Genomic DNA, 44,170 nt, shown 5'->3' on the forward strand with positions numbered 1-44,170 from the left:
CCGCAAGATGGCCGCCAACGGGGAGTCCTTCCCCGCCTGACGGCCCTCCGCGACCCACCACCGGGCCGGTGCCCCTCCCCAGGGGGCACCGGCCCGGTGCTGTCGTCGGCGGGCTCCCGGCGCGTCCTTGGAGACGTGGCTACCGTGGGGGAGGACCGGACGACGAAGCACGGAAGGGGAACGACATGGGTATCGCGGACAAGGCGAAGAACACCGTCGAGGACCTGGGCGGCAAGTCCAAGGAGCACGTGGGCGACGCCACCGGCGACGACGAGCTCAAGGCCGAGGGCAAGAAGGACCAGACGAAGTCCTCGCTCAAGCAGGCCGGCGAGAACGTCAAGGACGCCTTCAAGTCCTGAGGTCTCGACGCACCACGACGGGCTCCCCGATGATCGGGGGGCCCGTCGTCGCGTCCGGGCCCATCCGGCGGGCCCGCGGCACCGAACCCCTGATGACCCCGACCGACCCCCTCCGAGGAGCACCATGAGCACCCTGTCCGACTTCACCGCGACCCGGCTCGACGGCACCGAGGAGTCCCTGGAGGCGTACGCCGGACGGGTCGTGCTCGTCGTGAACACCGCCAGCAACTGCGGCTTCACGCCGCAGTACGAGGGTCTCGAGCAGCTCTACCGCACGTACGGCGAGCAGGGCCTCGTCGTGCTCGGGTTCCCGTGCAACCAGTTCGCGGGCCAGGAGCCCGGCGGGGCCGACGACATCGGCGAGTTCTGCCAGCGCAACTACGGCGTCTCGTTCCCCATGTTCGACAAGGTCGACGTGAACGGCTCCGACGCCCACCCCGTCTTCGACTGGCTGAAGAAGGAGAAGGGCGGCCTGCTCGGCGGTCGCATCAAGTGGAACTTCACCAAGTTCCTCGTGGGGCGCGACGGCACGGTCGTGAAGCGCTACGGCCCCACCACGAAGCCCGCCGACATCGCCGCCGACATCGAGAAGGCGCTCGCGGCCTGACGCTCCTCCCGCTCGCGCGGTGGTTGAGGTGGGTGCGCTAGCACCCCTCGAAACCACGCTGACCTACTCCGGTGGTTTCGAGGGCCGCTGGGGCGGCCACCTCAACCACCGGATGTCGGTGGTTGAGGTGGGTTGCTCTGGCAACCCCTCGAAACCACGACCGGGTTCCCTGGGTGGTTTCGAGGGCGGCTGGGGCGGCCACCTCGACCACCGGACGGGGTCGGCGGCCTCAGCGGCCGAGCAGGCGCCGCGCTCCCGTCGCCCACCACTGGCCGGCGGCGGGGCCGCCGTTGCAGGCGCCGTCCGACTCGCCGGGGCGCTTGACCCACGCGTAGAAGTCGACGCCGTTCGCGTTCACGACCTTCGGCTTGCTGCCCAGGCGGGCGGCGGCGGTGTTGCACCACGAGCCGTCGCGCGCGGGGCCGGCGCCGTTGCGGGAGGTGTCGACGAGCTGGCGCTTGCCGGCGTACCCCCGGGTGGCGAGCGCCGCGACCAGCGACCGGCCGTAGGCGAGCTCGTCGTTGGTGGTGCGGTAGTTGCTGACGTTCGTCGCGACGCCGCGCGCCCACTGCACGCCCGACTGGGACAGGCGGTCGGCCATGACGTTCGCGGAGTGCCACGACGAGTGGCCCGAATCGACGTACACCCACGTGCCGTTGCGCGCGAACGTGTAGGTCGCGTAACGGATGAGCGACGTCCACAGCTCCTGCCCGGCGCACGAGCCGAGCAGGCCGAGCGCGTCCGGCTCGAGCACGACGACGGCCCCCTTGCCCTTGAGGCCCAGCGCGATCTGCTCCACCCAGAGGCGGTACGAACGGGGGTCGAACCCGCCTGAGGAGTGGCTGCCGCAGTCGCGGTTGGGCAGCCCGTAGACCGCGATCATGGGCGTGCGGTTCTTCTGCCGGCCGTAGTCCGCCCACGCCGCGGCCGCCGCGCGCGCCCGGCCGACCGGCACCGCCTCGGTGAACCAGCGGGTGTGCGTGTTCGCCGCGATGGGGGTGTACGTCGCGTCCTTGCGCGCGGCGACCATGGCCGGGCTCGACGGGTCGACGAGCACCCCGCGCCGCAGTCGGATGTCGACGGCCGCGGCCGCCTGGACCGCGGGCGCCTGGACCTCAGGTGCCGGGGCTGCGGGTCCCCCGTCCACCAGGGCCGCCGGGGCGGGCGTCGCCGCGCGGGCCGACCCCGTCAGACCCGTCAGGCCGGTCAGCAGCGTCGCGAGGAGCACGACGGCGAGCGCGGCGGGGACGAGGACGAGGTGCGCGGCGCGGGCAGGCGTCAGCGCGGACGAGGTGGGGGGCACTGCCGCAGCCTAGGGCGGCGCGACCCGGCCCGGGCGGGCGTCGGTGGGACCTGCAGAGAAACAGCGCTTGGCTTGAGCCGACCTCCGGCGTACTGTCGCGATATATCGCGAGCGGTCGACGACCGTACGGCCGCGACGGACGGAGGGAGCAGCACATGTGGGACGCCGACAAGGTCGACGGCTTCGACGACGACGACCAGGAGAACGGCTGGGAGCGGGGGCGCCACCAGCACCCGCGCGAGGGGGGCCGCCGCGGTGACTTCCCGGCGTGGCCCGGCCTGGGCGGGCCGTTCGGCCCGGCCGGCCTCGGCGCCGCGTTCGGTCCGCGGCGCGGCGGTGGGCGTCACGGCCAGCCCGTGCCGCCGTGGGTCGCCGGTCTGCTCGGCTTCGACGCTCCGCCGCAGCGCGGCCACGGCGGCGGGCCGAAGGTGCGGCGTGGCGACGTCCGCGCGGCGATCCTCGACGTGCTCGCGTCGGGACCGCGCAACGGCTACCAGGTGATCAACGAGATCGCGGAGCGCTCGCACGGCGCCTGGAAGCCGTCGCCGGGCTCCGTCTACCCGACCATCCAGCAGCTCGAGGACGAGGGCCTCGTCGTCGCCGACGACGCGCAGGGCCGCCGTACCCTCACCCTCAGCGACGAGGGGCAGGCGTACGTCGCGCGCCACGCCGACGAGCTGGCCGCCGTGTGGCGTCCGTTCGCGCCGCGGGCCGAGGCGCCGCAGGGCGCGCTCCCCGAGATCGGCCAGGTCATGAACGCGTTGTGGCAGATCGTGTCGACCGGCACCGACGCCCAGCGGGCGGAGGCCCTGACGGTGCTCGCCGAGGCGCGGCGCCGGCTGTACGGGATCCTCGCGGAGGGCGACCGGTGAGCGAGGCCGGCCGGGTGCGGCTCTCCGACGCGGAGCGGCAGGACGCCGCGGCCGCGCTCGGCACCCACTTCGCCGAGGGCCGGCTCGACCCCGTCGAGCACGACGAGCGCTCCACCGCCGTGTGGGCGGCGCGCTTCGCCGAGGACCTGCAGCCCGTGTTCGCGGACCTGCCGGCGCCTCACCCCGGGGCGCTCGCCCCGGCGCGGGCGCACGACTGGAACGCGCAGCGCCCGGCCGCGCGGAAGCGGGGCGCCCGGGGCGCCCGGGGTGACGGACCGCCGGCCTTCGTGCCGACCGCGGTGCTCGTCGCGCTGCTCGTCGGCGGTGTCCTGCTGGGTGTCGCGGTGCTGAAGGTGCTGGTCGCCGTCGTGCCGCTCCTCCTGCTCGGCGGGCTGGCGTTCCTGGCGGTCCGCCGCATCGCCGGCCGGGGCGCGGCCGGCCCGCGCGGGACGCTCCCGGGGCGGGGAGGGCCGCCGTACCGCTGCTGAGGGCGGGTACGACGACGCCCCCGCTCCCCGGTGATGACCGGGAGGCGGGGGCGTCGGGTGCGTCGGGGGTCGCCCGGCGCGCTGGGGGAGTGCGTGCTCAGGCGCTCTGGATCGCCGAGACGTCGAACTCGAGCTTGACCTTGTCGGAGATGAGGACGCCGCCGGTCTCGAGCGCGGCGTTGTAGGTGAGGCCCCAGTCCTTGCGGTTGATGGCGACGCCACCCTCGAAGCCGATGCGCAGGTTGCCGAACGGGTCGCGCGCCGAGCCGGTCTGCTCGAGCTCGACGGTGACGGACTTCGTGACGTCCTTGATCGTGAGGTCGCCGGTGACCAGCCACGTGTCGGCGTCCTCGCGCTCGACCTTGGTCGAGACGAAGGTGATGTTCGGGTACTTCTCCGCCTCGAAGAAGTCACCGGTCTGCAGGTGGCCGTCGCGGTCGGCGTTGCCGGTGTCGATGCTGGCGGCCTTGATGGTCAGGGCGACCGTCGAGGCGGACGGCGTGGCCGTGTTGATGGTGGCGGTGCCGTCGAACTCCTTGAAGGAGCCGCGGACCGTCGTCACCATCGCGTGGCGCACGGAGAAGCCGAGACGGGTGTGCGTGACGTCGAGGGCGTAGGAGCCCGCGATGTCCTCCACGGCGGTGGTGGGAGCGTCGAACGTCTGCTCGGCCGGGGCCGAGTCCTTGGTGCGGCTGAAGATGCCCATGATGCTGTCCTCCGAAGTCAGTTGAACTTTCAACGACGACTGTACGGGTATCTACTTGCGCCGTCAACCATCTCGGGGTCGGCGGGGTGGTGACGACACACACCCCGGACGCAGCAGAGCCGCCATCCCGGGGGATGGCGGCTCTGCGGGGCTGCCTCGAGGGCGGCGGGGCGCCGGGTGGCGCGTGAGTGCTCGGCTGTCAGGCGGCGGCCGGTCGGGCGACGGCCGTCGAGGCCGAGGTCCAACGAGCCTCCATGCGAGCACGGCCGGACGCGTCGACGACCTTGGTCCAGGTGAGGACGAGGCCGTTGCGGTGGGTCGACGTCGAGTAGAGCATGAGACACCTCCTGTTCACTTTCCGTTCATCCAAGGTAGCGCACCGTCGGCGGGATCGGTAGTCGGCGCCGCACTTTTCTGCCCCAGATGCGGCGGTCCTGCTCCACCTGGGCCTGTGGACGGGCCCGGACGAGCCCGTTCCGCTCCACTTGGGGGGCTGCTCGCAAGGTGAACGACGGGTGAATGCGGAACCCTCCGGCCTCCCCTCACGGGGGTGGTCACCGTCGAGCGCGTCGACCTACGGTGCCGCTCGGGCGCCACCGATCGCCGGCACCCTCGGGAGGAACCATGGCGACCCCACCTGTCCGCACGCCCGCACGACGTCGTACCCGGGGGTGGGTGGCGCTCCCCGCCGTCCTGGCCGCCGGGCTCGCCCTGGCCGGCCCCGCCGCCCCGGCGCTCGCCGACCCCGTCTCGGGCTCCACCTCCGTGGGGCCCGCCGCCGGCGGCTCCTACGTCGCGCTGGGCGACTCCTACTCGTCGGGCACGGGAACGCGGGAGTACCTGGCGGACGGCACCCAGTGCCTCCGCTCCGTGCACGCGTTCCCCTCGCTGCTGGCCTCCGCCGGGGGCTGGGACCTCGACTTCCGCGCGTGCTCCGGCGCCGTCGTCGCCGACGTGCGCGCCAACCAGCTCACGGCGCTCTCCGCCGCCACCGACCTCGTCACCCTGTCCGTCGGCGGCAACGACGCCGGGTTCACCGACGTCATCACGGAGTGCGCCCAGCCGGGGTGGATGAGCGACTGCGACGGCGCGATCGACGGCGCCCAGGCCTTCATCGGCGCCACGCTGCCCGCGCGGCTCTCGGGCCTCTACGCCGACGTCCGCGCCGCCGCGCCGAACGCCGACGTCGTGGTCGCCGGCTACCCGCGTCTGTTCCAGGGCGAGGACTGCGACGTCCTCACCTTCATCTCGCCGGCGGAGATGACGCGCCTGAACGCCACCGCCGACCAGCTCGACGCCCGCACCGCCGCGGCCGCCCGGGCCGCCGGGTTCCGCTTCGTCGACCCCACCGCCGCGTTCACCGGCCACGCCGTCTGCGACGAGCCGGCGTGGCTGAACGGGCTGTCGAACCCCGTGGTCGAGAGCTACCACCCGAACACGCTGGGCCACGCCCAGGGCTACGTCCCCCTCGTGTCCTCCGCGGCCACCGGCAGCGCGCTGGCCGTCACCCCCGCGGTCGTCGCCGACGCCGAGGCGCACGCGGGCACGTACGTCGCGCAGCAGGCGCCGTACGCGGCGTACGACCGCACGATCGCGCCGCGGGTGGTGGAGACGGCGCCCCTCCACGCGGCCCAGCGGGCCATCGCCGACGGGACGGCCGACCCCGCGCAGGAGTGAGACGGGGGGAGATCCACGTCGCACCGGGAACTTGTGCGACCCCTGTGCACGTTCTTCTCCCTGACGTCGCCGCGCGGCGGGGTGGCCGACCGGTCGCCCCGCCCTCGTGCACCACCGCAACGCAGAAGGAGTCCGTCCATGGAGGTCACCCCGCTGGTATGGGGCCTCACCATCGCCGTCATCGCCGGCTTGCTGCTCTTCGACTTCTTCTTCCACGTGCGCAAGGCGCACATCCCCACGTTGAGGGAAGCAGCGATCTGGTCGGCCATCTACGTCGGCCTGGCGATCGTGTTCGGCTTGTTCGTGCTGTGGAACTGGGGCGGGACGTACGGCGGTGAGTACTTCGCCGGCTACATCACGGAGAAGGCGCTGAGCGTCGACAACCTGTTCGTGTTCCTGGTGATCATGGCGAGCTTCAAGGTGCCGCGCGAGGACCAGCAGAAGGTGCTGCTCTTCGGCATCGTGTTCGCGCTGTTCGCGCGCACCGCGTTCATCCTCGTCGGCGCCGCCGCGATCAACCAGTTCAGCTGGGTCTTCTACCTCTTCGGCGCGATCCTGCTCTACACGGCGATCTCCCTGCTGAAGGAGGACGACGACGAGGGCGGCGAGGAGGCCGACAACTTCGTCATCCGCCTCGCGAAGCGTTTCTTCCACACCTCGGAGCACTACGACGGCGACAAGCTGTTCACCGTCGTGGACGGCAAGAAGATGCTGACCCCGATGCTGCTCGTCATGGTCGCGATCGGCGGCACGGACCTGCTGTTCGCGCTCGACTCGATCCCCGCGATCTTCGGCCTGACGCAGGAGACGTACATCGTCTTCGGTGCCACGGCGTTCTCGCTCATGGGTCTGCGCCAGCTGTACTTCCTCATCGACGGCCTGCTCGACCGCCTCGTGTTCCTCTCGTACGGCCTGGCGATCATCCTGGCGTTCATCGGCGTCAAGCTGTTCATCCACGCCCTGCACGAGAACGAGCTGCCCTTCATCAACGGCGGCGAGCACGTGACCGCCATCCCGGAGGTCAGCATCGCCATGTCGCTGAGCGTCATCCTCGGCGTCCTCGTCGTCACGGTCATCGCGTCGCTGCTCAGCCCCAAGGGCAAGGCGGAGTCGACGATCAAGGCGGCCAGGGCGGCGGCCGACCACTACCTCGACGGGACCTACACCCACGACGTCGACGAGCACGAGCGCCAGTTCGGCATCGTCGTCGCCAAGCAGCAGCAGATCGACGACCTCCCGGAGAAGCACCGCCCCACCCCGGCGGAGCGCGCGGAGCTCGACGAGCTGTTCGCCCGGGTGCACGCCGCCCGCGGCGGCACGGCCACCGAGGGCGGTCGCACCCGCGACTGACCCACGGGCACGCCGGTCACGCACCGGTCGCACCACCCGCTCGATCCGACGGCCCCCGGCACCACGCCGGGGGCCGTCGGCGTCCCCGGCCGCACTCCACCCCGGCCGCGCCTGGTCGCGCCCGGCCACGCACCCGCCGTACGCCGCCGTTGTGCGCAGCGCCCGTTGGCGGCGCTCGGGCCGGGTGGCACGCTGAGGGCCATGAGCGCACTGCCCGACGACCTGTTCGTCCCCCAGCTCCACATCGGCGGCACCTGGCGTGACGCCGAGGACGGGGCCACCTTCGACGTGCTGGACCCCGCCGACGAGTCGGTTCTCGTGAGCGTCGCGGACGGCACCGCCGCCGACGCCGTGGCCGCCCTCGACGCGGCGGCCGAGGTCCAGGAGGAGTGGGCCCGCTCGGCGCCCCGCGACCGCGCCGAGATCCTGCGGGCCGCCTTCGAGGCCATCACCGCCCGTCGCGACGACTTCGCCCGGCTCATCAGCCTCGAGATGGGCAAGCCGCTGGCCGAGGCCGCGGGCGAGGTGACGTACGGCGCGGAGTTCCTGCGCTGGTTCTCCGAGGAGGCCGTGCGCATCCACGGGCGCTGGATGAGCGCGCCCGCCGGTGGGTCCCGGCTGCTGACGGTGAAGAAGCCGGTCGGTCCGTGCCTGCTCATCACGCCGTGGAACTTCCCGATCGCCATGGCCACCCGCAAGATCGCCCCGGCCATCGCCGCCGGCTGCACGATGGTCGTCAAGCCCGCCGCGCTGACGCCGCTGACGACGCTGGCCGTGGCGAAGGTCTTCGAGGACGTCGGTCTGCCCGCCGGCGTGCTCAACGTGGTGACGTCGACGCACTCCGGGGACGTCTCCGAGACGCTGATGGCCGACGAGCGGCTGCGGAAGGTCTCCTTCACGGGGTCCACCCCGGTCGGCAAGGTGCTGGTGCGGCAGTCGACCGAGCACCTGCAGCGCCTGTCGATGGAGCTGGGTGGCAACGCGCCGTTCCTCGTCTTCGAGGACGCCGACCTCGACGCGGCCGTCGAGGGCGCCGTGCTGGCCAAGATGCGCAACATGGGCGAGGCCTGCACGGCCGCCAACCGCTTCCTCGTGCACGAGAGCGTCGCCGAGGAGTTCAGCCGGCGCCTCGCGGAGCGCCTCGGCGCCCTGCGCGTCGGCCGCGGCCAGGACGACGGGGTCGACGTCGGCCCGCTGGTGCAGGCCTCCGCGGTCGAGGACGTGCACCAGCTCGTCACCGACGCCGTGCACGACGGCGCCCGGGTGCTGGTGGGCGGCGAGGCGCCCGACGGCGCGGGTTACTTCTACCCGCCGACGGTGCTGGCCGACGTACCCCACGAGTCGGCGATCGTGAACACGGAGATCTTCGGCCCGGTGGCGCCCATCTCGACCTTCACCGACGAGGACGAGGCGGTGCGCCGGGCCAACGCCACGGAGTACGGCCTCGCCTCGTACGCCTTCACCCGCGACCTCGAGCGCACCATCCGGCTCGCCGAGCGCCTCGAGGCCGGCATGCTCGGCATCAACACGGGCCTGCTGTCGAACCCCGCCGCCCCCTTCGGCGGCGTCAAGCAGTCGGGCTTCGGCCGCGAGGGCGGCTTCGAGGGCATCGAGGAGTACCTCGAGACCACGTACGTGGGGATCTCGACCGGGTCGTGAGGCGGGGGTGGGGGGTTCCCCGGTGCACCGGGGAACCCGCCACTTCCGGGTGGGAACTTCCCGCCGGAAGTGGCGGGTTGCGGCTACAACCTTCGCGCCGGGCCGGGCCGCGAGACCGGGTACGGCGCCGCTCGCCGCCGCGCCGCCGCTGCGGGTCAGTGACCGGCGGCGCCGAGCGCGGCCATCTCCTCGCCGAGCAGGTCGGCGCTGCAGGCCGTCGCCGCCATCTGACCGGCCGCCAGCGCATTGACCACGGACGCCATCGGCATCGGGAAGACCGAGCGGTGGGCGAGGTCGCCCCCGGCGTACACGCCCGTCACGCTGGTGCGGCCCATGTCGTCGATCTCGACGCAGCCGGACGGCAGCAGCTCGACGCCCAGCTGGGCCGCGAAGGGCGCGGACTGGCGGTAGGTCGGCGCGAGCAGCACGCCCACGGCGTCGATCTCCGAGCCGTCCGACAGCACGACGCGCGCGCCGTCACCCCGGCGCTCGAACCGCTCGACCTTCGCCTCGACGACGGCGGCGCCGAGGGCCGCGAAGATCGTGCGGGCCTCGGGGGCCACCTCGGCGCCGTTCGCGAGCACGGTGATCTCGCCCGCGATGCCGCGCATGAGGCCCACGGCGTGGCTCATCTGCTGGGCCGCGCCGAGCACCACCACGTGGCCGTCGGCGAACTCGTGGCCGTGGCAGAAGGGGCACTGCGCGGCCACGGTGCCCCACAGGTCGGCGAGCCCGGGCACGTCGGGGAGCTCGTCGGTGAGGCCGGTGGCCAGCACGACGCGCTTGGCGCGCACGGTGCTCCCGTCGTCGAGCGTCGCGGTGAACCCGCCGACGACGTCGCCCTCGATGGTCCGGACGGTCGCCTCGCGGACGACGACGTCGTACGCGTCGAGCTGGGCGCGGGCCTGCGCGCGGAACTCGGCCGGCGGCCGGCCGTCGTGGGTCGCGACGTTGTGCATGTGGTCGACCTGGGCGTTCCGGTAGGTGCCGGAGTCGACCAGGGTGGTGCTGCGGTGGATGCGGCCCAGGGTGAGGGCCGCCTGGAGGCCGGCGGGGCCGCCGCCGACGACGAGCGCGTTACGGATCTCGGACATGGTGCTCCTTCTCGGGTCAGGACTTGTGCAGGTCACCAGCGTGTGACTTCATGTGAACATGAAGTCAAGCCCGTGGAGCATCGGAGATGTGGCACGCCGTTTCGACATCGGTACCCACGTGCTGCGGTTCTGGGAGGACGAGGGCCTGCTGGTTCCCGAGCGGGACGGTGCGGGCCGTCGCCGGTACGGCGAGGCCGAGGTCGTGCGGGTGGCCGCCATCGTGCGGAACAAGGCGGCGGGGATGACGCTGGAGCAGATCCGGATCCTGCTCGACAGCGAGGCCGAGGGCCGCCAGGCCGTGCTGCAGGCGCACCTCGACGACATCGCCGAGCGCATGCGGTCGATGGAGCTGTGGCGCGCCATGACGGAGCACGCGCTGCGCTGCCGGGCGCACGACGTGACGAACTGCCCCCGCTACAAGGCGTTCCTCGCCGACCTGCTCGACGACAGCCGGCCGCGCCCCGCGCTGCCGCCCGAGCCCACGGCGGAGGAGATGGCCGCGCTGGGCCACCCGCCCGCGAGCTGACACCGGAGCCGCGGGACCGCCGTACCCCCCCGAGACGACCGCGGACGTCATGCGGACCGGAGGCCGGGGGCCACCGGACGCATGACGTCCGCGGGGTGCTGCAGTGCAGCGGGGGTGGGCAGGTCGTGCCGGTGGTGCGGGCGGTACGGCGCCTACTGGCCGGTGGTCTCGCCCGTCACCGTGTCGCCGCGCAGGCCGAGGCCGTCGGCGGCGGAGCCCACGGACCGCTTGATGAGCGCGTCGAGGTCGAGGCCGGTGGTCGTCCGCAGCATGTTGAGCGTCTCGACCATGTTGGAGGTGACCTGCTTGGGCAGGGCGCCGGCACCGTCGGTCGACACGACGGTGAGCTGGTCGATCGCGCCGATCGGGGCGGCGACCTCCTTGGCGATCTGCGGCAGCACCTCGATGAGCATCTGCAGCACCGCGGCGTCGTTGTAGTGCGCGAACGCCTCGGCGCGCTTGTCCATCGCCTCGGCCTCGGCCTGCCCGACGGCCAGCACCGCGGCCGCCTGGGCCTCGCCCTCGGCGCGGACGGCCTCGGCCTCCGCCGTACGACGGGAGCGCTCGGCCGCACCGCGCCGCTCGCCCTCGATGGCACCGGCCTCCGCGAGCGCGGCACGCCGGGCCTTCTCGGCCTCACCGGAGAGCCGGACCTCCTGCGCCTTGGCCTCGGCGGCCGCGATGGTCGACGCCTTGCGGGCGTCGGCGGCGGCGATCTCGGCGGAGCGGCGGGCCTCGGCGTCCTGCTCGACGCGGTAGCGCTCGGCGTCGGCCGGCTTGCGCACCTTGGTCTCGAGCTCGCGCTCGGTGAGGGCGGCCTGCCGGACGGCGACCTTCTCCTGCTCGAGCAGGATGGCCTGGTCCTGGTCGGCCTGCGCGAGCGGGCCGGCGGCCGCGGCGCGGGCCTGCGCGGCGTCCGTCTCGATCTTGATCTCGGCCTGGCGCAGCGCGAGGGCACGCTGCGAGACCGCGATCTCCTCCTCGGCGGCGATACGCGCCTGCTCGGCGGCTCGGCGGGCGTTCGCCTCGGCGATCGAGGCCTCCTGGCCGATGCGCGCGGCCTCGGGGCGACCGAGGTCCGCCAGGTAGGAGCCGTCGTCGGTCACGTCCTGGATCTGGAACGTGTCGAGGATGAGCCCCTGGCCGGTCAGGGAGTTCTCCGACTCGTCGGCCACGCGCTGCGCGAAGGCCGCGCGGTCGCGGATGATCTGCTCGACGGTCAGGCCGCCGACGATGGAGCGCAGCGCGCCGGCGAGCACCTCCTGGGTGAAGGGCTCGATGTCGCCCTGCTGCGACAGGAACCGCTGGGCCGCCAGCCGGATCTGGTCGGCGTTGCCGCCCACCTTGACGATGGCCACGCCCTCGACGTTGAGCTTGATGCCCTGCCCGGAGACCGCGCCACGGATCTGCACCGAGATGCGCCGCGACGACAGGTCGAGGTTGCCGAGCTTCTGCACGAACGGGATGACGAAGACGCCGCCGCCCATGACCACCTTCTGGCCGGACAGGTCGGTCGTGAGCTCCCCGGTCTCCGGGTTGATCACCGCCTTGCCCTTGCGGCCGGTGACGATGAACGCCTCGTTGGGGCCGGCGACCTTGTAGCGGCTGGTGATGAGCAGCACCAGCAGCACGAGCAGGACGACGAAGCCGATGATCGGGGCCAGGACCGGGTCCATGGTGATGGGCCTTTCGGTGGTGGGCGAGCGGTCACGCGGGGGAGCGGTGGTGCGGGCGGTGCGGGTCGTGCCGGGGGTTCAGGAGAGCTCGTCGTACGTCGCGGCGACGGTGACGGCGGTCGGCGACAGCACGCCGGTGACGTGCACCGCGGTGCCCGCGGGCAGGGCGCGTTCGGCCTGGGCGTTGTAGCGCAGCACGTGGCCGCCGCGGCGGACGGTGATCGCGCCGTACCCGCCCTCGGGGATGGCCGTCACGACGGTGGCGTCCCAGCCGACGGCGTCGCGGGCGCCGGGCGTCGCGTCGGTGCCGCCGGTCTTCACGAGCCGGGTGAGCCACGCGGCGAACCACCCGACGACGAGACCCGCGGCCACCCCGACGAGCGAGGAGGGGAGCTGGCCGAGGCCGGCGGCCTGCGCGATCGCGCCGCCGAAGCCGAGCGCGGAGACGAAGCCACCGAGGGCGGCGGTGGAGAACCAGTCGCCGGCGAGAGCCTCGATGTCGAACAGGTCGCCGAGGACGAGCGAGACCAGGAGGACGACGGCGCCGCACAGCCCGATCACCAGGAACGGCGTCACGGGCGCCTCCTCCAGGTGTCGCGGGCACAGGCTCGATGGGCGGGGCCGCCCCCACCCTCTCACGGCGCGGACCACCGCGCCGCCGATCTCCCGCGTGCGGGGGAAAACCCGTTGGCCGTCCGGCGCCCGGGGCGTAGCCTGGCGAGCACCATGGAGCTCTGACGACGCCCGCGATCGCGCTGCGGCCCCGCCCGCGCGGTCCCTCCCCACCCCGGACGGACGCGTCGTCATGCCTGCCCACTCCTCTTCTTCCTCCGCCGCCGATCTTGCCGGCCTCCCGGACCTCGCCGATCTCACCGCCCCGCTCGCGCCCGTCGTCGCGCACGGCGTCGTGCGCTCCTACCCGGGCCGCGCCGGCGGGCCCGTCCTCGACGGCGTGGACGTCGTGGCCGCGCCCGGCACCCGGCTGGGGCTCATCGGCGAGAACGGCTCCGGCAAGTCGACGCTGCTGCGCGTGCTCGCCGGCCTCGACCGGCCGGACGCCGGCACGGTCCGCGTGCCCGCCGACGTCGTCCACCTCGCCCAGGAGCCCGACCCCCGGGCCGGCTCCGGGGCCGGCACCGTCGGCGACCTGCTCGACGACGCCCTGCGCCCGCTGCACGCGGCGGTCCGGCTCCTCGAGCGGCTCGCGGCCGACCTGGGCGCCGACCTCCCCGCGGGTACGGCGGACGAGGTCGGGGCGGCGTACGACGCCGTGCTGGCCTGGGCGACCCACCACGACGCCTGGGACGCCGAGCGCCGCGTCGAGCTGACCGCCGCCACCCTCGGCGTCGCCGACCTCGACCGCGCCCGCCCCGTCGCGACGCTCTCGGGCGGCCAGCGCACGCGCCTGACGCTGGCCGCCGCGCTCGTGCGCCGCCCCGCCTGCCTGCTGCTCGACGAGCCGACCAACCACCTCGACGCCGAGGCGCTGGAGCTCCTCGAGACGTCGCTGGTCGCGCTGCCGGGCGTGGTCGTCGCGGCCAGCCACGACCGCACCTTCCTCGACCGCGTCTGCACCGACCTGCTCGACCTCGACGCGGGCGTGCTCGGCACCGACGGCCGGGGCGGGCAGCGGTTCGGCGGCGGGTTCGGCGACTACCTGGCCCACCAGGCGGCCGTGCGCCGCCGCTGGGAGGAGACCTGGCAGCGGCAGCAGGACGAGATCGCCGACCTGCGCGCCCGCACCCGCGTCGACCTCGGCAGCATCGCGCCGGGTCGCGGACCCACCGACAACGACAAGTTCATCCACGCCTTCAAGGGGGCGAAGGTCGAGCGCACCCGGGCCCGGCGCGTCCACGACGCCGAGCGCCGGCTCGAGGTCGCCGAGCGCGAGGCGCTCCCGAAGCCGCCGCGGCCGCTGCGGTTCGCCGTACCCCTCACGGGGGGCGCGCCCGACGGCGGCGCCGGGGCGGGTACGCCGGGCAGCGGCGCCGCGGTCGCCGTGCGGGACCTGCGGGTCGACGGGGAAGAGCCTGGCCGCCCCCGCCTCGTCCTCGACCGGCTCGACGTCGTCGCCGGAGAGCACCTGCTCGTCACCGGCCCGAACGGGTCGGGCAAGACGACGCTGCTCGACGTGCTGGCCGGCCGGCTGACCCCGGACGCGGGCCGGGTCGACGTCCAGGCCCGCCGCGTGCGGCTCGTCGCGCAGGACCCCGACGTCGGGGCGCCGGAGCGCACCACGCGGGCGGCGTACCGCGACCTCGTCGGCGCCGCGACGGCCGAGCGGGTGCCCCTGCGCTCGCTGGGGCTGCTGCACCCCCGCGACCTCGGCACTCCGGTCGGCGCCCTCAGCGTGGGCCAGCGGCGCCGGCTGACCCTGGCGGTCGCGGTGGCCGCCGCCCCCGACCTGCTGCTCCTCGACGAGCCGACGAACCACCTCTCGCTGCGGCTCGCCGGGGAGCTGGAGGAGGCGGTCGGCGTCGCCCCGGGGACCGTCGTCGTCACCTCGCACGACCGGTGGCTGCGCGCCCGGTGGTCCGGGCGGCAGGTGGCGCTCGCCGCGCCGTACCCGGCCACCGGGGCGGGGCGCTGAGGTCGACACCCTCCCGTCACGCGGGCGTGGCAGGCTGGGAGCCATGTCGACCGCGCACCCCCAGGGCACCCCCGGACCGCCCACGACGGTCATCCTCTTCGGCGCCACCGGCGACCTGTCGCGCCGCAAGCTGCTGCCCGGCCTGCTGCACCTGCGGCGCACCGGCCTGCTGCCCCACGTGCAGATCGTGGGCACGTCGCTGGACCCCCACACCCGCGAGACGTTCGTGGAGTTCGCGCACGACGCGATCCGCGAGTTCGCCTCCGACGTCACCGAGGGGGAGTGGGACGACTTCGCCAAGCGGCTCTACTGGGCCCCGGGGGGTACGGCGGACTCGCTGCGGGCCGCGGTCGCGGAGGCCGAGTCGGAGTGCGTCGAGCCGCAGCACCGGCTGCACTACCTGTCGGTGCCGCCCAAGGCGGCGATGGCGGTCATCCACACCCTCGCCGAGGCGCAGCTGGTGGAGCGCTCGCGCGTGGTGATGGAGAAGCCGTTCGGCGTCGACCTCGAGAGCGCGAAGGCCCTCAACGCCGCGGTGCACGAGGTGTTCGAGGAGTCGCAGGTCTTCCGCATCGACCACTTCCTCGGCAAGGAGGCGGCGCTCAACATCCTGGCGTTCCGCTTCGCCAACGGCCTCTTCGAGCCGGTGTGGAACCGCAACATGATCGACCACGTGCAGATCGACGTGCCCGAGCGGCTCGGTCTGGAGCAGCGGGCGTCGTTCTACGAGGCCACCGGCGCCTACCGCGACATGGTCGTGACCCACCTCTTCCAGGTGCTCGCCTTCACCGCGATGGAGGCGCCGACCGCGCTCGACCCGCAGTCGATCACGGAGGAGAAGGGCAAGGTCTTCCGCTCGATGCTGCCCATCCACCCCGAGGACGTGGTGCGGGGGCAGTACCTGGGCTACCGCGACGAGCCCGGCGTCGACCCCGAGTCGGAGACCGAGACGTTCATCGCGCTGCGCTGCTACGTCGACAACTGGCGGTGGGCCGGCGTGCCGTTCTACCTGCGCACCGGCAAGAAGCTCGCCGAGGGCCAGCGGATCATCTCGGTCGCGTTCAAGGAGCCGCCCAAGTCGATGTTCCCCGAGGGCTCGGGCATCGGGCAGCACGGCCCCGACCACCTGACCTTCGACCTCGCCGACCAGGCCAAGGTCAGCCTGTCGTTCTACGGCAAGCGGCCCGGCCCGGGGTTCCGCCTCGACAAGGTGTCGATGCAGTTCTCGGTCGAGGACACGAACTGGGCGGGCTCGGTGCTCGAGGCCTACGAGCGGCTCATCCTCGAGGCGACGAAGGGCAACCACACGCTCTTCACCACCGCCGAGGGCGTCGAGCGGCTCTGGGAGATCTCGCAGCCCCTCATCGACTCCCCGCCGCCGGTGCGGCCCTACGAGCCGGGCACGTGGGGGCCGAACCAGATCCACCAGCTCATCGCCCCGCGCGCCTGGCGCCTGCCGTTCGAGCGCAAGTGGCGGGAGAAGCACGCCGAGCACGACGCGGACTGACGCGCCGGCGGCAGTCCGGTCAGGGCATGCGCAGGACGCCGAGCCCCTTGTAGAGGTCGACGCGCTCGAGCGTGCTGCCCGGCGCGGAGGCCTGCCAGCGCTCGCCGGTGACGCGCTCGTCGTCGCGGTCGTAGTCGTCCATCAGCACGATCGCGCCGGGCGCGAGGCGGTCGCGCAGCACGGGGAACGCCGGGTAGCGGGCCTCGCGACCGCCGGAGCCGGGCGGGCCGTCGACGATGAGCAGGTCGATGGGGGGCAGGTCGCCGAGGGCGTCCACGTCGTACCACTGCGGCTCGTGCTCGGGCACCGGCGAGGGGGCCAGCGGGGCGATGCGCACCTCGGCCACGTCGTCGACGCCGTTCTCCGACAGCGTGCGGCGGGTCTGCTCGCCGTAGAACGCCTCGTGGTCGATCGAGATGATGCGGGTCGGCAGGCCGTACTGCTGCACGGTCAGGGCCATGAGCAGCGTCGAGGAGCCCGAACCGCACTCGACGACGACCGCCGGGCGCTCCTCGCGCAGCAGGTGGACGAGGAAGAGCAGCAGGTCGGGCGAGGCCGCGAAGCCGCTGAGGCCGGGCAGCGGGCGCTCGATGCGCACCGCGGCGAACAGCTGGAGCAGCGCCTGGGTCTGGCGCACGTCGCCGATCGACTCGACGAGCAGGAGGCGCTCGATCTCGTTGCGCAGGCCGTCGCGGTTGCGGTCGGAGACCGTCGTCGTCGTGCGGGTGGCCTCGGCGATCTCGCCCGCGACGTGGCCGGCGAGCCGGTCGGTGCTGCGCTCGACGGTGCGGTGCAGGCCGTCGGTGCGGGTGCGGACCAGCTCGGCGAGCTCGGCGGTGCGGGCCGCCTCGAGCTCGTCGGAGCGGGCGTGCTGGGCGTGGAGCAGCCGGCTGGTGCCGATGGCGGCCAGCCCCGCCAGGGTGGCGGCCAGCAGGACGAGACCGGCGAGGAGGCCGAGCACCCAGGCGCCGTCGAGGTCGACGAGCAGGCCCGCGAGCACCGGCAGGCCGACGAGCGCCACGAGCGCGACCAGGCCGAGGAGGGGGCGCGTGGGCCCGGACGACGGCAGCACCTGCCGCAGGACGGAGCGCGACGTACTCATGCGGGAACCTCCCGGTCGGGGTGCGCGCGGGAGGTTCGCGCACCGGTCCGGGCCCGAGGCTATCCAGGTGCGGCCTCGCAGGCGGGCAGCGACCCTCGGGCCGACCCTCAGGCCAGGCCGCGGATCGGGCGTGCGGGCGGGCGGCGGCCGGCGATGCTCCACGCCATGTCGACGACCTGCCGGGTCTCGGGCACCTCGTGGACGCGGTAGATCCGGGCGCCCGCCTGCGCGCAGATGGCGGTGGCCGCCAGGGTGCCGAGCAGCCGCTCGCCGACGGGGCGGTCGAGGGTCTCGCCGACGAAGTCCTTGTTGCTGAGGCTCACCAGCACGGGCCAGCCGGTGGCGACCATCTCGCCGAGGCGCCGGGTGACCTCGAGGGAGTGGAAGGTGTTCTTGCCGAAGTCGTGGGCGGGGTCGATGACGATGGACTCGCGGGCCACGCCGGCGGCGAGCGCGCGCTCGGCGTACGCCGTGGTGTCGGCGATCGCGGCGGCGACCACGTCGTCGTACGCGACACGGAACGGGCGCGTGCGCGGCGTGATGCCGCCGGTGTGGGTGCAGATGATCGCGGCGCCGTGCTCGGCGGCGGCGTCGACGAGCTCCGGGTCGGCCCCGCCCCACGCGTCGTTGAGCACGTCGGCGCCCTCGGCGCACACGGCACGTCCGACCGAGGCGCGCCAGGTGTCGACGGAGATGACGAGGTCGGGGTACGCCGAGCGCACCCGCGCGACGAACGACACGACGCGGCGGCGCTCCTCCGTCTCGTCGACCTCGACGCCCGGGGCGGCCTTGATGCCGCCGATGTCGACGATCTCCGCACCCTCGTCCACGACCTGCGCGACGCGGTCGAACGCCCGGTCCTCCGCCCACGTGGCGCCGCGGTCGTAGAAGGAGTCGGGCGTGCGGTTGACGATCGCCATGACGAGGGTGGCGTCGTCGGCGAAGGAGTGGCGGCCCAGGCGCAGCGTCACGGGCGGGCCCCCGGGGTCGGGTCCACGACCGAGGAGTACGGCGGGCGCTCGCCCACCGTGACCGCCCGCAGCGTGGCGTGGGCCCCGCCGTCGGACTGGTCGAACTGACGCAGGGCGACGGTGTCGACGCCGCCGACGGGGGCGACGCGCCGGGCGGCGGCGGCGAGGATCTGGGTGGCCATCGCGCCGAGGTCCGCGAGCGCCTGGTGGCGGTGCGAGCGACGGCCGAGGTCGACCTGCGCGATCGCGTCGAGGCCGCGGGCCCGGAGCGTGTCGACGAGGGCGGCGAGCTCGACGGCGTACCCCGTCGGCACCGACAGCGACCCGAACAGCTCGCGACGCACCGCCCACTCACCGGCGAGGGGCTGCACGAGGCCGGCCAGCTCGGGGAACGCCAGCGCGATGAGGGGCCGGGCGACGAGCTCGGTGACGCGGCCCCCGTCGTACGGGCCGCCGCCCTCCACGTCGAGCGGGCGCGCGTAGAACCCCTTGACCAGCGCGACCGTCGGGTCCGTCAGCAGCGGCCCCAGCAGGCCGGGCACGAAGTGGGTGTCCCACGCGCGCAGGTCGGCGTCCATGAAGACCAGCACGTCGCCGCGGGTGACGAAGAGCGACTTCCACATCGCCTCGCCCTTCCCGGGCGCCCAGCCGAGGTCGGGGCGGATGTCGGCGGCGCGGTGCACCACGGCGCCCGCGTCGGCGGCCACCGCGGCCGTGTCGTCGCTCGAGTCGGAGTCGATGACCACCACCTCGTCGAGCAGGGAGACGGTCTCGACGAGCCGCTCGCGCACGCGGCTGACGACGTCGCCGACGGTGGCGGCCTCGTTGCGGGCCGGTACGACGAGGCTCACCGTCGCGCCTGACGCGCGGCGGGCCTCGAGGAGGGCGTCGAGCGTCCACGCGTCCCAGCGGTGGGTGCGCCGACGCGACCACGCGGCGGTGGCGTCCTCGGGCAGCGCGGTCACGCCCGTCAGCCTAGACAGGGGCGGGTGGGTACCGGTGGTCTCTGCGAGTTCGTCCGCGCCGGGGCCCGAGGCGCCGTAGGGTTCGCAAGGTCTGCCCCTCCTGCCGATCGGACCCCGTGACCACTCCGCCCGCCCCGTCCCGCCGCGCCGTCCTCCGCGCGACCGCCTGGACGGCCCCCGCCGTCGTCGTCGTCAACGCGGCGCCCGCCTTCGCGGCCTCGGTCGCCGGCGACGTCACCGCGATCTTCACGCCGACCCGCCAGATCGACGGTGTGCTGCTCTCCGGACTGGTGACGAACAGCGCGTCGAGCGACCTGCTCGTCACCGCCTCGTTCGACGTCGCCGTCGACCCGGCCAGCCCCGACACGGTCCTCAACGGCTCGTACAACGACCTGAACGGTTGGACGCTGACCTACTTCAACTGGGTCGACGGCACCGGCCAGAAGGCGGCGCGGTGGGCCGGGAGCCGGGTCATCGCCGCCGGTGCGGGGGCGCCCCTGCCGGACATCACGATGCATCTCGCGTCGTCGGCGTTCGGCACCAGCACCCTGACGCTCACGGCGCCCGCCCCGGCCGTCGTGACCAACCCCCCGGCCGTCCCGTTCGGGCCCTCCGGCGTGCAGGCCCGCCGCGCCGCGCCGCAGCCCTCCCCGACGTGGGGGACCGGGGCGTCGCAGGGCTGAGCCGCCGGGGGCGGGCGGCGGCGACGTCGACCGCTCCCTGGCTAGCCTGGCCGCATGTCCACGCCCGTGCGCCGGCCCGACGCGGCCGAGCCCGTGCGCGACGCCGCCGTCCTGGTGGGCGGGTTCGTCGCGCTGCTGTGGCTGCTCGAGATCGTCGACACCGTGCTCGGCAACCGTCTCGACGCCTACGGGGTGCAGCCCCGCAGCGACGAAGGGCTCGTGGGCGTCGCGACAGCGCCGCTGCTGCACCTCGGCTTCGGGCACCTGGTCTCCAACACCCTGCCGCTGCTCGTGCTCGGCTTCGTGATCGCCCTGTCCGGCATCGGCCGCGCCCTCGCCGTCGCGGCGATCGTCTGGGTCGTGGGCGGTCTCGGCACCTGGCTCGTCGCACCGGCGGCGACCAACCACATCGGCGCCTCGGTGCTCGTCTTCGGCTTCATCACCTACTTGGTGGCGCGCGGCTTCTTCAGCCGCAGCCCCGGGCAGGTGGCCATCGGCGTCGTCGTGCTCCTCGTGTACGGCGGCGCGCTGTGGGGCGTGCTGCCCGGCCAGCCCGGCATCTCGTGGCAGGGCCATCTCTTCGGTGCGCTCGGTGGCGTGGTCGCCGCAGCGCTGCTGGCTCCTCGACGTACCGCCCGTGCTCCTCGACGTACCCCGGAGGTCCGATGACCAAGTTCACCGTCACCCACGAGGCGACCGAGGTGCTGCCGGTCGAGCGGCAGCGCATCTGGGACGTGCTCACCGACCCCCACCAGCTCGCGTCGCTGACGCCGATGCTGACGGGCATCGAGCCGCACGGCGAGGCGGGGGAGCACTGGCGCTGGAAGATGACGAAGGTGCCCGCCCTGAGCCTCGCCGTCGCGCCGGAGTTCACGGAGCGCATGACGTTCACCGAGCTGGAGCGCATCGAGTTCCGCCACGATCCGCCGGCCGGGGCGAAGGAGGACGCGGGCGCGGAGGGCTGGTACTCCCTCGAGGACGCCTCCACCGCCGACGGCCCCGCCACCCACCTCGCCATCAGCCTCGCCATCACGGTCGACCTGCCGCTGCCGCGCGTGTCCGCGCCCGCCGTGAAGGCCGCGATGAAGGGCGTCGTGGGGACCATGGGCAACGGGTTCGCCGGCAACCTCGAGAAGCACCTCGGGATCCGCTGAGGCCGCGGCAACCCCCTCGAGCCCCCGGTACGACGAACGCGGCGCCGACGGTGAGCTCACCGTCGGCGCCGCGTGGCGTCGTACCGATCCCGCCCGGGGGCGGGGCCCCGGTCAGTCGGGGATGTAGTCGAACGTGTCGGGATTCGGGCCGGTGCGGCCCTCCTCGCCCTTGTCGAGGCCCGTGATGCGGTCCACCTCGTCGGAGGTGAGGGAGAAGTCGAACAGGTCGAAGTTCTCCTTCACGCGCTCGGGCGTGACCGACTTCGGGAAGATGATGTCGCCGCGCTCGACGTGCCAGCGGAGGGTGACCTGGGCGGGGGTCTTGCCGTACTTCTCGGCGAGCTCGACGAGCACCGGGTCGTCGAGGACGGCGCCCTGGGCGATCGGGGACCAGGCCTCGACGGCGATGCCGAGGTCGAGGCTGGCCGCGCGGGCCGCCTCGTTGGTCAGGTAGGGGTGCACCTCGATCTGGTTGACCGCGGGCACGACGCCGGTCTCGTCGGTGATGCGCTTCAGGTGCTCGGGCTGGAAGTTCGAGACACCGATCGCGGCGGCGCGGCCGTCGCTCGCGAGGTCGGCCAGCGCGCGCCAGGTCGAGACGTAGTCGCCGTCGTAGCGCGTCGGCAGCGGCCAGTGGATGAGGAAGAGGTCGACCGTGTCGAGGCCGAGGTCCGCGAGCGACTGGTCGAAGGAGCGCTTGGCGTCGTCGGGGCGGTGGAAGCCGTTGTTGAGCTTGGTCGTGATGAAGAGCTCGTCGCGGGGGATGCCCGAGGCCTTGATGGCCTGGCCGACCCCGCGCTCGTTGCCGTACATCTGCGCCGTGTCGATGTGGCGGTAGCCGACCTCGAACGCGGTGCTCACCGCACGCTCCGTCTCCTCCGGCGGCACCTGGTAGACGCCGAAGCCGAGCTGCGGGATGGAGGTCCCGTTGTTGAGGCTGACGGTGGGGATGTTCGTGGAAGCCATACCGAGCACAGTGCGTCCGCGGCCCAGAACATTCCCGGGCCGGGCTCGCCCGTCCCTGAAACACCGATGTCACCGTCGTGAAAAACCCGTGCCGGAAGGTGGGCGCTCCGACCCGCCGTACCGATCCGTGGAGGCCCCCGTGCCCGTCGTCCCCCGCACCCGCTCCGTGCGTCCCGCCCGCCTCGCGGCGGCCGCCGCCGCCCTGCTCGTCGCCGCCGGCGGCCTCACCGCCTGCACCTCGACGGGGGGTGGCGACGACGGGGAGGTCACCACCGTGACGGTCGGCACGCTGCGTGGGCAGCCGCACTTCTACGCGCCGTTCCTCTACGACGACCACGCGACGGGCGACATCGAGTACGAGGTCGTCACCCTCGACACGGCCCCGGCGCTCAACGACGCCCTGCTCTCGGGCACCGTCGACATGGCGGTCGGGTCCATCACCGCCACCATCGCGGGCGCCGCGCAGGGGCGCGAGGTCAAGGTCGTCGCGGCGGCCTCGGACGGCGGTAGCGGCTTCGTCGGCGACGAGTCGGTGCAGACGATGGAGGACCTGGTCGGCAAGCGGGTGGGCTACCTCGAGTCGAGCTCGCAGTACGTCGTGCTCCAGCTGATGCTCGAGGAGGCCGGCATCGACATCGAGGAGCTGGAGCTCGTCTCGCTCTCGGCGCCCGAGTTCTTCAACGCCTTCGACACCGACCAGATCGACGCGTTCCTGGCGCCCGAGATCGGGGTGTCGCTGGCGCTGGCGGCGGGCGGCCACGAGATCGCGTCGCCGTACGAGACCGAGATCGGGCGCGTCAACATCGGTCTGCTCGCCAGCCAGGAGTTCATCGACTCCCAGCCCGACGCGGTGCAGGAGGTCGTCGACACCCACGCGGCCACGACGGACTACATGCTCGCGAACCAGGACGAGTGGCTGCCCGAGATGGTCGAGGAGTACGGCGGTGACGAGGCCGTCTTCGCGACCGCTCTCGAGAACTTCTGGCTGCGCTCCGACCTCTCCCCGTCGTACGAGGAGCAGATCGGCAACCTCATCACCCAGATGGCGCGCCTCGGCATGATCAGCAGCGAGCCCGCGGTCGAGGAAGTCGTCGACACCACCTACGCGTCGCGCGACGAGCCGGAGGACGCGTGAGCGCGACCGCCTCCCTCCGGGCGCGGCGCGTGGGGCGGCGTGCGGGCCACGCCGCCCTCGGCGTCGGCTTCATCGCCCTGCTGCTCCTGCTGTGGGACCTCGGGGTGCGCGGCGAGTGGGTGCTGCTCTTCGACATCAAGATGGGCTTCCTGCCGCCGCCGGTGGAGGTCGCGAGGCTGATGTGGGACTTCGCCTTCGGCGGGGTGTACGACGACGCCTACTCCGGCACGCTGTGGAGCCACCTCGGCGCCAGCGCGTTCCGGGTGCTGGCCGGGTTCGCCCTCGCAGCCGCCCTCGCCATCCCGATCGGCGTGCTGATGGGGCGCTCGGAGCTCGTGCGGGCCACGCTCGACCCGGCGGTCAACCTGTTCCGGCCGATCCCGGCCACGGCGTGGGTGCCGCTGGTGCTGCTCATCATCGGGTTCGGCAGCCAGGCGACGATCTTCCTCATCGTGCTGTCGGCGTTCTTCCCGATCCTGCTCAACACGATCACCGCGACACGGGAGGTGTCGCCGCGGCTCGTCGAGGCGGCGCGGATGCTCGGCACGACGCGGCTCGGGGTGCTGCTGAAGGTGGTCGTGCCCGCCGCGACGCCCGGCATCGTGTCGGGCCTGCGGATCGGGCTGGGGCTCGGCTGGGTGATCCTCGTCCTCGGGGAGGCCAACGGCATCGACACGGGCCTCGGCTCGATGATCATGATCGCCCGCGAGCAGGTGCGCACCGACCGGGTGGTGGTCGGGATGATCGTCATCGGCATCGCCGGCTACCTCTCCGACCGCGTGCTCGTGCTCGGCCTCAAGGGACTGTTCGGACGACGCCCGCTGGTGCGGGCATGAGGGGGGACCAGGCCGTGACGGCAGGTACGACGACGCGCGCCGCCGCCGCGGGGGCGGCCGGGACCACCCGCCGTACCCGGGAGCCCGACGAGGGCGGCCGGATCGTGCTGCGGGGCGTCGGCAAGCAGTACGCGACCCGGCGCGGGCCCGTCGACGCCGTCGCGGGGGTCGACCTCGAGGTGACGCCCGGCGAGTTCGTCGCGGTCGTCGGCGCCAGCGGCTGCGGCAAGTCGACGGTGCTGCGGATCCTCGCCGGGTTCGAGCAGCACACGAGCGGCGTGGTGGAGGTCGGCGGCGGGCCCGTGCGGGGGCCGGGGCCGGACCGCGGCGTGGTGTTCCAGGACTACGGGCTCTTCCCCTGGCTGACGGTCGCGGAGAACGTGCGCTGGGGGCCGCGGCAGCAGCGCGTGTCACGCGCCCGGGCGCGGGCGCGGGCCGCGGAGTACATCGAGGTGGTGGGCCTGACGCGGTTCGCCGACCGCTACCCCGGCGAGCTGTCCGGCGGCATGCAGCAGCGCGTCGCCATCGCCCGCGTCCTGGCCAACGACCCGGCCGTGCTGCTGATGGACGAGCCGTTCGGCGCGCTCGACGCCCTCACCCGCACGACCATGCAGCACGAGCTCGGGCGCCTGCGCGCCGCCTCCGGCGCGACCGTGCTGTTCGTGACGCACTCGATCGAGGAGGCCGTGTACCTCGCCGACCGCGTCGTCGTCATGGCCGGCGGCGCCTCCCACGGGGTCCCGGGCCACATCGCGGAGGTCGTGCCCGTCGAGCTCGGCCCCGAGCGCGACGTCAACGCGCCCGACTTCAACGCCGTGGAGAAGCGCATCGCCGCGCTGGTGCACGGGGGCTGAGGGGCGGCCGTCACCTGGGCGTGTGGTTTCGAGGGGTGCTGGCGCACCCGCCTCGACCACCGGGTGCTCGCGCTAGCGGTCCGGTGGTCGAGGTGCTCGCGCTGTGCCGGTGGTTGAGGTGGCCGCGCTGGCGGCCCTCGAAACCACTGTCGCTCTCCACGCGGGGGTTAGGGGGGTGCTGGGGCGGCCCCCCCCACCCCCCGGGGTGGGCTACCCACCTCAACCACCGGGAGTGGGCTACCCACCTCGACCACCGGCGGTGCTAGCGCACCCGCCTCGACCACCGAGGTGACCCCGGAGCGGGCGGTCAGGGCAGGGCGGAGTCCTGGAACGCGCGCTCGGACCGGCTGGTCTCGCGCCCGTCCACGGCGACGACGCGGTTGAGGACCGTGAACGTCCCGGCGGACACCGTGGTGTCCTCGCCCGCGATGCACTCGCCGGGGATCGTGACCGCCACGACGTCGTGGACCCGCGACCAGGCCACAGCGCCGTCGACGTCGCACTGGCCCACCGACCACGGCTCGCTCGGGTCGTGCACGTTCGTCGACCGCACCCGGAACCCGGTGCCGGTCCGGTCGGGATCCAGGGAGACCAGGGTGTCGCCGTAGCTCGCGGCAATGAGCTGCTGCCCCACGTCGAGCGTGAGGCGCTGGCCGCTGCGCGTCGTACGGCGGGCGTAGGCGAACACCTGCTCCACCGCCACCTCGACGAGCACGTCGTCGCCCTGCGCCCGGGCGCGGACCCAGGCGATGTCCGACGCGGTCGGCGGCGCGGCCGGCGCGAACGACGGACCGTACGAGCTCGGGTACCGCTCGACGTCCCCTCGGGGATCGTCGATCTGGACCGGCAGACCGGCCGGCGCCGCGTGCGCCGTACCCGGCACCGTCGACAGCACCGCCACCACGGTGGCCACGACGACCCCTCTGAGACCCCGCACGCCCGAACCCCCCGCTCGACGACCGTTCCTGCCGAGAACGTAGTGGACGCCGCCGGGACGCTCTCAGGTTTCCGCAGGACCGGCGGTCGCCTGTGTGGTTCGCGTCACGTTCGAACCCGCCGGCGGCTAGGGTCCGATCGCATGGTGGGGGACCAGGTGGGGCAGCGCTGTCCGTCGTGCGGTGCGGAGCTGGCGGAGGGCTTCTCGCCCGGGCCGAAGGGGCGGGTGGGCGCGCGCTGCGGTCGCTGCCAGGCGCTGGAGCGCCACCGCTTCCTGGCGCTGCTGCTGCGGGCCCTCGGCCCGTTCGTCGCTGACGCCGAGCTGGTGCTCGACGAGGCCCCGAGCCGCCACACGACGCGGGTGCTCGCCGACCTGGGCGCGCGGCGCGTGGTGGGGATGGACTTCGACCCGGCCGCCGACGGGCGCGACGTGACCGTGCAGGGGAGCCTCACGCAGGTGCCGCTCGCCACCGGGTCGGTGGACCTGCTGATCTGCTACCACGTGCTGGAGCACGTGCCAAACGACGCGGCCGCGATGGCGGAGATCCGCCGGGTGCTCGCCGACGACGGGATCGGTCTCGTGCAGGTGCCGCTGCCGCCCGACGACGTGCCGACCGACGAGGACCCCGACGCCGACGCCGAGACGCGCATCGCCCGGTTCGGCCAGGCCGACCACGTGCGGCTCTATGGCTGGGACGTGGAGGACCGCCTGCGGGCCGCCGGTCTCGACGTGGTGCTGCTGCGGTGCTCCGACCTCGTGCCGGCCGCGACCCGCGAGCGGCACGGGCTGGTGGCCGACGAGGTCACGTGGCTCGTGCGCCCGGCGCCCGGTGCGCAGGGTCGGCTCCTGCGGGTGGGCGACCTCGGGATCACGCGGCTCGACCTGCTCGGTCGCGCCGACCTGGCCGAGCCCGCCCATGTCCGGGCCGCGCGGGAGCGCGCGCTGCACCAGCGCGTCGCGGGCGCCGAGGCCGCCACCGAGCGGTGGCGCACCGAGGCCGGGTCGGAGCGGTCGGGGCGGGAGGCGGAACGGGTACGACGGGAGGCCGCGGAGGCCGAGACCCGCGCGTGGCGCGCCCGGGCCGAGCGGGCCGAGCGCTCGCTCGACCGGTTACGCAGCAGGCTGCCGGTGCGCGCCGCCGTACGGGTGCGACGTGCCGCGCGGTCGGTGGCGGGGAGGCTCGGGGGGCAGTCCTAGGACTCGCGGCTCGGAAGCGTCGCGCGGCCGTGGGGCGAGGCTCAGCCGCGGCCGCTCGCGTACGCGTCGATCTCGCCCAGCACCCGGGCCTTCGTCCCCTCGTCGGCGAAGGACGCACGGACGGCGGCGCGGGCGAGCTCGGCGGTGCCGGCCTCGTCGAGCCCCAGGATCTCGGCGGCGATCCCGTACTCGCGGTTGAGCGTCGTGCCGAACATCGGCGGGTCGTCGGAGTTGATGGTGACCGTGACCCCCGCGTCGCGGAAGGCCCGTAGCGGGTGGAGGTCGAGGGAGGGGACGGCCCGGGTCGCCACGTTCGACGACGGGCACACCTCGAGCGGGACGCCCGTGGCGGCCAGGTGCGCCAGCAGCGCGGGGTCCTGGGCCGAGGAGGTGCCGTGCCCGATGCGCTCGGCGCCCAGCAGCCGCAGCGCGTCCCACACGGTCTCGGGCCCGGTGGTCTCGCCGGCGTGGGGGACGCTGTGCAGGCCCGCCGCGCGGGTGGCGTCGAAGTGGGGCTGGAACTGCGGCCGGGGCACCCCGATCTCCGGGCCGCCGAGCCCGAAGGCGACGAGGGCGTCCGGGCCGTGGTCGAGGGCGAACCCGAGGGTCGCGTCCGCCGCGGGCAGGCCCGCCTCGCCGGGGATGTCGTAGATCCAGCGCAGCACCAGCCCGAAGTCCCGCTCCGCCGCGACGCGGGCGTCCTCGAGCGCCTCCGTGTAGGCCTCGATCGGCATGCCGACGCCCTCGTCGTGGGGGCGCACCGAGGTGTACGGCGTGCACGTCAGCTCGGCGTAGCGCAGGTTCTGGCCCCCCGCCATTTCGCGGGCGATCTCGTAGGTGAGGTAGCGGATGTCCTCGGGCGTGCGCACCAGCGCCACGACGGCGAGGTAGACCTCGATGAAGTGGGCGAAGTCGCGGAACTCGAAGAACTTCGCGAGCTCGGCGGCGTCGCTGGGCACGGTGCCCGGGTGGCGCTCGGCCAGCTCGGCCACGATGCGGGGCGAGGCGGAGCCGATGTGGTGGACGTGGAGCTCGGCCTTGGGCAGGCCGGCGATGAAGTCGTGCACGGAGATCCTTCCGGTGGGGCTAGCGGTCGGACGACGGGGACGGGAGCAGCGGGAACCAGGTCGTCGCCACGTCCTGGATGGCGCCGGGGTCGATCCCGCAGCGGGCCCTCAGCACGGTCTGGACGTAGGCCTCGTCGACCTCGGGCCACGACGGCTCCTCGGGCAGCGACGTCCCGCGGCGGTGCATCCCGTCGTCGGGATCGGCCGTGATCTCCCGGTCGATGCCGTCGCCGACGACGCGGAGGGAGTAGACCCCGACCGAGTCCCACACGGTGGCGAACAGCGCCTCGGTCCCGAGCCTCCTCACCAGGCGGGTGTCGACACCGCGGGGCAGCTTCATGGGCGCAGCGAGCACGACCACCGCGCTCTCCGCCGCGCCGTCGACCTGCGCCACGGTGACGCCGGACGGTCCCGCCCACGGCTCCACGGCCTGGTCGCCGACGGTCAGGACGCCGCCGAGCGCCTGCCCGAGCTCCGCCAGGGACGTCCGGCGGAGGACCGCGATGTCGTAACGAGAACCCATGGTCGAGATCGTCGCACCTGCCGCAGGCGTGGGGGGAGACACGCGGGGGTAGTGACCTCGACCGGATCGCGCGTCACGGGGACGTCGACGCGCCACGCTGAGGGGGATGAGGATGGCGAAGAAGCGCACCACCTTGCCGAAGGACTTCGGCAGGGGGGACGTGTACACGGTCGCGGAGCTCGAGGAGATCTTCGCGAAGGTCGAGGTGACCGCCGTGGGGCGTGACTACAACAAGGAGTCGGCCCTGATGAGCAACAGGCTCGACGCCGACGGGGTCCGGTGGCTGCTCGAGCGCGGTGCCGACGCGAACGCCGTCGACCGCTTCGGCAACACCGCGCTGACGCACCACGTCAGGTGGAGGAACCAGATCGGCGTCGTTGAGGTGCTCCTCGAGCACGGTGCCGACCCCGACGTCACCGGACACTCCTCGCCTCTGACCGCCGCGGCCGAGCACCTGAACACCCCGGGCCTGCACCTGCTGCTCGACCACGGCGCCGACCCCCTGCTCACCTACGGGCGCCGCGGCGACACGGCGCTCGACCGTGCGATGACACGGCTGCACGACTACCAGGCAGCGGCAGCCATCGAGGTCGCCCGGGTGCTCGTCGACCGCGGCGCGCGCGTCTCGGGCGAGACCCCGAAGTACCTCCGCCAGACGATGTCGGCCGTGCACCGGAGGATCGCGGACGGCAAGGGCGGGGAGGAGATGCTGGCCGCCCTGCACGAGCTGTTCGAACTGCTGGGCGTGGAGCCCTCGGTGCCCCCGCGTGTGCTCGAGCCGGGCGAGCCGATCACGGTGACGACCGAGGGGTGGAAGGCCCAGTTCTCGGAGCTGTGGAAGATGCTCGTGCCCGCCGGCGGCGCCGCGGACAGCGTCCAGGGGGAGGTCGTGCGGATCGCCGGCCGCGTGGGCAACGAGATCCTCGGCAACGGCGGCGGCAACTGGGACCGGGACTACGACCGGATGCTGCAGGCGTACGCCGCGCACGTGCGCACCGGCTCGCCGCTCGACGACGCCGACCTCCGCGACGCGGACGAGGCCGTGGCACGCCTCGAGGGTGGAGCCTTCGACGAGCCCGCCGTCGACGTCCTCACCGAGCTCGCCGTGACCTGGGTGCTGCGCAACCCCGACCGCGTCGACCTGCCGGAGCCGCCGTACCGACGGTGAGTCCAGCGACCGGCCCGCCGCTCAGCCCAGCACCTCCGCGACGGCGACGCTCGTCATGCCGTGTGCCGCGGCGACCGCGGCGTTCGTGACGGCGCCGGCGTGGGTCGACAGCCCGTGGGCGAGGGCGGGGTCGGCGGCGCAGGCGTCGCGCCAGCCCTGGTCGGCGACGGCGAGCGCGTAGGGCACCGTCACGTTCGTCAGGGCGTACGTCGAGGTGTGCGGCACCGCTCCAGGCATGTTCGCCACGCAGTAGAAGGTCGCGTCGTGCACGCGGTACGTCGGGTCGGCATGGGTCGTCGCGTGCGAGTCCTCGAAGCAGCCGCCCTGGTCGACCGAGATGTCGACGAGCACCGCGCCGGGCCGCATGCGGGCGACGGTGTCGTTGGAGACGAGGGTGGGGGCCTTCGCGCCCGGCACCAGCACGGCGCCGATCACCAGGTCCGCCTCGAGCACCGCCTCGGTGAGCGCCAGCGTCGAGGAGGCGACGGTCTGCACCTGCCCGCCGAACGCCCGGTCCGCCGCACGCAGCGCGGTCACGCTCTTGTCGAGCAGCAGCACCCGCGCCCCGAGGCCGAGCGCGACGCGCGCCGCGCTCATCCCGGCGACACCGGCGCCGACGACGACGACGTTGGCGGCGTACGTTCCCGGCACCCCGCCCATCAGCACGCCGCGGCCGCCCAGCACGCCGGCCCCGGCCCGCATGAGGTGGTAGGCGCCGGCCTGCGGCGCGAGGCGCCCCGCCACCTCCGACATGGGGGCCAGCAGCGGCAGCGCCCCGTCCGCGGTCTGCACCGTCTCGTAGGCCAGCGCCGTCACCTCGCGCGCGACCAGCTCCTCGGTCAGGGCCTTGTCGGCGGCGAGGTGCAGGTAGGTGAAGAGCTGCAGGCCGGGCCGCAGGCGGTGGTACTCCTCCGCCACCGGCTCCTTCACCTTCAGCACGAGGTCGGCGTCGCCCCACACGTCGTCGGCGGCGTCGACGAGCCGGGCGCCGGCCGCGGCGTACGCCTCGTCGGGCAGCGCCGACCCGAGGCCCGCCCCGGACTGCACGAGCACCTCGTGGCCGTGGGCGACGAGTTCGGTGGCTCCGGCAGGGGTGAGGGCGACGCGGTACTCGTGGTTCTTGACCTCGGTGGGGACGCCGATGCGCATGGTTGCTCCTGTGTGTCGGGGCCTCGTGGGCCCGCCCGGTACGACGCGGTGAGGGTGGCCGCGTCCGGTCGAGTGTGCTCCACGTCACGTCGCGCGTCGACCCCGGGCTCACACCGATTTCACAGCCCGCACTCACCCCGCGTGCAGGCACGCGAGGTCCACTGGATGCCATGAACGACACGCGTCCGCTCCCGCCGCACCCCGACCGCCCCCAGCCGCTCCCGCCGTACGGCGCACCCCACGCCGCGCTCCCGCCGTACGCCGCGTACCCGGCCCCCACGGCCCCGCGCCGGCGTCCGCGCGGGTGGCTCGCGGCGGTCGGCGGCGGCCTCGCGGGTGCGGCGCTCGGCGCGGCGGTCGCGGTGCCGGTGGCGCTGCACGCGGACGACTCCGCAGGCGCCGGCTCGGGCACCTCCTCGCAGCAGGCCCCGACGAGCGGCGGGTTCGCCGACCTGCTTGACCGCGGGGAGGCGGGCACGGAGAGCACCGCCGACGGCGAGGAGCCCTCGGACGCGGGCGTGCTCGTCGTCGACACCCTCCTGCCGGGCGGGGCGGGCGCGGGGACGGCGATGGTGCTGAGCGAGGACGGGCTGGCGGTGACGAACTACCACGTCGTCGACGGCTCCAGCACGGTGCGCGTCACCGTGGCGTCGACGGGCGAGGAGTACGACGCGGACGTCGTCGGCTACGACCAGGAGGCCGACGTGGCGGTGCTGCAGCTGCAGGACGCGAGCGGGCTCGACACCGTCACGCTCGACGACGACGGCGGGGTCGAGATCGGCGACGAGATCACGGCGCTCGGCAACGCCTCGGGACAGGGCTTCCTCTCCGCGGTCAGCGGGGAGGTCACCGGCCTCGACGAGGACATCACCACCACCGACCAGGCCACCGGCTCGGAGACCGCGATCACCGGTCTCGTCGAGACCACCGCCGACGTGGTGCCCGGCTACTCCGGCGGCCCGATGTTCGACGACGAGGGCGAGGTCGTCGGCATCAGCACCGCGGCCGCGGCCACCAACGGCCGGCGCAGCCCCATGGCCACTCCCGCGGCGCAGGACGAGGACGGCGGCGGCACCAGCTACGCCCGCCCCATCGACGAGGCGCTCGACGTCGTCGAGCTCGTCGTCAGCGACCAGGAGGGCGACGGCGTCGTCATCGGCCCCGCGGCCTACCTCGGCGTCGGCATCGACCCCACGGCCGGCGGCGTGCTGGTCGCGCAGGCCGAGCCGGGCACGCCCGCCGCGGACGCCGGCCTCGCCGCCGGCGACGTCATCACCTCCGTCGACGGCACCGAGGTCGCGTCGTACGACGAGCTCGCCGCCGAGGTCGCCACCCACGAGCCCGGCGACGAGGTCGACGTGACGTGGACCGACGCCTCCGGCGCGGAGCAGGAGGCCGAGGTCACCCTCGGCGAGTCGCCGCTGAACTGACGCACCATCCCGCGGACGTCATGCGGACCGAGCCCCCCGGCCCACGGTCCGCACGACGTCCGGCGTATCCCGGAGTCCGGCGCACCTGGAGGACGCCGACGGCCCCGCACCCTCGAGGGGTGCGGGGCCGTCGTGCGGTACGGCGGGAGCCGGGCGCCGTGGTCAGGCGCCAGTCTCAGGCGCCGGCCTCAGGCGCCGGCGGTCTGGTGCTCCCGCTCGTGCCGGTCGTCGTCGTGGCGGGCGTGGGCGCGCTCGAGGCTCTCGCCCTCGACGTCCACGCGCGGCAGGAACCGGTCGATCCAGCCCGGCAGCCACCAGGCCTTGTCGCCCATGAGGTACATCAGGGCGGGGATCAGGGTCATCCGCACGACGAACGCGTCGATGAAGACCGCCGTCGCGAGGGCGAAGCCCATCGCCTTGATGAACGAGGCGTCCATCAGCATGAAGGCCGCGAAGACCGACATCATGATGACGGCGGCGGCCGCGACCACGCGGGCCGAGTTGCGGAAGCCGTCGACCACGGCGGCGACCGCGTCCGCCCCGTGCACGTGGGCCTCGCGGATCCGGGTCACCAGGAACACCTGGTAGTCCATCGCCAGGCCGAACACCACGCCGACCAGGAAGATCGGCATGAAGCTGACCAGCGGCTGGCCCTCGATCAGGCCGAGCGCGCCCTCCTGGAACACGAGCACCGTGATGCCGAGCGTCGCGAGCACCGTCAGCAGGAAGCCGAGGGTCGCGGTGAGCGGCACCAGGAGCGAGCGGAACACGAGCACCAGCAGCAGGAACGCCAGGCCGATGACGACGAGCAGGTAGATCGGCAGCGCGTCGTTCAGACGGTCCGAGACGTCCACCGCGATGGCGGTCATGCCGGTGACGCCGACCTCGGTGCCGGTCGAGTCCTCGAGGTCGCCCTGGGTGGCGCGCATGTCGGCCAGCAGGTCGGTCGTCGCCACGTCCTCGGCGCTCGACGCAGGGGTGACGAGCACGGTGGCGCCGGTGGCGGTGGCCGGGTCGGCCTCCGGGGCGGCGTTGGTGCCGGTGATCTGGGCGTGGGCGACGTCGTCCTTCTCGGCGGCCCAGGCGACGACCTCGCCGAACGCCTCCTGACGGGCGGTGTCGTCCTCGATGTCGCGACCGTCGACCACGACGAGCAGCGGCGCCTGGCGGCCCTCGCCGAACGCCTCGGTGATGAGGTCGCTGGCCTGGCGCTGGGTGGTGTCGCTCGGGCTGGTGGAGTCGCTGGGCAGCGCGAGCTGCAGGTCCTTCGCGGGGATGGCGAGGGCGCCGAGCGCGACGACGACGAGCAGCACGGCCGCGACGGGCGAGCGGCCCACGGTGCGGGCCCAGCGGACACCGTTGTTGAGCACCCGACCCGACGCGTCGCGCTTCGGGTCGTAGCGGCGCACGACACCGCCGAACGCCTTGCCCTTCAGCATGCCGAGCACGGCGGGCAGCAGCGTCAGCGCGACGAGGACGGCGAGGAAGACGCCGGTCGCGGCCGCGAGGCCCATGGCGGTGAGGAACGGGATGCGCACGACGGCCAGGGCCGCCAGGGCGATGAGCACGGTGAGGCCGGCGAAGACGACGGCGGAGCCCGCCGTACCGACCGCGACGCCCGCGGCCTCCTCCCGGTCGTCCGTGTGCTGCAGCTCGCTGCGGTAGCGGGCGAGGATGAAGAGGGCGTAGTCGATGCCGACCGCCAGGCCGATCATCACCGCCAGGATCGGGGTCATGTCGCTGACGTCGGTGAACGCGGTCATGCCCGTGACGCCGAGCGAGGTCAGCGCGACGCCGACGATGGCCGTCACGATCGGCAGGCCAGCCGCGACGAGCGAGCCGAAGGTCAGCACGAGCACGACGAGGGCGACCGCGATGCCGATGAGCTCCGAGGCGCCGCTGATCTCCATGAGCTGCAGGCCCGGGCCGTTGGCCTCGACCTGGAGGCCGTCACCGCTGGCCTCGTCGGCCAGCTCCATGATCGCCTCCTGGCTGGCCGGCTCGATGTCGGTGGGCTCGTCGACGTCGAACTCCAGGGTGATGAGCCCGACCCGCCCGTCCGGGTCGACCGGCGCGAGGTTGGCGACGTCCTCGGGGGTCGCGCCGCCGGCGACGAGCGCCTCCTCCTGCGCCGCGGCCGCCGTCGTCGGGTCGAGGATCGGCGCCTCCTCCGAGCTCAGCACCTGCGGGCTCTCGGAGAGGTCCTGCACCAGCTGCGCGATGCGGTCGGCGTACGGCTCGTCCGTGAGTGTCGAGCCCTCCGGCGCCGCGACGACCACGGTGACGGAGGTGTCGTTCAGCGCGTCCTCGGCGTCGGGGAACAGCTCCTGCTGGAGCTCGCTCGCGCGCTCCGAGGGGATGCCCGGGATGGTGAAGGCGCTGGTGGTCGGCTTGGCGATCGCGAGCGCGGTGGCGCCGACGGCGACGAGCGCGACGACCCACACGCCGAGGAAGATCGGCCAGCGCCGGAAGGCGGTCCTGCCGAGTCGGTGGAGGAGGATGGCCATGCGTGGGCTCCTGTTCGGGTGGGGCGGGCGGGTCGTGCGCGGGCGGTACGTCGGGTGGTGGGGCCTAGGCCAGCAGCGAGCGAGCCGTGGCGAGGTAGCGCGAGAAGAGGTCGGGCAGCGGGGTGTCGTCCCCGGCGATGCTGGCGTCGAGGGCGGAGTCGACGACGGCGACGAGCAGTCGGATGATCAGGCGGGCGGTGCCGGGGTCCGCGGCATGGCCGTCGCGCTCGGCGAGGGCCTCCTGCAGCTGCTCGGCGAGGTCCTCGAACCGCTCGTGGGCGGCCTCGTGGAACCGGGGGATCTGCAGCAGGCGACGGGCCAGCACCAGCTCCTGCTGGGTGGGCTCCTCGTGGTGGAGCACCTGGCGGGCCAGCACCTCGAGGTCGGAGATGAGCACGCCCGTGGGGCCGCCCGCGCGGAAGACGTCGGCGCCGTCCTCCGGGATCGTGGGCGCGGGGCCGAGGCACGCGTCGAGCTTCGACGGGAAGTAGTTGAACAGCGTGCGCCGCGACACCCCCGTGGCCGCGGCCAGGTCGTCCATCGTGAACCCCTCGAGCCCCCGCTCGAGCACCAGCTCCTGCGCGGCCACGACGATGCGGCGGGCGGTCTCCTCCCGCTTGCCGGCTCGCCCCCGCGGGAAGGCGTTCGATGCACTCAGGCTCACGAAGTGCAATCTTGCACTGCGTATCCAAGAGTGCACAGCCTCGGGGTCTGTGAGCCCCGCCTCACCCGCCCGGTCGAGGCGGCGCCGTGCCGGCTGGCCACAATGGCGCGGTGACCGATGCCGCCTCGTCCCTCTCCGTGACCAGCCCGTCCGCCGACCTCGTCGCCGAGCCCATGCGCTCGCGCTGGAGCCCCGCGGTGTTCGCGACGGACCGCGCCGTCGACGACGCGACCATCGGCGGGCTGCTCGCCGCCGCGGCCTGGGCGCCGTCGACGGGCAACACGCAGCCGTGGGCGTACGTCGTGACGCGGCTCGGCACAGCGGCGTACGACGTCGTCGTCGACGCGCTCAGCTCGGGCAACCGCGGTTGGGTGCCGACCGCTCCGGTCGTCATCGTGGGCGCCGTCCTGGTCGGCGAGCACGAGGGCCGGTCGTCGAAGGGCGACTACTCCTACTACGACCTGGGCCAGTCGGTCGCCCACCTGACGTTGCAGGCGCAGGCGGTCGGGCTGCACACGCACCAGTTCGCCGGCGTCGACGGGGCCGCCGTCGCCGAGGGTCTCGGCGTCCCTGACGCCTTCCGGGTGCTCGTCGGCATCGCGGTCGGCTACGTCGGCACCGACGAGCACGTCGCTGCGGCCGGCGAGGCCGACGTGGCCCGCCACCGCAAGGAGCGGGTGCGCCGGGCGCTGGCGGAGTCGGCGTACGACGGCACATGGGGCGTGCCGTTCGGGGGCTGACCCTCAGGTCCCGCCGCCTCCGCACCCGCCGCCGCCCCCGCAGGAGGACCCCGACGAGCTGCAGGAGGAGCTGCTGCAGGAGTGGCCCGGGCCGTCGTGGCCGCCCGACGAGCCGCAGCTCGTGCCGGTCGAGCCGCCCCAGGCGCCGCCGGCCCACCCGTCGTGGCCGCCACGGCGCCCGCCCCGCCGCGGGTGACGGCGGGCGGAGCCGCGGCCGACCCGCACGACGAGGGTGAGGACGAGCACCAGGACGGCGGCGAACGCCGACAGGAAGAGCACGAGGCCCACGACGACGACGGTCACTCGCCCCCACCCCCGCCGCAGCTGCTGCCGCAGGACGACCCGCACGAGCCCGTGTCGTCGCCGCCCCCGGCGCCGCTCCCGTCGTTCGGCCGTCGCCGGTGCTGGGTCCGCGGACGGCCGCCGGGCGGGGTACGGCGCGGGGCCGACGACCGCTGCAGGGACGTGGCGAACGCGACGAGGCCGATGAGGAGCAGCAGGCCCAGGACGGTCGGGGCGGAGTAGTCGAGGATCATGCGGTTCTCCCTCCGAGGTGCCGCCGGCGTGCCGGTCGGCGGGTGAGGCGCCACGTGCGCCGGCCCACGCCGACGACGAGGACGCGACGCCCGTCCAGCTGGACGAGCGCGACGTGCCGGGTGCCGGCGTGGACGGCGGCCAGCCGGGCCCACTCCCGCTCGACCGCGTCGGACGAGGTGGCGAGCGCGGCAGCGAAGGCGTCGGCGTCGTCGTGGCCGCACCCCTGGGCGGGGCAGGTGGCCGCCCATGCGTGGAAGCGGTCGCGCCAGCCCGGGAGCTGCGCCAGCTCGGGGACCGCGCGGACGGCGGCGTCGCTGCGCTTGCGCAGCAGCACCCGGGTGGTCGTCGCCGCGCCCGTGGGGTCGAACCCGGGCGGCACGGCACCGCGCAGGAGCGCGTCCAGCACCTCCTGCTGCCGGGCGGCCAGCCGTGCCCGGACGTCGGTGCCGGTCACGCGGTCACGCCCGTCCGGGCCGTGGCGACGGCGGCGCGCAGCGCGGCGTACTCGCCCTCGATGGCCGCGACGGTGACGTCCTCGTCGTGCTCGAGCAGGATGCCGGGCAGGGGGAGCGAGCGTTCGGCGTACGCCGTCACGAGCGTGCGCACGAGCGCGAGCACGGGCGGGGTCATCGGGTGCGCGTGGGTGTCGAGGTAGAGCCCGTTCGCGTCCACGACGCCCCCGGCGACGTGGACGTAGGCCACCGCCTCGAGGGGGAAGCGCAGCAGGTCGGCGGCCGGGTCGGTCCCGCGGGCGATCGCGCTGGCGTGGAGGTTCGCGACGTCGAGCACGATGCGGCAGCCCGTGCGCTCGACGAGGGCGGTGAGGAAGTCGGCCTCGTCGAGGGTGTCCTCGGGCCAGGTGAGCAGCGCGGCGACGTTCTCCAGCACCAGCGGCACGGGGAGCGCCGCCTGGGCCGCCCGCACGTTCTCGACGAGCACGTCGAGGCTGTCGCTCGTGCGGGGCGGGGGCAGGAGGTGACCGGCCTCGAGCACGTCGCCGTGCAACGCGTCGGGGGTGCCGGCGGCGCGCACGAACGCGACGTGCTCGCTGACGACGGGTGAGCCGAGCGCCTCGGCGAGCGCGGCCAGGCGGGCGAGGCGCGCGGGGTCGGGGCGATCCGCTCCGGCGATCCCCAGGGTGACGCCGTGCGGCACGACGGTGACCCCGTGGTCCCGCAGCACGAGCAGCTCGGCGGGCAGGTGCCGCGGGTCGACGTTCTCCGCCACGACCTCGGTGAACCCCAGGTCGCCGGCCGCCGCCCACGACGTCAGCAGGTCGGCGATCGGCCGGCGCCACGCCACCGCCGTCCCCGCGAGCCCGGCCGGCCCGCGAGGCGCTCGGTGGTCCCCCTCGACGGTCACGGCGCGGAGTGTGCGCCGCGGCCCCGCGCGCGAAACGTGGCTGGCGGTGGCGCGGCTCAGCGGGCGACCGGCAACCAGATCTCCGCGTCGGCCGTCGGCCCGGAAGTCGCCGGCGTGCCGGCTGCGGGCGGATGGACCGTGACGGTCAGCAGCTCCGGTCCCGGTCGGAGCCGGTAGGGCTGCGACGGGAACCACTCGGTGGCCGTGCGGGCCCAGGTGTCCTGCAACGCCGCCGGGAAGGGACCCGACGACGCGAAGACCGCCCACGTCCCGGCCGCGACCTCCGTCGTGGCGACGGCGACGCCCTCGGGCAACCCCGGTACGGCGGGCGTGGCGCCCGCGGGCACCGCGACGGCGTGCTGGTAGGTCAGCTCGGTGCCCTCGGCCCGGTCGGGATCGAGGCCGTCGCTGACGGCCACGACGCCGGACGGACGGGTGGCCGGGTCGGCGGAGGCCGCCGCGAAGGCGGCGAGGGCGTCCGTCGTACCGGGTGGGAGGCCGCGCAGGAACGCGGCGATGTGGGGGTTGGCGCCGGCGTGCACGAGCGGCACGCGGGCGGAGGGACCGATGAGCCGGAAGGCCGGCAGGTCGAGGACGCGGACGTCCATGGGGGTGCTCCCTTCGACGGTGAGGTGGAAGCGGAGCGGGAGCTGGGCGCGCACGGGACCGCCGGCACGACGCACGTCCGTCGGCCGGGCGCCGTGGACGGCCCGGAAGGCCCGCCCGAACGACTCCGTCGACGAGTAGCCGTGGCGGACGGCGACGCTCAGCAGGTCGTCGTCCCCGGCCACGAGGTCGTCGGCCGCCCGGGTCATCCAGCGCCGCCGAACGTACTCCGAGATGGGCATGCCCGTGAGTGCCGAGAACATCCGCCGCAGGTGGTGCTCGGTCGTCGCGACCTCGCGGGCCAGCGCCGGGACGTCCACCGACGCCCCGGGCTCCGCGACGAGCTGCTCGATCCGCTCGACGACCGCCGTGAGCTGCGCGATCACGCCCTCCCCCTCTCCGCTCGATGACGTCACCGACGTTAGGGCGGGCGGGACCCGCCGCACCCGATCATCCGTGCCCGATCGGGTCGGCGGCCCGCCGCGGGGGTCCCGGCGGTCGAGGTGGCCGCGCCGGCGGTCCTCGAAGACCACGTCCCTCTTCCAGGTGGTTTCGAGGGGTGCTAGCGCACCCACCTCAACCACCGGGGTGCTGGCGCACCCACCTCGACCACCGGGCGCTGCCCACCTCAACCGCCGGTGGGTGGCTCAGGACAGCGCGGCGACCTCGTCGGCGGTGAGGTCGAGCGTGAACGACTCGACGAGGGCAGAGAGCTGCTCGGCGTTGCGTGCGCTGGCGATGGGCGCGGAGACGACGGGCTGGGCGCGCAGCCAGGCCAGGGCGACGGCGGTCGGGGTGACGCCGCGGTCACGGGCGATCTCCGCCTGGGCGGCCAGGACCCGCTCGGCGCCGGGCTTGTCGGCGTACGACGCCGCTGCCCCGGCGCGCGGGGAGTCGACGTTCGCGCCGGGGGCGTACTTGCCGGTGAGGAAGCCGCTGGCCAGCGCGGAGTACGGCGTCTCCGCGACGCCCAGCTCGGCGAGCGCCGGCACGAGGTCGGTCTCGATGTCGCGGGCCAGGAGGTTCCACCGGTCCTGGCTGACCGTGAACCCGGTGACGCCCGCGTCCGCCGCGAGCGCGACGGCGGAGCGCAGCCGGTCGGCGGAGAAGTTGGAGGCGCCGAGGTGGAGCGCCTTGCCCTCGGCGACGAGGGCGCCGAAGGCGGCGACGTACTCCTCCTGCGGGACGGTCTCGTCGTCGACGTGAGCGTAGTAGAGGTCGACGCGGTCGGTGCGCAGGCGGCGCAGGGAGTCCTCCAGCGCGGCGCGGACGTTGTCGGGGGCGAGGCCCTCGCGACCGTCGCCCTGGCCGACCTTGGTGGCGACGACGACCTGGTCGCGGACGCCGCGGTCGGCCATCCAGTCGCCGATGATGCGCTCGGAGTCGCCGATCTCGCGGCCCTCGACCCACTGGGGGTACATGTCGGCCGTGTCGATCGAGCGACCCCCAGCGGCGAGCCAGGCGTCGAGCACGGCGAACCCGGTCTCGCGGTCGGCGGTCCAGCCGAAGACGTTGCCGCCCAGCATCAGGGGGCCGAGGTCGAGCGGGGACGCGGTCGAGGGGGTGGTGCTCACAGGTGCTCCTCCGAGGGGTCGGCGTGTCGTTCTCCGACCACCAACGTGGCACGCCGCTGGGCATTCCCCTGCCGGGGTCGCCATGCCGACCGAGGTGGCGGGCCTCGCCGGTGGTCTGCGAGACGGCGGACGCGGTCGCCGGCGGGACCGGCACCACTGCCCGGCGACGACCTGGGGGACGTCGTACCCCTCAGAGGTCGAAGTCGGCGCGGCGCTCCGCGGGGACGAGGTCGACCTGGTCGGGGTGCTTCGCGAGGTAGCCGCGGAAGAACGGGCAGAAGGGCAGGATGCGTCGGCCGTCGGCGCGCAGGTCCGCCAGCACCTGCTCGGCGAGCCGCTTGGCGAGGCCCTGCCCGGCGTACGCCTCGTCGATCTCGGTGTGGAGCACGGACACCAGCGCGCCGTGGTCCTTGAGCCGGTACGTCGCGAAACCGGCCAGCGCGCCGTCGACCCGGATCTCGAAGCGGGACTCGCCGGGGGCGTCGACGACGGTGACGGCGGCCGGGTCGGTGGGGGTGCTCATGCGGGGAACCCTAGGCGGGGTACCCGCCCGGAGGCGCCGGATGCCCGCCGGTCCGTGTGGTGCCCACCACTTTCGGTCGTTGCGGTCGGAGGTGACTTGCCCGTAACCCTCGCGTGGCCGGACGCTTGCGAGCATGGCCCCCGTCAGCGCACCCACCCCGGCGACCGCGTCGTCGTACTCGATCACCATGCGTCTGCACACGACGCCCGACAACAGCCACATCGGCACGGTCGCCACCGCGATCGCCGCCGGGGGCGGGATCGTCACGGCGATCGACGTCGCGGAGTCGCGCCACGACCGCATCGTGCTCGACGTGACGTGCTCGGCCAGCAACGCCGACCACTCCTCCGAGCTGGTGGCCGCGGTGGACGCCATCGACGGCGTCACGGTGCACAAGGTCTCGGACCGCACGTTCCTGCTGCACATCGGCGGCAAGATCGAGGTCTCCTCGAAGGTGCCGCTCAAGACGCGTGACGACCTCTCGATGGCCTACACCCCGGGCGTCGGCCGCGTGTCGAAGGCGCTGGCGGAGAACCCCGAGGACGTGCCGCGCCTGACGATCAAGGGCAACTCGGTCGCCGTCGTCACCGACGGCTCCGCCGTGCTGGGTCTCGGCAACATCGGCCCGGGCGCCGCGCTGCCGGTCATGGAGGGCAAGGCGGCGCTGTTCAAGCGCTTCGCCGACATCGACGCGTGGCCCATCTGCCTGGCCACCCAGGACGTCGACGAGATCGTCAAGGCCGTCGAGATGATCGCTCCGGGCTTCGGCGGCATCAACCTCGAGGACATCGCGGCCCCCCGCTGCTTCGAGATCGAGGCCCGCCTGCGCGAGCGCCTCGACATCCCCGTCTTCCACGACGACCAGCACGGCACGGCCATCGTCGTGCTCGCCGCGCTGACCAACGCGCTGCGCTGCGTCGGCAAGCGGATGGAGCACGTGCGCGTGGTCGTCGCCGGCGCCGGCGCGGCCGGTACGGCGATCGTCGGGCTGCTGCTCGCCGCCGGGGTCAGCGACGTCGTGGTCTGGGACCGCGAGGGCTGCCTGTCGGGCGAGGACACGTCCCTGCCGCCCGCCAAGCTCGACCTCGCGCGCCGCACGAACCCCCGCAAGGTGACCGGCACGCTGCAGGACGGCCTGCGCGGCGCCGACGTCTTCATCGGGGTCTCCGGCCCCGGCCTGCTGCAGGCCGAGTGGATCCAGGACATGGCCTCCGACGCCATCGTCTTCGCGCTCGCCAACCCGGACCCGGAGATCGACCCGTCGGTGGCCGGCCGGTACGCCGCGATCGTCGCCTCGGGCCGTTCGGACTACCCGAACCAGATCAACAACGTGCTCGCGTTCCCGGGCGTCTTCCGCGGGCTGCTCGACGCCCGCGCCCACGAGGTCACCCAGGAGGCGCTCCTGCGCGCCGCCCAGGCGATCGCGCACGTCGTCACCGACGAGGAGCTCAACCCGAGCTTCATCATCCCGTCGGTCTTCGACCCGGCCGTGCCGAAGGCCGTCGCCGCCGCGATCGTCGGGGACCCGACGCCGAAGGGCTGAGCCCCACCTGCCGGTACGGCGACGGGCCCGGGTCCCCCTGCGGGGGTCCGGGCCCGTCGTCGTACCCGGGTCGCTCAGCCGCCCGAGCGCTCCATCAGGAGCCAGGAGACGAGCGGGAGCAGCACCACGGTCAGCAGGATCGCGACGAGGAGCGCCCTCGGGTTCGGGGGACGCCGCCCGCCGATGCCCGCGCCGTACCCGGGAGGCCCGGGGTCCTGCCACGGCGGGGGGCCCGCGGGGCGGTCGTCGCGGCGGGGGTCGGTGGGGTCGCTCACGGGAGTCCGGTGCCCCGGGGGCGTCGGGCTACCCCTGCCGGCGCCGACCGGTCACCCGTGCCTGCGCTCCTGGACATCGTGCTTCAACCGGCTGACCTCGGGCTCCGGATCGCCCCAGAACCCGAGCGGGCCCGACCGGCGCAGCCGCCCGTCGTCGGTGATGACCAGGACCCGAGGCAAGGACTCGGCCCCTCCTGCGACGGCCAGGTCCCACCACGAGTAGCCCTGCTCCACCTCGACGTTCACGACCGAGCCCACGTCGACCCGGTGGTCTTCCGAGCCCCCGGTCAGCAGGAGGGTCCGGCCCTCCAGCCGGACCGCCGATCGCCGGCTGGCCCACTGCAGCTCGGCAGACCTGACGAGGCCGAATGCGATTCCCAGGCCGACGACCGCGGCGGCTGCGGCCGCGAGCTCGAGGTCGGGTCCGGTGGAGAGGATCCAGTGGAGGCCGACCGGTGAGGCCACGCCGACGACGAGGGCGACGTACCCGACCAGCGGATGGAGACGGAGGGCGCGGGTGTTCCTGGCCCAGTAGTTCTGCGCGGACCGGGAGGGTGCAGGGAACGGGGGCGACAGGTGCTGGTGACGTCCCACCGGGACTAGAGGACGGCGCGGACGGCCGCGGTGGCCCCGGGCACGGGCGAGTAGTAGACCCAGGTGCCGCGGCGCTCGGACGCGATGAGCCCGGCCTCGCGCAGCTTGCGGAGGTGGTGGGAGACCGTGGGCTGGGAGACGCCGACGTCGTCGATGTCGCAGACGCAAACGGGCTCGGCGGCCGCGGTGATCCGGGAGTAGAGGCGGAGGCGCACCGGGTCGGCGAGCGCCTTCAGGACGGCGGCGACCGTGGTGGCCTCCGCGGCGCTCAGGCCGGCGGCGTCGCCGTCATCGGGCTCGCAGCACGCGACTGCGGCGGCCGGGGTGCCCGGGTGCAGCGTGACGTCCGCAGAGGAGAGCGGGGCCTCGTCGACGACCGGTGCCATGGTGTTCACCCTCCACATATTGACAGACGTCGAACCAGTACGCCAGCGTTCGTTGCATCGACGTCCGTCTAACCAGGCGCGCGTACCGCTGGCGGTTCGAACCGCCCATCGCGCCGTGGAGGCACTGATGACCGAGGAGCAGACCGTCGCGGCACCGACCGCCGACCCGGGAGGCCTGCGCGAGACCGTGCGGGCTCGGTACGCCGAGGCGGCACGGTCGTCGCAGTCTGCTGCGGGCTGCTGCGGGCCGAACCCCGTGCTGCTGTCGGAGACGGACCTGTACCGGGACAACGAGCGTGACGGCGTGA

Annotated in this window: 49 protein-coding genes (1 of these 49 only partly in view); 23 read left to right on the forward strand and 26 right to left on the reverse strand. The window is 74.0% G+C overall.

Annotated elements, in window-relative coordinates; all coding sequences use genetic code 11:
• The 3 genes from INN71_RS09335 to INN71_RS09345 all read left to right on the forward strand — a co-directional run.
• On the forward strand, positions 1 to 40 hold the 3' end of the coding sequence (locus INN71_RS09335) for a 3-hydroxyacyl-CoA dehydrogenase NAD-binding domain-containing protein (RefSeq protein ID WP_277499467.1). Its footprint begins 2,159 nt before the window's first position; 40 of the gene's 2,199 nt are visible here — the last part of the coding sequence; the start codon falls outside the window, past its left edge; its stop codon occupies positions 38 to 40.
• A gap of 145 nt (positions 41 to 185) precedes the next feature.
• A complete protein-coding gene (locus tag INN71_RS09340) occupies positions 186 to 359 on the forward strand; it encodes a CsbD family protein (RefSeq protein ID WP_277499468.1) in 174 nt (57 codons plus the stop codon).
• A 124-nt stretch (positions 360 to 483) separates the two neighbouring features.
• Complete coding sequence (locus INN71_RS09345; protein WP_277499469.1) at positions 484 to 966, forward strand: glutathione peroxidase; 483 nt, start codon at positions 484 to 486, stop codon at positions 964 to 966.
• 229 nt (positions 967 to 1,195) lie between these two features.
• Here the strand turns inward: INN71_RS09345 and INN71_RS09350 are convergent, their stop codons facing one another.
• Positions 1,196 to 2,269 carry a glycoside hydrolase family 6 protein gene (locus INN71_RS09350; RefSeq protein ID WP_277499470.1) on the reverse strand — a complete coding sequence of 358 codons (1,074 nt, stop codon included), beginning with the start codon at positions 2,267 to 2,269 and terminating at the stop codon, positions 1,196 to 1,198.
• A gap of 155 nt (positions 2,270 to 2,424) precedes the next feature.
• Here INN71_RS09350 and INN71_RS09355 point away from each other — a divergent pair, with 155 nt between their 5' ends.
• Together INN71_RS09355 and INN71_RS09360 are read left to right on the forward strand one after the other, a co-directional pair.
• Positions 2,425 to 3,141, forward strand: coding sequence for a PadR family transcriptional regulator (locus INN71_RS09355; protein ID WP_277499471.1), 717 nt, complete (start codon positions 2,425 to 2,427; stop codon positions 3,139 to 3,141).
• The gene (locus tag INN71_RS09360) at positions 3,138 to 3,629 is read left to right on the forward strand and encodes a DUF1707 domain-containing protein (protein ID WP_277499472.1); all 492 of its coding nucleotides are present in this window, start codon (positions 3,138 to 3,140) and stop codon (positions 3,627 to 3,629) included. The genes INN71_RS09355 and INN71_RS09360 overlap by 4 nt, the downstream gene beginning before the upstream one ends.
• Positions 3,630 to 3,726: 97 nt before the next feature.
• Here the strand turns inward: INN71_RS09360 and INN71_RS09365 are convergent, their stop codons facing one another.
• Entirely contained in the window at positions 3,727 to 4,335 is a 609-nt protein-coding gene (locus INN71_RS09365) for a YceI family protein (RefSeq protein WP_277499473.1), read from the reverse strand.
• Positions 4,336 to 4,534: 199 nt separating this feature from the next.
• The gene (locus INN71_RS09370) at positions 4,535 to 4,672 is read right to left on the reverse strand and encodes a hypothetical protein (RefSeq protein WP_277499474.1); all 138 of its coding nucleotides are present in this window, start codon (positions 4,670 to 4,672) and stop codon (positions 4,535 to 4,537) included.
• A gap of 287 nt (positions 4,673 to 4,959) precedes the next feature.
• Here INN71_RS09370 and INN71_RS09375 point away from each other — a divergent pair, with 287 nt between their 5' ends.
• The 3 genes from INN71_RS09375 to INN71_RS09385 all read left to right on the forward strand — a co-directional run bounded on the left by INN71_RS09375 (position 4,960) and on the right by INN71_RS09385 (position 9,021).
• A complete protein-coding gene (locus INN71_RS09375; protein ID WP_277499475.1) occupies positions 4,960 to 6,012 on the forward strand; it encodes an SGNH/GDSL hydrolase family protein in 1,053 nt (350 codons plus the stop codon).
• Between the two features lie 138 nt (positions 6,013 to 6,150).
• Positions 6,151 to 7,362: a TerC family protein gene (locus INN71_RS09380; protein WP_277499477.1), complete on the forward strand. Its 1,212-nt coding sequence runs from the start codon at positions 6,151 to 6,153 to the stop codon at positions 7,360 to 7,362.
• A 201-nt stretch (positions 7,363 to 7,563) separates the two neighbouring features.
• Positions 7,564 to 9,021, forward strand: a complete 1,458-nt coding sequence (locus tag INN71_RS09385; RefSeq protein ID WP_277499478.1) for an NAD-dependent succinate-semialdehyde dehydrogenase — start codon at positions 7,564 to 7,566, stop codon at positions 9,019 to 9,021.
• A gap of 155 nt (positions 9,022 to 9,176) precedes the next feature.
• On the opposite strand, the gene INN71_RS09390 is transcribed toward INN71_RS09385, so the two are convergent.
• Complete coding sequence (locus tag INN71_RS09390) at positions 9,177 to 10,115, reverse strand: NAD(P)/FAD-dependent oxidoreductase (RefSeq protein WP_277499479.1); 939 nt, start codon at positions 10,113 to 10,115, stop codon at positions 9,177 to 9,179.
• Between the two features lie 88 nt (positions 10,116 to 10,203).
• On the opposite strand from INN71_RS09390, the gene INN71_RS09395 reads away from it, so the two are divergent.
• Positions 10,204 to 10,641: a MerR family transcriptional regulator gene (locus INN71_RS09395; RefSeq protein WP_277499480.1), complete on the forward strand. Its 438-nt coding sequence runs from the start codon at positions 10,204 to 10,206 to the stop codon at positions 10,639 to 10,641.
• A gap of 152 nt (positions 10,642 to 10,793) precedes the next feature.
• On the opposite strand, the gene INN71_RS09400 is transcribed toward INN71_RS09395, so the two are convergent.
• Both INN71_RS09400 and INN71_RS09405 read right to left on the reverse strand, forming a co-directional pair.
• Positions 10,794 to 12,317, reverse strand: coding sequence for a flotillin family protein (locus INN71_RS09400; protein WP_277499482.1), 1,524 nt, complete (start codon positions 12,315 to 12,317; stop codon positions 10,794 to 10,796).
• A 78-nt stretch (positions 12,318 to 12,395) separates the two neighbouring features.
• A complete protein-coding gene (locus INN71_RS09405) occupies positions 12,396 to 12,893 on the reverse strand; it encodes an NfeD family protein (protein ID WP_277499483.1) in 498 nt (165 codons plus the stop codon).
• A gap of 229 nt (positions 12,894 to 13,122) precedes the next feature.
• Here INN71_RS09405 and INN71_RS09410 point away from each other — a divergent pair, with 229 nt between their 5' ends.
• Both INN71_RS09410 and zwf read left to right on the forward strand, forming a co-directional pair.
• A complete protein-coding gene (locus tag INN71_RS09410; RefSeq protein ID WP_277499484.1) occupies positions 13,123 to 14,907 on the forward strand; it encodes an ABC-F family ATP-binding cassette domain-containing protein in 1,785 nt (594 codons plus the stop codon).
• A gap of 43 nt (positions 14,908 to 14,950) precedes the next feature.
• Positions 14,951 to 16,414, forward strand: coding sequence for a glucose-6-phosphate dehydrogenase (gene zwf / locus INN71_RS09415; RefSeq protein ID WP_277499485.1), 1,464 nt, complete (start codon positions 14,951 to 14,953; stop codon positions 16,412 to 16,414).
• Between the two features lie 19 nt (positions 16,415 to 16,433).
• On the opposite strand, the gene INN71_RS09420 is transcribed toward zwf, so the two are convergent.
• From INN71_RS09420 to INN71_RS09430, 3 genes are all read right to left on the reverse strand, one after another.
• Positions 16,434 to 17,516 (reverse strand): class I SAM-dependent methyltransferase, encoded by a 1,083-nt coding sequence (locus tag INN71_RS09420; RefSeq protein WP_277499486.1) that lies wholly within the window; start codon positions 17,514 to 17,516, stop codon positions 16,434 to 16,436.
• Between the two features lie 107 nt (positions 17,517 to 17,623).
• Entirely contained in the window at positions 17,624 to 18,487 is an 864-nt protein-coding gene (gene folP, locus INN71_RS09425) for a dihydropteroate synthase (RefSeq protein ID WP_277499487.1), read from the reverse strand.
• Complete coding sequence (locus INN71_RS09430) at positions 18,484 to 19,452, reverse strand: glucosyl-3-phosphoglycerate synthase (protein WP_277499488.1); 969 nt, start codon at positions 19,450 to 19,452, stop codon at positions 18,484 to 18,486. The genes folP and INN71_RS09430 overlap by 4 nt, the downstream gene beginning before the upstream one ends.
• Before the next feature lie 116 nt (positions 19,453 to 19,568).
• Between INN71_RS09430 and INN71_RS09435 the strand changes: the two genes are divergently transcribed.
• From INN71_RS09435 to INN71_RS09445, 3 genes are read left to right on the forward strand one after another with little or no spacing between them, the layout of a single operon-like run.
• Entirely contained in the window at positions 19,569 to 20,135 is a 567-nt protein-coding gene (locus tag INN71_RS09435; protein WP_277499489.1) for a hypothetical protein, read from the forward strand.
• 54 nt (positions 20,136 to 20,189) lie between these two features.
• Positions 20,190 to 20,804, forward strand: a complete 615-nt coding sequence (locus tag INN71_RS09440) for a rhomboid family intramembrane serine protease (protein ID WP_277499490.1) — start codon at positions 20,190 to 20,192, stop codon at positions 20,802 to 20,804.
• Positions 20,801 to 21,289: a hypothetical protein gene (locus INN71_RS09445; protein WP_277499491.1), complete on the forward strand. Its 489-nt coding sequence runs from the start codon at positions 20,801 to 20,803 to the stop codon at positions 21,287 to 21,289. The genes INN71_RS09440 and INN71_RS09445 overlap by 4 nt, the downstream gene beginning before the upstream one ends.
• Positions 21,290 to 21,400: 111 nt before the next feature.
• On the opposite strand, the gene INN71_RS09450 is transcribed toward INN71_RS09445, so the two are convergent.
• Positions 21,401 to 22,255, reverse strand: coding sequence for an aldo/keto reductase (locus tag INN71_RS09450; RefSeq protein WP_277499492.1), 855 nt, complete (start codon positions 22,253 to 22,255; stop codon positions 21,401 to 21,403).
• 139 nt (positions 22,256 to 22,394) lie between these two features.
• On the opposite strand from INN71_RS09450, the gene INN71_RS09455 reads away from it, so the two are divergent.
• Genes INN71_RS09455 through INN71_RS09465 form a run of 3 tightly spaced genes read left to right on the forward strand, consistent with a single transcriptional unit; the run spans position 22,395 to position 25,080 of the window.
• Positions 22,395 to 23,390: an ABC transporter substrate-binding protein gene (locus INN71_RS09455; RefSeq protein WP_277499494.1), complete on the forward strand. Its 996-nt coding sequence runs from the start codon at positions 22,395 to 22,397 to the stop codon at positions 23,388 to 23,390.
• Positions 23,387 to 24,226: an ABC transporter permease gene (locus INN71_RS09460; protein ID WP_277499495.1), complete on the forward strand. Its 840-nt coding sequence runs from the start codon at positions 23,387 to 23,389 to the stop codon at positions 24,224 to 24,226. The genes INN71_RS09455 and INN71_RS09460 overlap by 4 nt, the downstream gene beginning before the upstream one ends.
• On the forward strand, positions 24,223 to 25,080 hold the full coding sequence (locus INN71_RS09465; protein WP_277499497.1) for an ABC transporter ATP-binding protein: 858 nt from the start codon (positions 24,223 to 24,225) through the stop codon (positions 25,078 to 25,080). The genes INN71_RS09460 and INN71_RS09465 overlap by 4 nt, the downstream gene beginning before the upstream one ends.
• A 307-nt stretch (positions 25,081 to 25,387) precedes the next feature.
• On the opposite strand, the gene INN71_RS09470 is transcribed toward INN71_RS09465, so the two are convergent.
• Positions 25,388 to 25,993, reverse strand: a complete 606-nt coding sequence (locus INN71_RS09470) for a hypothetical protein (RefSeq protein WP_277499498.1) — start codon at positions 25,991 to 25,993, stop codon at positions 25,388 to 25,390.
• A 165-nt stretch (positions 25,994 to 26,158) separates the two neighbouring features.
• On the opposite strand from INN71_RS09470, the gene INN71_RS09475 reads away from it, so the two are divergent.
• Complete coding sequence (locus tag INN71_RS09475) at positions 26,159 to 27,214, forward strand: bifunctional 2-polyprenyl-6-hydroxyphenol methylase/3-demethylubiquinol 3-O-methyltransferase UbiG (RefSeq protein WP_277499499.1); 1,056 nt, start codon at positions 26,159 to 26,161, stop codon at positions 27,212 to 27,214.
• Positions 27,215 to 27,255: 41 nt separating this feature from the next.
• On the opposite strand, the gene INN71_RS09480 is transcribed toward INN71_RS09475, so the two are convergent.
• Both INN71_RS09480 and INN71_RS09485 read right to left on the reverse strand, forming a co-directional pair.
• On the reverse strand, positions 27,256 to 28,281 hold the full coding sequence (locus tag INN71_RS09480) for an adenosine deaminase (protein WP_277499500.1): 1,026 nt from the start codon (positions 28,279 to 28,281) through the stop codon (positions 27,256 to 27,258).
• A gap of 19 nt (positions 28,282 to 28,300) precedes the next feature.
• Positions 28,301 to 28,804 (reverse strand): hypothetical protein, encoded by a 504-nt coding sequence (locus tag INN71_RS09485; protein ID WP_277499501.1) that lies wholly within the window; start codon positions 28,802 to 28,804, stop codon positions 28,301 to 28,303.
• Positions 28,805 to 28,910: 106 nt separating this feature from the next.
• Between INN71_RS09485 and INN71_RS09490 the strand changes: the two genes are divergently transcribed.
• Positions 28,911 to 29,972 (forward strand): ankyrin repeat domain-containing protein, encoded by a 1,062-nt coding sequence (locus INN71_RS09490; RefSeq protein WP_277499502.1) that lies wholly within the window; start codon positions 28,911 to 28,913, stop codon positions 29,970 to 29,972.
• 21 nt (positions 29,973 to 29,993) lie between these two features.
• On the opposite strand, the gene ald is transcribed toward INN71_RS09490, so the two are convergent.
• A complete protein-coding gene (gene ald / locus INN71_RS09495) occupies positions 29,994 to 31,121 on the reverse strand; it encodes an alanine dehydrogenase (RefSeq protein WP_277499503.1) in 1,128 nt (375 codons plus the stop codon).
• Between the two features lie 170 nt (positions 31,122 to 31,291).
• Between ald and INN71_RS09500 the strand changes: the two genes are divergently transcribed.
• A complete protein-coding gene (locus tag INN71_RS09500; RefSeq protein WP_301800123.1) occupies positions 31,292 to 32,551 on the forward strand; it encodes a S1C family serine protease in 1,260 nt (419 codons plus the stop codon).
• A 188-nt stretch (positions 32,552 to 32,739) separates the two neighbouring features.
• Here INN71_RS09500 and INN71_RS09505 read toward each other — a convergent pair whose 3' ends face one another.
• Entirely contained in the window at positions 32,740 to 35,058 is a 2,319-nt protein-coding gene (locus INN71_RS09505; protein WP_277501514.1) for an MMPL family transporter, read from the reverse strand.
• A 64-nt stretch (positions 35,059 to 35,122) separates the two neighbouring features.
• Complete coding sequence (locus INN71_RS09510; RefSeq protein ID WP_277501513.1) at positions 35,123 to 35,722, reverse strand: TetR/AcrR family transcriptional regulator; 600 nt, start codon at positions 35,720 to 35,722, stop codon at positions 35,123 to 35,125.
• Between the two features lie 110 nt (positions 35,723 to 35,832).
• Here INN71_RS09510 and INN71_RS09515 point away from each other — a divergent pair, with 110 nt between their 5' ends.
• Positions 35,833 to 36,462, forward strand: coding sequence for a nitroreductase family protein (locus INN71_RS09515; RefSeq protein WP_277501512.1), 630 nt, complete (start codon positions 35,833 to 35,835; stop codon positions 36,460 to 36,462).
• A 3-nt stretch (positions 36,463 to 36,465) separates the two neighbouring features.
• Here the strand turns inward: INN71_RS09515 and INN71_RS09520 are convergent, their stop codons facing one another.
• The 7 genes from INN71_RS09520 to INN71_RS09550 form a co-directional block, all read right to left on the reverse strand.
• Positions 36,466 to 36,765 (reverse strand): hypothetical protein, encoded by a 300-nt coding sequence (locus INN71_RS09520; protein ID WP_277501511.1) that lies wholly within the window; start codon positions 36,763 to 36,765, stop codon positions 36,466 to 36,468.
• Positions 36,762 to 36,998, reverse strand: coding sequence for a hypothetical protein (locus INN71_RS09525; protein WP_277501510.1), 237 nt, complete (start codon positions 36,996 to 36,998; stop codon positions 36,762 to 36,764). The genes INN71_RS09520 and INN71_RS09525 overlap by 4 nt, the downstream gene beginning before the upstream one ends.
• Positions 36,995 to 37,453 (reverse strand): hypothetical protein, encoded by a 459-nt coding sequence (locus tag INN71_RS09530; protein ID WP_277501509.1) that lies wholly within the window; start codon positions 37,451 to 37,453, stop codon positions 36,995 to 36,997. The genes INN71_RS09525 and INN71_RS09530 overlap by 4 nt, the downstream gene beginning before the upstream one ends.
• A complete protein-coding gene (locus INN71_RS09535; RefSeq protein WP_277501508.1) occupies positions 37,450 to 38,361 on the reverse strand; it encodes a DUF692 family multinuclear iron-containing protein in 912 nt (303 codons plus the stop codon). Before INN71_RS09535 ends, INN71_RS09530 begins: the two co-directional genes overlap by 4 nt.
• Positions 38,362 to 38,417: 56 nt before the next feature.
• A complete protein-coding gene (locus tag INN71_RS09540) occupies positions 38,418 to 39,353 on the reverse strand; it encodes an AraC family transcriptional regulator (RefSeq protein ID WP_277501507.1) in 936 nt (311 codons plus the stop codon).
• Between the two features lie 261 nt (positions 39,354 to 39,614).
• Positions 39,615 to 40,541, reverse strand: a complete 927-nt coding sequence (locus INN71_RS09545; protein ID WP_277501506.1) for an aldo/keto reductase — start codon at positions 40,539 to 40,541, stop codon at positions 39,615 to 39,617.
• Positions 40,542 to 40,731: 190 nt separating this feature from the next.
• Complete coding sequence (locus tag INN71_RS09550; protein ID WP_277501505.1) at positions 40,732 to 41,064, reverse strand: GNAT family N-acetyltransferase; 333 nt, start codon at positions 41,062 to 41,064, stop codon at positions 40,732 to 40,734.
• A gap of 133 nt (positions 41,065 to 41,197) precedes the next feature.
• On the opposite strand from INN71_RS09550, the gene INN71_RS09555 reads away from it, so the two are divergent.
• Positions 41,198 to 42,607, forward strand: a complete 1,410-nt coding sequence (locus INN71_RS09555) for an NAD-dependent malic enzyme (protein WP_277501504.1) — start codon at positions 41,198 to 41,200, stop codon at positions 42,605 to 42,607.
• Between the two features lie 74 nt (positions 42,608 to 42,681).
• Here the strand turns inward: INN71_RS09555 and INN71_RS09560 are convergent, their stop codons facing one another.
• The 3 genes from INN71_RS09560 to INN71_RS09570 form a co-directional block, all read right to left on the reverse strand.
• Entirely contained in the window at positions 42,682 to 42,882 is a 201-nt protein-coding gene (locus INN71_RS09560) for a hypothetical protein (RefSeq protein ID WP_277501502.1), read from the reverse strand.
• A 51-nt stretch (positions 42,883 to 42,933) separates the two neighbouring features.
• Positions 42,934 to 43,347 carry a hypothetical protein gene (locus INN71_RS09565; RefSeq protein WP_301800124.1) on the reverse strand — a complete coding sequence of 138 codons (414 nt, stop codon included), beginning with the start codon at positions 43,345 to 43,347 and terminating at the stop codon, positions 42,934 to 42,936.
• A 134-nt stretch (positions 43,348 to 43,481) separates the two neighbouring features.
• Positions 43,482 to 43,862: a helix-turn-helix transcriptional regulator gene (locus tag INN71_RS09570; RefSeq protein ID WP_277501499.1), complete on the reverse strand. Its 381-nt coding sequence runs from the start codon at positions 43,860 to 43,862 to the stop codon at positions 43,482 to 43,484.
• 127 nt (positions 43,863 to 43,989) lie between these two features.
• Between INN71_RS09570 and INN71_RS09575 the strand changes: the two genes are divergently transcribed.
• On the forward strand, positions 43,990 to 44,170 hold a 181-nt coding region (locus tag INN71_RS09575), incomplete at its 3' end, for a hypothetical protein (RefSeq protein WP_277501496.1).

The sequence above is a fragment of the Nocardioides sp. ChNu-153 genome, from assembly GCF_030466625.1.
Lineage (GTDB): Bacteria > Actinomycetota > Actinomycetes > Propionibacteriales > Nocardioidaceae > Nocardioides.

Coding starts and splice junctions, on each gene's coding strand:
- INN71_RS09400 (WP_277499482.1), bottom strand. CDS start 12,317: ATGGACCCGGTCCTGGCCCCGATCATCGGCTTCGTCGTCCTGCTCGTG.
- INN71_RS09485 (WP_277499501.1), bottom strand. CDS start 28,804: ATGGGTTCTCGTTACGACATCGCGGTCCTCCGCCGGACGTCCCTGGCG.
- INN71_RS09505 (WP_277501514.1), bottom strand. CDS start 35,058: ATGGCCATCCTCCTCCACCGACTCGGCAGGACCGCCTTCCGGCGCTGG.
- INN71_RS09355 (WP_277499471.1), top strand. CDS start 2,425: ATGTGGGACGCCGACAAGGTCGACGGCTTCGACGACGACGACCAGGAG.
- INN71_RS09550 (WP_277501505.1), bottom strand. CDS start 41,064: ATGAGCACCCCCACCGACCCGGCCGCCGTCACCGTCGTCGACGCCCCC.
- INN71_RS09390 (WP_277499479.1), bottom strand. CDS start 10,115: ATGTCCGAGATCCGTAACGCGCTCGTCGTCGGCGGCGGCCCCGCCGGC.
- INN71_RS09440 (WP_277499490.1), top strand. CDS start 20,190: ATGTCCACGCCCGTGCGCCGGCCCGACGCGGCCGAGCCCGTGCGCGAC.
- INN71_RS09450 (WP_277499492.1), bottom strand. CDS start 22,255: ATGGCTTCCACGAACATCCCCACCGTCAGCCTCAACAACGGGACCTCC.
- INN71_RS09340 (WP_277499468.1), top strand. CDS start 186: ATGGGTATCGCGGACAAGGCGAAGAACACCGTCGAGGACCTGGGCGGC.
- zwf (WP_277499485.1), top strand. CDS start 14,951: ATGTCGACCGCGCACCCCCAGGGCACCCCCGGACCGCCCACGACGGTC.
- INN71_RS09380 (WP_277499477.1), top strand. CDS start 6,151: ATGGAGGTCACCCCGCTGGTATGGGGCCTCACCATCGCCGTCATCGCC.
- INN71_RS09445 (WP_277499491.1), top strand. CDS start 20,801: ATGACCAAGTTCACCGTCACCCACGAGGCGACCGAGGTGCTGCCGGTC.
- INN71_RS09370 (WP_277499474.1), bottom strand. CDS start 4,672: ATGCTCTACTCGACGTCGACCCACCGCAACGGCCTCGTCCTCACCTGG.
- INN71_RS09555 (WP_277501504.1), top strand. CDS start 41,198: ATGGCCCCCGTCAGCGCACCCACCCCGGCGACCGCGTCGTCGTACTCG.
- ald (WP_277499503.1), bottom strand. CDS start 31,121: ATGCGCATCGGCGTCCCCACCGAGGTCAAGAACCACGAGTACCGCGTC.
- INN71_RS09570 (WP_277501499.1), bottom strand. CDS start 43,862: ATGGCACCGGTCGTCGACGAGGCCCCGCTCTCCTCTGCGGACGTCACG.
- INN71_RS09500 (WP_301800123.1), top strand. CDS start 31,292: ATGAACGACACGCGTCCGCTCCCGCCGCACCCCGACCGCCCCCAGCCG.
- INN71_RS09490 (WP_277499502.1), top strand. CDS start 28,911: ATGAGGATGGCGAAGAAGCGCACCACCTTGCCGAAGGACTTCGGCAGG.
- INN71_RS09345 (WP_277499469.1), top strand. CDS start 484: ATGAGCACCCTGTCCGACTTCACCGCGACCCGGCTCGACGGCACCGAG.
- INN71_RS09465 (WP_277499497.1), top strand. CDS start 24,223: ATGAGGGGGGACCAGGCCGTGACGGCAGGTACGACGACGCGCGCCGCC.
- INN71_RS09410 (WP_277499484.1), top strand. CDS start 13,123: ATGCCTGCCCACTCCTCTTCTTCCTCCGCCGCCGATCTTGCCGGCCTC.
- INN71_RS09420 (WP_277499486.1), bottom strand. CDS start 17,516: ATGAGTACGTCGCGCTCCGTCCTGCGGCAGGTGCTGCCGTCGTCCGGG.
- INN71_RS09365 (WP_277499473.1), bottom strand. CDS start 4,335: ATGGGCATCTTCAGCCGCACCAAGGACTCGGCCCCGGCCGAGCAGACG.
- INN71_RS09375 (WP_277499475.1), top strand. CDS start 4,960: ATGGCGACCCCACCTGTCCGCACGCCCGCACGACGTCGTACCCGGGGG.
- INN71_RS09475 (WP_277499499.1), top strand. CDS start 26,159: ATGGTGGGGGACCAGGTGGGGCAGCGCTGTCCGTCGTGCGGTGCGGAG.
- INN71_RS09385 (WP_277499478.1), top strand. CDS start 7,564: ATGAGCGCACTGCCCGACGACCTGTTCGTCCCCCAGCTCCACATCGGC.
- INN71_RS09525 (WP_277501510.1), bottom strand. CDS start 36,998: ATGATCCTCGACTACTCCGCCCCGACCGTCCTGGGCCTGCTGCTCCTC.